Annotated in this window: 57 protein-coding genes and 1 pseudogene (2 of these 58 running past the window's edge); 31 read left to right on the top strand and 27 right to left on the bottom strand. The window is 65.2% G+C overall.

The window, feature by feature from the left end:
• Positions 1-457, bottom strand: partial view of an enoyl-CoA hydratase/isomerase family protein gene (locus AC5Y4C_RS09925; RefSeq protein ID WP_499962581.1) — the start only. Its footprint begins 515 nt before the window's first position; the window shows 457 of its 972 coding nt (coding positions 1-457); the start codon lies at positions 455-457; the stop codon falls past the left edge of the window.
• Positions 458-556: 99 nt separating this feature from the next.
• Between AC5Y4C_RS09925 and AC5Y4C_RS09920 the strand changes: the two genes are divergently transcribed.
• The 8 genes and pseudogenes from AC5Y4C_RS09920 to AC5Y4C_RS09885 all read left to right on the top strand — a co-directional run bounded on the left by AC5Y4C_RS09920 (position 557) and on the right by AC5Y4C_RS09885 (position 9,125).
• Positions 557-1,354, top strand: a complete 798-nt coding sequence (locus AC5Y4C_RS09920; RefSeq protein WP_499962579.1) for a TetR/AcrR family transcriptional regulator — start codon at positions 557-559, stop codon at positions 1,352-1,354.
• The gene (locus AC5Y4C_RS09915; RefSeq protein ID WP_499962577.1) at positions 1,351-1,545 is read left to right on the top strand and encodes a ferredoxin; all 195 of its coding nucleotides are present in this window, start codon (positions 1,351-1,353) and stop codon (positions 1,543-1,545) included. Before AC5Y4C_RS09920 ends, AC5Y4C_RS09915 begins: the two co-directional genes overlap by 4 nt.
• Positions 1,546-1,555: 10 nt before the next feature.
• Complete coding sequence (locus AC5Y4C_RS09910) at positions 1,556-2,797, top strand: cytochrome P450 (protein ID WP_499962575.1); 1,242 nt, start codon at positions 1,556-1,558, stop codon at positions 2,795-2,797.
• Between the two features lie 42 nt (positions 2,798-2,839).
• A complete protein-coding gene (locus tag AC5Y4C_RS09905; protein ID WP_499962573.1) occupies positions 2,840-4,009 on the top strand; it encodes an amidohydrolase family protein in 1,170 nt (389 codons plus the stop codon).
• Positions 4,006-5,241, top strand: a complete 1,236-nt coding sequence (locus AC5Y4C_RS09900; RefSeq protein ID WP_499962571.1) for a M24 family metallopeptidase — start codon at positions 4,006-4,008, stop codon at positions 5,239-5,241. Before AC5Y4C_RS09905 ends, AC5Y4C_RS09900 begins: the two co-directional genes overlap by 4 nt.
• On the top strand, positions 5,231-6,370 hold the full coding sequence (locus AC5Y4C_RS09895) for a M24 family metallopeptidase (RefSeq protein WP_499962569.1): 1,140 nt from the start codon (positions 5,231-5,233) through the stop codon (positions 6,368-6,370). Before AC5Y4C_RS09900 ends, AC5Y4C_RS09895 begins: the two co-directional genes overlap by 11 nt.
• A gap of 10 nt (positions 6,371-6,380) precedes the next feature.
• Positions 6,381-6,689 (top strand): annotated as a pseudogene (locus AC5Y4C_RS09890) (enoyl-CoA hydratase-related protein); the annotation flags it as partial.
• Positions 6,690-6,716: 27 nt separating this feature from the next.
• Positions 6,717-9,125, top strand: coding sequence for a CaiB/BaiF CoA transferase family protein (locus AC5Y4C_RS09885; RefSeq protein WP_499962567.1), 2,409 nt, complete (start codon positions 6,717-6,719; stop codon positions 9,123-9,125).
• Here the strand turns inward: AC5Y4C_RS09885 and AC5Y4C_RS09880 are convergent, their stop codons facing one another.
• A complete protein-coding gene (locus tag AC5Y4C_RS09880; protein ID WP_499962565.1) occupies positions 9,126-10,193 on the bottom strand; it encodes an NAD-dependent epimerase/dehydratase family protein in 1,068 nt (355 codons plus the stop codon).
• A 67-nt stretch (positions 10,194-10,260) separates the two neighbouring features.
• On the bottom strand, positions 10,261-11,331 hold the full coding sequence (locus AC5Y4C_RS09875; RefSeq protein WP_499962563.1) for an NAD-dependent epimerase/dehydratase family protein: 1,071 nt from the start codon (positions 11,329-11,331) through the stop codon (positions 10,261-10,263).
• A 136-nt stretch (positions 11,332-11,467) separates the two neighbouring features.
• Here AC5Y4C_RS09875 and fadD12 point away from each other — a divergent pair, with 136 nt between their 5' ends.
• Positions 11,468-13,090 (top strand): acyl-CoA ligase FadD12, encoded by a 1,623-nt coding sequence (gene fadD12, locus AC5Y4C_RS09870; protein ID WP_499962561.1) that lies wholly within the window; start codon positions 11,468-11,470, stop codon positions 13,088-13,090.
• On the opposite strand, the gene AC5Y4C_RS09865 is transcribed toward fadD12, so the two are convergent.
• The 9 genes from AC5Y4C_RS09865 to AC5Y4C_RS09825 all read right to left on the bottom strand — a co-directional run bounded on the left by AC5Y4C_RS09865 (position 13,087) and on the right by AC5Y4C_RS09825 (position 21,432).
• Positions 13,087-14,520: a WS/DGAT/MGAT family O-acyltransferase gene (locus AC5Y4C_RS09865; protein ID WP_499962560.1), complete on the bottom strand. Its 1,434-nt coding sequence runs from the start codon at positions 14,518-14,520 to the stop codon at positions 13,087-13,089. The two genes, fadD12 and AC5Y4C_RS09865, sit on opposite strands and share 4 nt — an antisense overlap.
• Positions 14,521-14,750: 230 nt before the next feature.
• Positions 14,751-15,404, bottom strand: coding sequence for a TetR/AcrR family transcriptional regulator (locus AC5Y4C_RS09860; protein ID WP_499909077.1), 654 nt, complete (start codon positions 15,402-15,404; stop codon positions 14,751-14,753).
• Between the two features lie 312 nt (positions 15,405-15,716).
• Positions 15,717-16,451 (bottom strand): acyl-CoA dehydrogenase family protein, encoded by a 735-nt coding sequence (locus AC5Y4C_RS09855; protein WP_499962731.1) that lies wholly within the window; start codon positions 16,449-16,451, stop codon positions 15,717-15,719.
• Positions 16,452-16,510: 59 nt separating this feature from the next.
• Complete coding sequence (locus AC5Y4C_RS09850) at positions 16,511-17,605, bottom strand: acyl-CoA dehydrogenase family protein (RefSeq protein WP_499962729.1); 1,095 nt, start codon at positions 17,603-17,605, stop codon at positions 16,511-16,513.
• Positions 17,606-17,607: 2 nt separating this feature from the next.
• Positions 17,608-18,039: a nuclear transport factor 2 family protein gene (locus tag AC5Y4C_RS09845; RefSeq protein WP_499962558.1), complete on the bottom strand. Its 432-nt coding sequence runs from the start codon at positions 18,037-18,039 to the stop codon at positions 17,608-17,610.
• Positions 18,026-19,243, bottom strand: a complete 1,218-nt coding sequence (locus AC5Y4C_RS09840) for a metal-dependent hydrolase family protein (protein ID WP_499962556.1) — start codon at positions 19,241-19,243, stop codon at positions 18,026-18,028. Before AC5Y4C_RS09840 ends, AC5Y4C_RS09845 begins: the two co-directional genes overlap by 14 nt.
• A gap of 2 nt (positions 19,244-19,245) precedes the next feature.
• On the bottom strand, positions 19,246-19,581 hold the full coding sequence (locus AC5Y4C_RS09835; RefSeq protein ID WP_499909071.1) for a hypothetical protein: 336 nt from the start codon (positions 19,579-19,581) through the stop codon (positions 19,246-19,248).
• Positions 19,565-20,863: an aromatic ring-hydroxylating oxygenase subunit alpha gene (locus tag AC5Y4C_RS09830; RefSeq protein ID WP_499909069.1), complete on the bottom strand. Its 1,299-nt coding sequence runs from the start codon at positions 20,861-20,863 to the stop codon at positions 19,565-19,567. Before AC5Y4C_RS09830 ends, AC5Y4C_RS09835 begins: the two co-directional genes overlap by 17 nt.
• Before the next feature lie 5 nt (positions 20,864-20,868).
• Complete coding sequence (locus AC5Y4C_RS09825) at positions 20,869-21,432, bottom strand: carboxymuconolactone decarboxylase family protein (protein ID WP_499962554.1); 564 nt, start codon at positions 21,430-21,432, stop codon at positions 20,869-20,871.
• Positions 21,433-21,716: 284 nt separating this feature from the next.
• On the opposite strand from AC5Y4C_RS09825, the gene AC5Y4C_RS09820 reads away from it, so the two are divergent.
• The 9 genes from AC5Y4C_RS09820 (at position 21,717) to AC5Y4C_RS09780 (ending at position 30,665) form a co-directional block, all read left to right on the top strand.
• Positions 21,717-23,012 carry an amidohydrolase family protein gene (locus tag AC5Y4C_RS09820; RefSeq protein WP_499909065.1) on the top strand — a complete coding sequence of 432 codons (1,296 nt, stop codon included), beginning with the start codon at positions 21,717-21,719 and terminating at the stop codon, positions 23,010-23,012.
• A gap of 114 nt (positions 23,013-23,126) precedes the next feature.
• Positions 23,127-24,293, top strand: a complete 1,167-nt coding sequence (locus AC5Y4C_RS09815) for an acyl-CoA dehydrogenase family protein (RefSeq protein WP_499909328.1) — start codon at positions 23,127-23,129, stop codon at positions 24,291-24,293.
• A 2-nt stretch (positions 24,294-24,295) separates the two neighbouring features.
• The gene (locus AC5Y4C_RS09810; RefSeq protein WP_499962552.1) at positions 24,296-25,054 is read left to right on the top strand and encodes an SDR family NAD(P)-dependent oxidoreductase; all 759 of its coding nucleotides are present in this window, start codon (positions 24,296-24,298) and stop codon (positions 25,052-25,054) included.
• Positions 25,054-26,289: a CaiB/BaiF CoA transferase family protein gene (locus AC5Y4C_RS09805; RefSeq protein ID WP_499962550.1), complete on the top strand. Its 1,236-nt coding sequence runs from the start codon at positions 25,054-25,056 to the stop codon at positions 26,287-26,289. The genes AC5Y4C_RS09810 and AC5Y4C_RS09805 overlap by 1 nt, the downstream gene beginning before the upstream one ends.
• A complete protein-coding gene (locus tag AC5Y4C_RS09800) occupies positions 26,289-27,101 on the top strand; it encodes an enoyl-CoA hydratase/isomerase family protein (protein WP_499962548.1) in 813 nt (270 codons plus the stop codon). Before AC5Y4C_RS09805 ends, AC5Y4C_RS09800 begins: the two co-directional genes overlap by 1 nt.
• Positions 27,094-28,242: a thiolase family protein gene (locus AC5Y4C_RS09795; protein WP_499948722.1), complete on the top strand. Its 1,149-nt coding sequence runs from the start codon at positions 27,094-27,096 to the stop codon at positions 28,240-28,242. The genes AC5Y4C_RS09800 and AC5Y4C_RS09795 overlap by 8 nt, the downstream gene beginning before the upstream one ends.
• Positions 28,242-29,390 (top strand): acyl-CoA dehydrogenase family protein, encoded by a 1,149-nt coding sequence (locus AC5Y4C_RS09790; RefSeq protein ID WP_499962546.1) that lies wholly within the window; start codon positions 28,242-28,244, stop codon positions 29,388-29,390. Before AC5Y4C_RS09795 ends, AC5Y4C_RS09790 begins: the two co-directional genes overlap by 1 nt.
• Before the next feature lie 130 nt (positions 29,391-29,520).
• The gene (locus tag AC5Y4C_RS09785) at positions 29,521-30,162 is read left to right on the top strand and encodes a TetR/AcrR family transcriptional regulator (RefSeq protein ID WP_499962544.1); all 642 of its coding nucleotides are present in this window, start codon (positions 29,521-29,523) and stop codon (positions 30,160-30,162) included.
• Positions 30,159-30,665: a hypothetical protein gene (locus tag AC5Y4C_RS09780; protein ID WP_499909053.1), complete on the top strand. Its 507-nt coding sequence runs from the start codon at positions 30,159-30,161 to the stop codon at positions 30,663-30,665. Before AC5Y4C_RS09785 ends, AC5Y4C_RS09780 begins: the two co-directional genes overlap by 4 nt.
• A 91-nt stretch (positions 30,666-30,756) precedes the next feature.
• Here AC5Y4C_RS09780 and AC5Y4C_RS09775 read toward each other — a convergent pair whose 3' ends face one another.
• The 7 genes from AC5Y4C_RS09775 to AC5Y4C_RS09745 are packed head-to-tail and all read right to left on the bottom strand — an operon-like array spanning position 30,757 to position 38,455.
• Positions 30,757-31,719 (bottom strand): NADPH:quinone oxidoreductase family protein, encoded by a 963-nt coding sequence (locus tag AC5Y4C_RS09775; protein ID WP_499962542.1) that lies wholly within the window; start codon positions 31,717-31,719, stop codon positions 30,757-30,759.
• Position 31,720: 1 nt separating this feature from the next.
• Positions 31,721-32,710 (bottom strand): phosphotransferase family protein, encoded by a 990-nt coding sequence (locus AC5Y4C_RS09770; RefSeq protein WP_499909324.1) that lies wholly within the window; start codon positions 32,708-32,710, stop codon positions 31,721-31,723.
• Positions 32,711-32,760: 50 nt separating this feature from the next.
• Entirely contained in the window at positions 32,761-34,062 is a 1,302-nt protein-coding gene (locus AC5Y4C_RS09765) for an acyl-CoA dehydrogenase family protein (RefSeq protein WP_499948712.1), read from the bottom strand.
• A 9-nt stretch (positions 34,063-34,071) separates the two neighbouring features.
• A complete protein-coding gene (locus AC5Y4C_RS09760; RefSeq protein WP_499948710.1) occupies positions 34,072-34,716 on the bottom strand; it encodes a TetR/AcrR family transcriptional regulator in 645 nt (214 codons plus the stop codon).
• Between the two features lie 53 nt (positions 34,717-34,769).
• A complete protein-coding gene (locus AC5Y4C_RS09755) occupies positions 34,770-36,476 on the bottom strand; it encodes a nitric oxide reductase activation protein NorD (RefSeq protein WP_499962539.1) in 1,707 nt (568 codons plus the stop codon).
• The gene (locus AC5Y4C_RS09750; protein ID WP_499962537.1) at positions 36,473-37,291 is read right to left on the bottom strand and encodes a CbbQ/NirQ/NorQ/GpvN family protein; all 819 of its coding nucleotides are present in this window, start codon (positions 37,289-37,291) and stop codon (positions 36,473-36,475) included. The genes AC5Y4C_RS09755 and AC5Y4C_RS09750 overlap by 4 nt, the downstream gene beginning before the upstream one ends.
• Positions 37,292-38,455 carry a spirocyclase AveC family protein gene (locus AC5Y4C_RS09745; RefSeq protein ID WP_499962535.1) on the bottom strand — a complete coding sequence of 388 codons (1,164 nt, stop codon included), beginning with the start codon at positions 38,453-38,455 and terminating at the stop codon, positions 37,292-37,294. It lies immediately after the preceding gene.
• A gap of 130 nt (positions 38,456-38,585) precedes the next feature.
• On the opposite strand from AC5Y4C_RS09745, the gene AC5Y4C_RS09740 reads away from it, so the two are divergent.
• Positions 38,586-39,188, top strand: coding sequence for a TetR/AcrR family transcriptional regulator (locus AC5Y4C_RS09740; RefSeq protein WP_499962533.1), 603 nt, complete (start codon positions 38,586-38,588; stop codon positions 39,186-39,188).
• A 4-nt stretch (positions 39,189-39,192) separates the two neighbouring features.
• Here the strand turns inward: AC5Y4C_RS09740 and AC5Y4C_RS09735 are convergent, their stop codons facing one another.
• A complete protein-coding gene (locus AC5Y4C_RS09735; RefSeq protein ID WP_499909037.1) occupies positions 39,193-40,359 on the bottom strand; it encodes a spirocyclase AveC family protein in 1,167 nt (388 codons plus the stop codon).
• 143 nt (positions 40,360-40,502) lie between these two features.
• Positions 40,503-41,345: an emopamil-binding protein gene (locus AC5Y4C_RS09730; RefSeq protein ID WP_499909035.1), complete on the bottom strand. Its 843-nt coding sequence runs from the start codon at positions 41,343-41,345 to the stop codon at positions 40,503-40,505.
• 178 nt (positions 41,346-41,523) lie between these two features.
• Here AC5Y4C_RS09730 and AC5Y4C_RS09725 point away from each other — a divergent pair, with 178 nt between their 5' ends.
• The 12 genes from AC5Y4C_RS09725 (at position 41,524) to AC5Y4C_RS09670 (ending at position 51,151) form a co-directional block, all read left to right on the top strand.
• The gene (locus AC5Y4C_RS09725) at positions 41,524-42,789 is read left to right on the top strand and encodes an aromatic ring-hydroxylating oxygenase subunit alpha (protein ID WP_499962531.1); all 1,266 of its coding nucleotides are present in this window, start codon (positions 41,524-41,526) and stop codon (positions 42,787-42,789) included.
• 5 nt (positions 42,790-42,794) lie between these two features.
• Complete coding sequence (locus AC5Y4C_RS09720; protein ID WP_499909031.1) at positions 42,795-43,133, top strand: hypothetical protein; 339 nt, start codon at positions 42,795-42,797, stop codon at positions 43,131-43,133.
• Positions 43,134-43,144: 11 nt separating this feature from the next.
• Entirely contained in the window at positions 43,145-44,407 is a 1,263-nt protein-coding gene (locus AC5Y4C_RS09715) for a metal-dependent hydrolase family protein (RefSeq protein WP_499962530.1), read from the top strand.
• Between the two features lie 20 nt (positions 44,408-44,427).
• Positions 44,428-44,883, top strand: a complete 456-nt coding sequence (locus AC5Y4C_RS09710; RefSeq protein ID WP_499962528.1) for a MarR family winged helix-turn-helix transcriptional regulator — start codon at positions 44,428-44,430, stop codon at positions 44,881-44,883.
• Between the two features lie 45 nt (positions 44,884-44,928).
• Positions 44,929-45,954 (top strand): 2Fe-2S iron-sulfur cluster-binding protein, encoded by a 1,026-nt coding sequence (locus tag AC5Y4C_RS09705; protein ID WP_499962526.1) that lies wholly within the window; start codon positions 44,929-44,931, stop codon positions 45,952-45,954.
• Positions 45,955-45,984: 30 nt separating this feature from the next.
• The gene (locus AC5Y4C_RS09700; RefSeq protein WP_499962524.1) at positions 45,985-46,728 is read left to right on the top strand and encodes an SDR family NAD(P)-dependent oxidoreductase; all 744 of its coding nucleotides are present in this window, start codon (positions 45,985-45,987) and stop codon (positions 46,726-46,728) included.
• A 30-nt stretch (positions 46,729-46,758) separates the two neighbouring features.
• Complete coding sequence (locus tag AC5Y4C_RS09695) at positions 46,759-48,030, top strand: aromatic ring-hydroxylating oxygenase subunit alpha (protein ID WP_499909021.1); 1,272 nt, start codon at positions 46,759-46,761, stop codon at positions 48,028-48,030.
• The gene (locus AC5Y4C_RS09690) at positions 47,985-48,368 is read left to right on the top strand and encodes a hypothetical protein (RefSeq protein ID WP_499962522.1); all 384 of its coding nucleotides are present in this window, start codon (positions 47,985-47,987) and stop codon (positions 48,366-48,368) included. Before AC5Y4C_RS09695 ends, AC5Y4C_RS09690 begins: the two co-directional genes overlap by 46 nt.
• Positions 48,369-48,387: 19 nt before the next feature.
• Complete coding sequence (locus AC5Y4C_RS09685) at positions 48,388-49,233, top strand: TauD/TfdA dioxygenase family protein (RefSeq protein WP_499962520.1); 846 nt, start codon at positions 48,388-48,390, stop codon at positions 49,231-49,233.
• A gap of 136 nt (positions 49,234-49,369) precedes the next feature.
• Positions 49,370-50,662, top strand: a complete 1,293-nt coding sequence (locus AC5Y4C_RS09680; protein WP_499962728.1) for a cytochrome P450 — start codon at positions 49,370-49,372, stop codon at positions 50,660-50,662.
• Positions 50,659-50,850 carry a ferredoxin gene (locus AC5Y4C_RS09675; RefSeq protein ID WP_499909015.1) on the top strand — a complete coding sequence of 64 codons (192 nt, stop codon included), beginning with the start codon at positions 50,659-50,661 and terminating at the stop codon, positions 50,848-50,850. The genes AC5Y4C_RS09680 and AC5Y4C_RS09675 overlap by 4 nt, the downstream gene beginning before the upstream one ends.
• A gap of 16 nt (positions 50,851-50,866) precedes the next feature.
• Positions 50,867-51,151, top strand: a complete 285-nt coding sequence (locus tag AC5Y4C_RS09670; RefSeq protein ID WP_499909013.1) for a DUF1330 domain-containing protein — start codon at positions 50,867-50,869, stop codon at positions 51,149-51,151.
• 18 nt (positions 51,152-51,169) lie between these two features.
• On the opposite strand, the gene AC5Y4C_RS09665 is transcribed toward AC5Y4C_RS09670, so the two are convergent.
• The 6 genes from AC5Y4C_RS09665 to AC5Y4C_RS09640 all read right to left on the bottom strand — a co-directional run.
• The gene (locus AC5Y4C_RS09665) at positions 51,170-52,375 is read right to left on the bottom strand and encodes a cytochrome P450 (protein ID WP_499962518.1); all 1,206 of its coding nucleotides are present in this window, start codon (positions 52,373-52,375) and stop codon (positions 51,170-51,172) included.
• Positions 52,376-52,382: 7 nt separating this feature from the next.
• Positions 52,383-52,583 carry a ferredoxin gene (locus AC5Y4C_RS09660; protein ID WP_499909009.1) on the bottom strand — a complete coding sequence of 67 codons (201 nt, stop codon included), beginning with the start codon at positions 52,581-52,583 and terminating at the stop codon, positions 52,383-52,385.
• Entirely contained in the window at positions 52,580-53,782 is a 1,203-nt protein-coding gene (locus AC5Y4C_RS09655; RefSeq protein ID WP_499962516.1) for a cytochrome P450, read from the bottom strand. Before AC5Y4C_RS09655 ends, AC5Y4C_RS09660 begins: the two co-directional genes overlap by 4 nt.
• Positions 53,783-53,853: 71 nt before the next feature.
• Positions 53,854-54,654, bottom strand: coding sequence for an NAD(P)-dependent oxidoreductase (locus AC5Y4C_RS09650; protein WP_499909005.1), 801 nt, complete (start codon positions 54,652-54,654; stop codon positions 53,854-53,856).
• Complete coding sequence (locus AC5Y4C_RS09645; RefSeq protein ID WP_499962514.1) at positions 54,651-55,466, bottom strand: NAD(P)-dependent oxidoreductase; 816 nt, start codon at positions 55,464-55,466, stop codon at positions 54,651-54,653. The genes AC5Y4C_RS09650 and AC5Y4C_RS09645 overlap by 4 nt, the downstream gene beginning before the upstream one ends.
• A protein-coding gene (locus AC5Y4C_RS09640) for an alpha/beta fold hydrolase (protein WP_499962512.1) crosses the window boundary here: on the bottom strand, positions 55,466-56,265 show its 3' portion. Its footprint extends 91 nt past the window's final position; only the last 800 of its 891 coding nucleotides appear in the window; its start codon lies off the right edge, out of view; its stop codon occupies positions 55,466-55,468. Before AC5Y4C_RS09640 ends, AC5Y4C_RS09645 begins: the two co-directional genes overlap by 1 nt.

The following is a 56,265-nucleotide window of genomic DNA, read 5'->3' as shown; positions in this document are numbered from 1 at the left end:
AGTGCCAGCCGTAGCAGTAGCCCTTGGCTTCGACGATGCTGATCTTGCGCAACTCTTGAAGCGGCCGATTGCCTGCGCGGGCTTTCGCGTAGAAGTCGGTGACGGTGGACAGATAGCGGTACGAGCCGCCCGGCGGGTATTTGACTTTGTCGTCGTTGATCGCGAGCTCGTGCAACAGCGGCATGCCCGGGTTCTCCAGCATGTCGCGCTGCTCGGGTAGGTCGCCGCCGCTGCCGAGATCATCGCCCTCGCCCCGGATGACGACGACTTTCACCTCGTCGTCGACGTTGCACTTGTGGATCAGGTCGGCGTAGTTGTGACGCATGCCCAACGTGGTGGAGTTCTGCGCCTCCGGGCGGTCGAAGGTGATGTAGGCGATCCTGTTCTCGACGTCCTTCTCGAACTTGATGTATTGAGCGGCTTCGCGCTTCATCTCTTCGTAGTCGTAATCAGGCATATCCCTCTCCGGTCAGATGGTTTGCGTTGACGTCGTCGATGTCGTCGATCTCGGCGCATGCGGCGGGAGCCGCCGTCAGTGTCTCAGCGTCGGCTGCCCATGCGGGCTGTTTCTACTCTCCGCTTAGCACGCGAGAGCTCGGCTGCCCACCCGTTAAATCAGTCGCTTGACTTAACTGGGCGGGCGTGCTGGACTGAGCGCCATGAGTACCGCCTCGCGGGCGTCGTCGCGATGACCACGGCCAGAGCGCTGCGCAGTGATCGCGCCAACGGCACCCGCGAAGCGATTCTGACTGCCGCGGAGCGGCTGTTCGCCGAGCACGGCGTATATGCCGTGTCCAATCGTCAGGTCAGCGAGGCTGCGGGCCAGGGCAACAACGCCGCGGTGGGCTACCACTTCGGCACCAAGACCGATCTGGTGCGCGAGATCGAGCACCGGCACCGCGTGCCCATCGAACGGCTCCGCGAGCAGATGGTCGCCGAGACCGGCGACTCCGCCGAGCTGCGCGACTGGGTGGCGTGCCTGGTGTGCCCGCTCACCGATCATCTCGCCGAGCTCGGCAACCCGAGTTGGTATGCGCGGTTCGCCGCACAGGTGATGGCCGACCCTGCTTACCACAAGATCGTCGTCAAGGACGCGCTCAGCTCGCCGTCGCTGGTGCAGGTCATCGGCCGGATCAACCGCTGCCTTCCCGACCTTCCCAAACACGTACACACCGAACGCAGCGTGATGGCGCGAAACCTGTTGATGCACACCTGCGCTGAACGGGAACGCGCGATGGCGGAGAACGCGCCGCTGGCGCGGCCGGGCTGGCAGGCGGCCGCATCCGGTCTTATCGACGCGATCGTGGGCCTGTGGCTGGCGCCGGTGACGAACACCGGGAGGCGGGGACGATGAAAGTTGTTGTCGATCATGACAAGTGCGTGTCATCAGGCCAGTGCGTGCTGAACGCAAGCACCGTGTTCGACCAGCGAGATGACGACGGGGTGGTGGTGCTGCTGACCGAGCACCCGCCTGCCGATCAGCAAGAGAACGCCCGCAAGGCGGCCGCCGCGTGTCCGGCGCAGGCCATCGCCATCGAGGAATGAGAACAGTGCCATGTCTGACACGCTGACCGCGACGGCCGCCGGCACGACCGCCGAGATTCCCGACTACCCGATGGAGCGCTCGCCGGCGTGCCCGTTCGCTCCGCCGCCAGGAGTTCGCGAACTCGCCGCCCGAAAAGGATTGAGCAGGGTCAAGATCTGGGACGGCAGCACACCGTGGCTGATCACCGGCTACGAGGAGGCACGCACGTTGTTCGCCGACTCGCGGGTGAGCGTCGACGACCGGCGCCCCGGCTTCCCGCACTGGAACGAAGGCATGCTCGCCACCGTCCACAGGCGGCCGCGGTCGGTGTTCACGTCCGACGCCGAGGAGCACACCCGCTTTCGCCGCATGCTGTCCAAACCGTTCACGTTCAAGCGCGTCGAGGTTCTGCGGCCGGCGATCCAGAAGATCACCGATGACCACATCGACGCAATGCTCGCCGGGCCGCAGCCGGCCGATATCGTCACGGCGCTCGCGTTGCCCGTCCCGTCGCTGGTGATCAGCGAGATGCTCGGGGTGCCATACGAAGACGCCGGGTTCTTCCAGCAGCACGCCAACATCGGGCTGGCCCGCTATGCCACCGCCGAGGACACCGCGAAAGGCGCTGCGGGACTTGCCAAGTACTTGGCCAATCTGGTGCAAGCCAAGATCGACAACCCCGCCGAGGACGCGGTATCCGATCTGGCCGAGCGGGTCAAGGCAGGCGAGCTGAGCGTCCGGGAGGCTGCTCAGCTGGGCACCGGCCTGCTGATCGCCGGCCATGAGACCACCGCGAACATGATCGGGTTGGGCGTGCTGGCCCTGCTCGAACACCCGGACCAGCTGGCGGTCATCCGCGACACCGACGACGCAGGCGTGGTGGCGGCCGCGGTCGAGGAGCTGATGCGTTACCTGTCGATCATCCAGAACGGGCAGCGGCGCGTCGCCGTCGAGGACATCGAGATCGGCGGCGAAGTCATCAAAGCGGGCGAGGGCATCATCATCGACCTCGCGCCGGCGAACTGGGATCCCAAGGCTTTTCCCGAATCCGACAAGCTCGATCTGCGGCGGTCCGACGCCGCACAATTGGGGTTCGGATACGGCCGGCACCAGTGTGTCGGCCAGCAGCTCGCCCGCGCGGAGCTGCAGATCGTCTTCGCCACGCTGTTCCGGCGGGTTCCGACGCTGCGGCTGGCCAAGCCGATCGGCGAAATCCCGTTCAAGCACGACCGGCTTGCATACGGCGTCTACGAACTGCCGGTCGTCTGGTGATCCGGCGACGTTCCTGAGGTTTCGACAACGGAGGTCAAGCAGATGTCCCCTTCAACCACCGCCACGTTGTATCCACCGGGCGGTTTCGGCGCGCCCAAGGACCGCCGGGGCCACGCGGTCGGGTCCGTCGGTCTTCCCGAAGGTACCGAGGTGTTTTCGGCGGACAACCACATCTCGCTGGCCGACGACATCTTCTACGAGCGCTTCCCCGACGACCTCAAAGACAAGGCGCCGCGGATCTGGTACGAGGACGGCGCCTACATGGTCGGCCGCAAGGGCCAGAACTTCTTGCCGGGTGACTTCAGCCGCGTGCTCATGCAGTACGACGACCTGCCGGGCGCGGCCACCAAGGACATCCAGGCGCGAATCCGCGAACTGCACGAAGACGGCGTCGACAAGGAGCTCGCGTTCCCCAACGCCGTGCTCGCGTTGTTCCACTTCCCCGACAAGCAGATTCGGGAACGTGTGTTCCGCATCTACAACGAGTACATCGCCGATCTTCAGGAGCGGTCCAACGGTCACTTCTACGGCGTCGGACTGATCAACTGGTGGGATGCCAACGGCACGCGCCGCACGCTCGCCGAGCTGAAGTCTTTGGGACTCAAGACTTTTCTGATGCCGGTCAATCCCGGCAAGGACGACGACGGCAACGTGATCGACTACGGCAGCACCGCGATGTCACCGGTATGGGACGAGATCGAAGAAGCCGGCTTACCGGTATCGCACCACATCGGCGAGACTCCGCCGAAGACGCCGTGCGAGTTCAACAGCGTCGTCGTCGGCATGATGATCAACGTCGACGGCTTCCGCGAGGTGTTCTCCAAGTACATCTTCAGCGGCATTCTCGACCGGCACCCCAAACTGCGGATCGGCTGGTTCGAGGGCGGGATCGCTTGGGTGCCATGGGCTTTGCAGGATGCCGAACATCTGCTGGCCTCATATCAGCACATGTTCAACCACAAACTCGAGCATGACATCCAGTACTACTGGGACACCCACATGAGCGCGTCGTTCATGGTCGATCCGCTGGGACTGCAGTTGATCGACAGGATCGGCGTGAACAAAGTGATGTGGTCGTCGGACTATCCGCACAACGAGAGCACGTTCGGGTACTCGGAGAAGTCGCTGGCCGCGGTCGTGGAGGCGGTGGGGCCGCAGAACGCCGCGCAAATCTGCAGCGGCAACATCAAGGAGTTCCTGGGTCTCGCATGACCACCTCCGTCTCCCCGGCGTCGTCTGGCTTGCAGATTCCGGTCGAACCGGACTTCGCGCGGATGTACCGGGAAACCGGCGCCCGGCTCCGGTCGGCGATGGCCGACAGCGGTATCGACGCGCTGCTTCTGCTCGGCAACGGCAACGTCGTCTACGCGACCGGGGCCGCCTGGCCGCTGCTGGACGCCGGTCTGTCGCATGTCGAACGGCCGGTCGCCATCGTGCTGGCCGCCGACGAGCATCCTCACCTGTTCATGCCGTTCCGGGAAGGAGCCTCGTTCGGGTCGCAGGTTCCGGCCGATCACCTCCACCCGCCGCTCTACCTCGAATTCGACGAGGGTATCGAGCATTTGGCGCGGGTGCTGGCCGAGCTCGTCCCGCCGAAAGCGACGATGGCGGTCGACGAGCTGACCGGTGCGATGCGTCGCGCAGCCGGCAGGCTTTTTCCCGGCGGCGCGCCGTCGGACGCGGCGTCGGTGGTGGGGGCAGCCAAGCTGGTCAAGACCGTCGACCAGATCGCTTGTATTCGCACCGCGTGCCGCATCACCGAGCAGGCGGCGGCCGAGGTGCATAAGGAGTTGGTGCCGGGGGTACGGCAGATCGACCTCTCGGCGAGGTTCGTGCGCCGCGCCTTCGAACTCGGCGCCACCACCAACATGCTCGAGGCGATCTGGCAGGTGATGCCCGGCACCAAAGCCGACGGCGTCTGGACCACCCACGGCGACCTCGCGCTGCCGCTGCTCACCACGGAGCGAGCGCTGAGGAAGGGCGATGTGCTCTGGACCGACGTCAGCATCACCTACGCCGGATACTGCTCGGACTTCGGCAGGACCTGGCTCGTGGGCGAGCAGCCGACGCCGCGGCAGGCCGAGCAGTTCCACCGGTGGCGGCACGTCCTCAAGGCGGTCCTCGACGTGACGAAAGCCGGCGCGACGTCAGGAGACTTGGCCCGAGCAGCGATCGCCGCCAACGGCGGGCGCAAACCGTGGTTGCCGCATTTCTACCTGGGCCACGGCATCGGCACCAACGCGGCCGAAACTCCGATGATCGGCACTGACCTCGGCGAGGAGTTCGACGACAACTTCGTGTTCCCGGCCGGCATGGTCCTGGTGCTGGAGCCGGTGGTGTGGGAGGACGGCACCGGCGGTTACCGAAGCGAGGAGATCGTGGTCATCACCGAAGACGGCTGGATGTCGCTCACCGACTACCCGTATGCGCCGTATGGCGACTGAGATCCTGCCCGATGCGCGGGCATTGCGGATCAGCCGCCGAGAGCGGGCGTTCGCCGCGATGGCGGCCCACGACCTCGACGTGCTGGTGTTGGGTCGACAAGCCAACGTCCGGTATTTCACTGGGGCGCCTCAACTTTGGGTGGCGGGTACGCGGCCGTTCGGACCGATCTGCACTGTGGTCCGCGCCACCGGTGAAATCTATCTGAACAGCACCTGGGACGAGGGGATACCGGACGACATCCCACACGACCACCTGTATGGGCTGGCGTGGAACCCGATGACGTTGATCTCCGTGCTGCAGCGCCTCGACGGTGCGAGCAGCGCACGCAGGGTCGGAACAGACGCGCTGTCACCGACTTTCGCCAACCTGCTTCCGATGGCTTTCCCCCAGGCGGAGATCGTCGACGGCGAGTTGGCGATGCGAGCCGCGCGCAGGATCAAGACTGCCGAGGAGATCGCTGCCGTTCGTTCGGCCTTGCGGGTCGCTGAAGACGGGCTGGCCGCCGGTGTGGCCGAATTGCGGCCTGGGATCAGCGAAAGGTCCTTGGCCGGTGCGCTTCTGGAGGCGATGGCGGCGGGCGGCGTGAGCACCCCCGCCACGCAGGACGCGGCGTGGGTGACCTCGCGTGAACATCCGTGGCGGCGGGCCCGTGGTGACGGCCGCGTGCAGGCCGGCGACCTGGTGGCCTTCTCGGCCGGGGTACTGGCTGACGGTTACGTCGGCGAGGTGGGCCGGACGTGGCCGGCTGACGGCGACGACGCCGAGCCAGTCCGTCACCTGTATCGGCGCTCGAATGCGTTGTGGGACAGACTCATCGACGCGTGCCGGCCCGGTGCTCCGGCCGCCGATCTGCTCGCCGCGTACGAGGCGGCCGGTGAGCCGCTGCCTCCCATGCCCGTCGCTCACGGCCTGGGGCTGGGGTTCGATCCGCCGGTGGTGACCCCGCACCTGTCGCGAACCGCCGCGCAGGAGCGCCTGCAGCCGGGAATGGTGCTGGCTGTCACCGGTTACGTCTTCGCCGAAGGCATCGGCGCGGTGTACCGGCGCGACGCGGTGCTGATCGGCACCCACGGGCCGGAGGTGCTGACGTCGAGCCCGTCGTACGGCGCCCGTGTCGGATTCAGCTGAGGACCACCCGATGCCGGATAGGCCGCCCCCCGAACAGATCATCCTCTACGACAAAGATCCGGCGACCAAGATCGCGACGATCACGTTCAACCGCCCGGAGTTCCTCAACGCACCCACCACCGCCGCGCGGTTGCGTTATGCCGACCTTCTGCACGGTGCCACTGTCGACGACGACGTCAGAGTCGTGGTGATCCGCGGCGTCGGCAACGACTTCGGCAGCGGTGCCGACCTTCCCGTGGTCATCTCGTCGGAGGACGCGCTGTTCGGCCACCCGTCGTTCCGCTATTACGGTTGGGGACCGCGGATGTGGACCTGGGTGCCCAACCGCCAGCGGAAGGACTGACGGGTGGTGTCCCAGAACGCCCCACTGGGCGGGCTCGTCGTCGTAGAACTGTCCACCGGTATCGCAGGCGCCTACTGCACGAAGCTTCTCGCCGACGCCGGCGCGACAGTAATCAAAGTGGAAGCACCGCAAGGTGATTCGCTGCGGCAATGGACGGCGTCGGGGGCGGCGATCGACCCCGGCTCCGACGGTGCGCTGTTCACGTTCCTGGCGGCCGCCAAGCACAGCGTGGTCGTTGACCCCGACGACGCCGCCGACGTCGGCCTGCTCCGCGAGTTGCTCGCCGGCGCCGACGCGGTGGTGTGGTCGCGCGGGTCGCCGGTCGCCGAACTGCCCGCGTTCGCGCCGTCCGAAATCCGCCGAGCGCACCCGCATCTGACCGTCACCTCGATCACGCCGTTCGGCCTCGACGGACCGTGGCATGACAAGCCGGCAACCGAGTTCACACTGCAGGCGTGGTCCGGCGGGATCATCGGCCTCGGCCGCGGTGCCCCGGACCGGGCACCGGTATACGTCGGCGGCCGAGTTGGTGAATATCTGGCCGGGGCGTATGCGAGCGCTGCGACGCTGTTGTCGCGCATCGGCGGGCGTAGGGGAGAGCTCATCGACCTGTCGATGCTCGAGGTGGACATCCTGGCGCTCACCTACTACCCAGTGACGTTTTTCGAGATGCTCGGCCGGCCGTGGCGCACGGAACGCAAGCTCACGGTCCCCGGGATTGCCGCTGCCAAGGACGGTTTGGTGGATTTGGGCTGCGGAACCGCGCAGCAGTGGTTCGACCTGTGCGTGATGATCGGCCACGAGGAGTGGATCGACGAGGAGTCGCCGCTGTCGATCACCGAGCAGGCCAATGAGAGGGCCGCCGAAATCTACGAGTGGGTGAGAAACCACACCGTCGACGAGATCCGGGAACTGGCAACGGCTTTCCGCATCCCCAACGCCCCCGTGGCCAACGGCGCCAACATCGAGTCACTCGAGCACTTCCGGGTCCGCGGATCTTTCGTGGAAAACCCGCGCGGCGACTTCCACCAGCCTGGCCATCCTTACTGCATGCAGCCGCAGGTCTTGCGGCCCCCGGCGGCCGCTCCGCGACTCGGTGAGCACACCGAGCACTATCGGCGAAACACCCCCGACCGCCGCGTCAACCGGCCGCCCGCTGACGAGTCGACGGACTTGCCGCTGCGCGGTATTCGCGTGCTCGACATGACCACGTTCTGGGCAGGACCCTCCTGCACCCACATGCTGGCACTGCTCGGCGCCGACGTGATCCACGTAGAGTCCACCCGGCGCCCCGACGGCACCCGTCTCATCGCTGGCGTGCCGGTCACCGAGGAGAACTGGTGGGAGAAGTCGCCGATCTTCTCGGCGCTGAACACCAACAAGAAGAGTGTGACGCTCGATCTGCAACGCCCACGCGGACGGGATATCCTGCACCGGCTCATCGCCGCGTGCGACGTGTTCGTCGAGAACTTCACTCCCCGGGTGATGGATCAGATCGGCCTGAATTCCACTGTGCTCAAGCGCATTCGGTCAGAGTTGATCGTGCTGCGGATGCCCGGCTTCGGCCTCGACGGGCCGTGGCGCGACAACCCCGCGTTCGCCTACGCCATCGAGGCGGCGGCTGGACTGAGCTGGCTGACTGGATATCCGGACCGCCCACCCTACGAGCCGTATTCCGTGGGCGACCCGAACGCGGGCGTGCACGCCCTCAACGGGCTGCTGCTGGCACTGGAGCACCGCCGCCGAACCGGTGAGGGCATGTTGATCGAAGCGTCGATGGTGGACGCCGCGATCAATGTGTCTGCCGAACAGGTCATCGAGTACACCGCATACGGCGCGCTGCTGCAGCGGGCCGGCAACCGCGGGCCGACGGCCGCGCCGCAGAACCTCTACGCCACATCAGACATCGACGAGTTCGGCCGCGCCGACTGCTGGGTCGCGGTCGCGGTTGCCACCGACGACCAGTGGTTGCGACTGCAGCAAGCCATGGGTAACCCCGCGTGGGCGGCGAACCCCGACTTCGACACCGATGCCGGCCGACGCGAACACCACGACCTCATCGACAAGCACCTTTCCGCGTGGTGCGCCAAACAGTCAGGCGACCGGATCGTCGAGCTGCTCTGGGAAGCGGGAGTGCCAGTGGCCAAGGTCATTCAGCCCCATCGGCAGACCGAACTGCCGCAGCTGGCGTTCCGGCGTTTCTTCGAGGAGGTGTCGCATCCCGTCAACTCGGCCGCGCCGCACAGCACGTTGCCGATGCGATTCTCCAGCGGCCCGCACCGGTTCCACCGGCGGCCCGCTCCGTTGCTGGGTGAGCACAACCATGAGGTGCTGTCCGAATTAGGTTTGAGCACAACCGAAATCGACGAGCTAGAGGCGATCGGAGTGATCGGCCGAGCGCCCGCGAGATGATCACGAGACGAGCCTGTCCAGTCCTGGCTCGCCGAGCTTCGAGCGGATGACGCCCCACGGATCGGCGTATTGGCCCGGCCAACCGCGATAGGCGTGACGGCGTCTCACGTACCGTCTCACGAGTGGCGTCATGAGCCGCGCAGGATACCGTTTCCAGCCAGTGCGTGCTCGCATCTCGGCGAGCATGCGGGGCCACGAATAATGCTGGAACGCCAGCAGTTTCTGTCCGCGGCTGGGGTCCATCCAGCAGTTGGGGTACCAGTCGTCGCTATTCGGATCGCCACGGCGGCCACCCGTGAGCACCCCGGGGAATCCTCTGGCCGCCACGCTGTCGTTGCCCACGTCGCGGTAAGTGAGGCGGTGAGTTTCGTCGCCCGCCACCGGCAGGATCTCCCCCACGACATCTGCAGTGGTCGCCGCTGCGATTGCGGTGGCGACGTCGCGGGTGTCGACGGTGTGCACCCGCCCATCGGTCGGCAACAGTGTCGTGAGGAACAAGGTGTCCGCGTCGAACGGCGCTTCGGCCGGATCGGCGCTGATCACCCCGCCGAGCCGCAGGATCACCCACTCGAGTTGCGACGCGCGCACCAGGTGCTCGGCTTCGAGCTTGTGACCGCCATACAACTCGCAGGGGCGTGGTGGTGTGTCGGCGTCGACCAGATCGGTGATGCGGTACGGGTTCGGCCCGCCGTAGACCCCAGCGCTGGACGCCTGCACGAAGCGCGGTGGCCGAGGCAGGGCTTGGGCCGCCCGCAACAACGACGCCGTGCCGTCCACGTTGACTCTGCGGGCGAACCCGGCGTCGCGATACACCGCCGGCGGTATGACCGCAGCTAGGTGGACGATCGCGTCCGGCACGGCCTCCGCAACGACGCGCTCGATGGCGCCCGGATCCGTCAGATCGGCCCATCTCGCTTCGATTCCGGGCGCAAGTCGCTTGGCCGCCTTGCGATTAGCGGCACCGCCGCGGGCGGTGGCGACCACGTGCCGGCCCTGCGCGGCCAAGGTTCTGACTGTCGTGCGCCCGACGAGACCGAACGCTCCTGTGACAAGCACCGTCTCGGACATGGGCCGCCTCTTTGTGTCGCCGACCCGGATTATGACATTCAGCGACGACGCCGAATGAGCAATCGCATCAGGACTTCGCGGTGTCCAGCGCTGGGTCGCCGATCCGCGCGCGAATGGCCGCCCATGGGTCGGCGTAGCGGCCCGGCGACTTGTAGTAAGCCCCTTTGCGTTCCACGTACATTCGGGCGAACGGAGAGATCAGCCGCAGCGGGTAGCGTTTCCAGCCGGTCTGCGCGCGCATCTCGGCCAGCATGTCAGGCCACGAATGGTGCTGGAACGCCAGCGCCTCTTGCGCCGGGGCGGTGTCCATCCAGTCGGTGATGAACCAGTCGTCCTCGCTGTCCGGATTGCCCGGGCGGCCTTCGGGCAGCACGCCGACGAATCCGCGTGCTTCGGCGAGCGCGCGGCCGACCTGGCCTTGCCTCAGCCGGTGCGAATCGTCTCCGGCGATGAGAAAAACTCGACCGACGACGTCGGCGGTCACGGCCCTCGCGAATGCCGTGGCGACGTCGCGGACGTCGACGCCGTGAAATCGTCCGTCGCTGGGCAACGTGCTTTCGAAATACAGCGCCTCGGATGTGAACGGCAGGGCCTTCGGGTCCACGCTCATCACGCCGCCCAATCGCAGCACGACCCATGGCAACTGGGATGACCGCACCAGCTCCTCGGCCTCGAGCTTGTGGCCGCCGTACAGTTCCGTCGGCCGGGGTGGCGTGGTGGCGTCGATGGGATCTGGATGCAGATGCGGGTTACGCGACCCGTAGACCGCGTTGCTGGACGCCACCACGAAGCGGGGGGGAACCGGCTGCGCTTCGGCCGCGCGCACCAACGCGTTGGTGGCGTCCACATTGACCAGACGCGCACGCGCGCGGTTGCGGTAAATCGGTGGCGGGATCACGGCGGCCAGGTGGATGATCGCGGCGGGCGCCACCTCCGACAGCAAGCGGTCCACCGCGGCGGCATCGGTCAAGTCGGTCCACCGCACGCTCACCCGCGACGGCAGACTCTCGGCCCGTTTTTGGTGGACCGGGGTCTGCAGATCGACGGCGACCACCTGCCGTCCCTCGGCGGCCAGCCGCTTGACAGTCTCAGAGCCGACGAGGCCGAAGGCGCCCGTGACGACCACCGTGTGGGACATGGGCCTCCTCCGGCCGGTTGCGGTGATTATGCCATTCTCAAAAATGAAAGTAACATATCCGCAGCGTGGAGCACTCTAATAGGGTCGAAACCGCATGTGCATCGACGAACGCGACGAAGCCGTGCTGGGATAAGGCATGCCCGGTGACACTGATGCTTTCGGAGTGGTACGGACCCTGCGACGCGCGCGGCTGATCGCGCCGCTGCGGCCGGACAAGTACGTCCGGATGGCCGCCGCAATGGCACGCGAGGGGATGACGCCGACCGTCGGGTTCGCGGCCGCAGCCCGCCGCTGCCCCGACCGGCCAGGCCTGGTCGACGAGATCGGGACCCTGACGTGGAGGCAACTCGACGAACGCTGCGACGCGTTCGCCGCGGCGCTTCAAGCGCTGCCCGCCGGCGTGCCGCAGCAGCTCGCCGTCATGTGTCGCAACCATCGCGGCTTCGTGGAAGCGCTGGTGGGGGCGGCCCGGATCGGTGTCGACGTGCTGTTGCTCAACACCGCGTTCGCCGGTCCCGCACTGGCCGAGGTGGTCGAGCGCGAGGGAGTGGACGCGATCGTCTACGACGAGGAGTTCACCGGCATCGTCGATACGGCGTTGGCGGACAAGTCCGACGCGGTGCGCATCCTCGGATGGACCGACGCGCCGGCAGACCTGACCGTCGAGAAGCTGATCGAGCGGCACGCCGGTCAGCGGCCCCGACGCACCGGCCGCAAAGGCAAGACCATCCTGTTGACCTCCGGTACCACGGGCACCCCGAAGGGCGCCAAGCCCGTGTCGGGCGGTGGCGCAGTCGAATTGACCGCGCTGCTGGACCGAGTGCCGTGGCGGGCGGAAGAGGCCACGGTGATCGTCGCCCCGATGTTTCACGCGTGGGGATATTCGCAGCTGTTGTTCTCGGCCTTGATGGCGTGCACGATCATCACGCGACGGAAGTTCGATCCCGAAGCGACCCTGGAACTCGTCGACCGCCACCGCGCCACCGGACTGGTGGTGGTTCCGGTGATGTTCGACCGCATCATGGATCTTCCCGACGAGGTGCGAAACCGCTACAGCGGCAAGTCGTTACGGTTCGCCACCGCCTCCGGTTCGCGGATGCGCCCGGATGTGGTGATCAGGTTCATGGATCAGTTCGGCGACGTCATCTACAACAACTACAACGCCACCGAGGCCGGAATGATCGCCACCGCCACCCCGCAAGATCTGCGGGCAGCGCCCGATACCGCCGGAAAGCCCGTGTACGGCACCGAGATTCGGATCCTCGACGAGAACTTCAAGGAAGTGCCGACCGGCGAAGTCGGGCAGATCTTCGTCCGCAGCGGCACCCTGTTCGAGGGCTACACATCCGGGGCGACCAGGGATTTCCACGACGGGTTCATGGCATCCGGCGACGTCGGATACCTTGACGAGGCGGGCCGGCTGTTCGTGGTGGGCCGAGACGACGAGATGATCGTCTCCGGCGGCGAAAACGTCTATCCGATCGAGGTGGAGAAGACGCTGACCGCTCATCCGGATGTCGCCGAGGCGGCAGTGATCGGGGTCGACGACGAACAGTACGGTCAGCGGTTGGCGGCGTTTGTGGTGCTGAACGACGGCGCCGCGGCCACGCCGGACACCCTCAAACAACACGTGCGTGACAACCTCGCGAATTACAAAGTGCCGCGCGAGATTTCGGTGTTGGACGAGCTGCCACGCAACAGCACCGGCAAGATCCTGCGCAGCGAGCTGCAGGCACTTGCCGGCGGACGGAAAAGCTAGCCGGCCGCGGTGGCCGGGGCCATCGCGGTGTCCACAATCGTCGGCTCCCCGGGAAACCCTGCAGCGCGCCGGATTTCGCCGAACGCGTGCACCATCGCATCGGTCGCCTCGTGCACGTCGTTGAAGGTCTGGTCGTCGGACAGCACCGCGACGTCCACCTGGTCCACGTAACTCCACACCGTCATGTTGAACGCGCTGCCGGGAGACAGCACGCCCACCGAGTAGATCTCGCTGACGGGTGCACCGCCGATGTGTCCACGTTCGCGCGGGCCCGGGACGTTCGAGACCGCGACGTTCATCAGCTTGTTGTGCGGCGAGAGCATCTGCCTGCGAAACAGGGCCGGCGCAAGCGGCGGCGGCAGGTAGTCCATCATCCGGCTCTGCAGCGTCGGTCCGAGTAGCTCGTAGTCCTCTTTTGCGATCTTCGTGGCCAGCGACGTCAGCCGGATGCGTTCACGCGGATCGTCGATGTGCACGGGCAACGAGACAGGTAGGCCACCGATCTCGTTGCCGGTGATGCGATCCGGGGTCCGGTCGGTGCTGACCGGAACGGTTGCGATGATCGGCCGGTCGGCGCGACCGTCGTAGCGCAGCAACAGTTCTCGCAACGCGCCGGCTGCCGAGGCCAGGATGACGTCGTTGAACGTCACGCCAAGGGTTTTCGCGGTCTCCTTCACCTCCGCCAGCGACAGCGTCGCGGTGGCGAACGTCCGCACCGGCGACACCACATGGTTCAGGAACGTCGGTGGCGCGTTGAAGATCTTCGCTAGATCCGGATGGTGCGGGCGCTCCTTGCTGCGCCGGCGCAGCCGCACCGCGCCGCGCACCGCGTCACGGATCAGTCCGGGAAGTTCGGCCATCTGATGGAAGTGGTCGAGCTGCGCCTCCCACATCAGTTCGGCTTTCGACGGCTGCGCGCAGCCGTCTGGCGCGTCGCGTTCGTTCTGCGACCCGTCGGTCAAATCCATCAGTCGCGCCAACAGATTCGCTGATGCGACGCCGTCGGCGAGCGCGTGGTGCACCTTGCCGATCAACGCGAATCGCTGTTCGGCCATCCCCTCGGCGAAGTGGAACTCCCACAGGGGCCTGCTGCGGTCCAGCGGGGTGCTGGCAATTTGTCCGATCAATCCGTCGAGCTCACGCCGGCCCCCCGGTGCCGGCACCTGCACCCGGCGCAGGTGGTAGTCGAGATCGACGTCGCAGTCCTCCATCCACATCGGATGGTGCAAGCGCCAAGGGATGTCGAGGAGCTTGTAGCGCAGGGGATCGAGCAGGTGGAGGCGGCGCTCGATAGTCCGGCGGAAGACCTCGAACGAGAACTCGCCGTCGAAGTCGGCGGCATTGACAATCGCGACCTTCAGCGTGTGCGTGTGCAAGTTGGGCGTCTCGCTGTACAGCAGCATGGCGTCCATGCCGTTGAGTCGCTTCATGGCCAACCTCGTCTCGATGGCGCCGCTCGTGTTGCCGGGTTCTATGGAAACACGTGGGTCGCTCGTCGAGGGAGCCTTTGAAAGTGCTGCCTTCTTGTCGGCGCCAAGCGGCCGTTGACCGCGCCCGAGGCGCCGACGTCAGCGGCCGACAGGGCTGCCGGCCGGCCTCAACAGCCGATCGCCGTAAATAGGTTCTGCAGAAGTGAGAATGTGATTTTCGACGGATCAGGTCAGGATTCGACGAATCCGTGGGCGCAGAAATCCCACACTTCGTCGGCGGTGATCGGGTGCGAGGGCCCTTCGTCGGTGTCGGCGCTCGACTGCGCGACGAACATCACGGTCTGCATGGTCATCGCGGCCATCCGCCGCGGGTTGATGTCGGGCCTGAGCCGTCCCGCTGCGGCGGCCGCTTCCATCAACTCGGTCAGCAACGCGTGCAGCGGGGCGTGCGCGATCTTGACCTCGGACGGGTGCGACACCAGCAACCGCGGCGCAAAATCGGTGAACAGCGGCCGCTTGGCGTTCGGATCGGGACGCGACGTCTCGAACAGCAGCTTGACGGCGACTTGCAGACGTTCGAGCGGGTCGGAATGCCCTTCGGTGGCGGCTCGGATCTGTTCGGCGGACCGGCTCAGGGCATCTTCGAACAGCGCGAGCAGAAGCTCATGCTTGCCGTCGAACTGCAGGTAGAAGCTGCGAAGCGATTGCCGCGACCGGTCGACCACCTCTTGGACGGTGAAGTCGGTGCTGCCCTTCTCGATGATGATTGCTTGCGCAGCGTCGAGAAACCGCTGGACACGTTGCGCGGCCCGCAGCTTGGCCGTTTTGATGGATCGCTCGACCGCACGCTGCTTCCAGGCCGGCTCTTCGCTCGGACTTGTCACTGGCCGCTCGAAACCGTGCACGCAGCTGAGAACATGGTTGAACTGTACCGGAGAACGGTGTGCAAAAGTGACGTCAGGCGCCCGGGCCGCGCACGTGTCAGAGATTGTAACTTTCTCATAACGAGAATAGTATTCTCTTTATCCCTCTCGAGGAAGCCTCTCACCGATTGAAGGGGAGCCGCCATGTTGCCGCCGGGCTGGAGCCACAGCTGGCCACGAAGGCGCGACCTGCTGCACGGCCAGAGCTGGCCTGTTCGCCGTGTGTGGGTGGTGTGGTGCCGCCCTCGCGAAGGTGGGCCGTCGGACGGCGAATCAGAGGTCGACGAGCCGCGGCGCTGAGCCGAGCGAGCGCAGTCGAGCACCCGCCTCGCGGGTGAGTTCTTTGCTGCTGCCCAGCAGACCGTCGAGAAGCAACGCGCGGCGAATGTGGCGGTGCAGCCCGTGCTCAGCGGTGAAACCGATACCGCCGAGCACCTGCTGGCAGTGCCGCGCCGCAGTGAGCGCTGCCTGCCCCGCCGCCGCCTTGGCCAGCAATGCGCTGAAAGAGTCGTCCGCTCCCTGCAGGGTCGCCTCGGCACCTTCGATGGCCACGAGTGTCTCGGCCAGCCGGTGCCGAATGGCCTGGAACGACGCCACCGGCCGGCCGAACTGCACACGGTCCAGCGCATGCTGACGGGCCAGTGACAGCATGGCCCGGCTGGTGCCCACCAGCCACCAGCCCACTGCGCGCCGGCCGGCGTCAAGCGGTACCGCGCTGGTTTGGTCGCAGCGCCGAATCGGCATCTCCTCGTCGAGTGCAGAACTGGGATGGTCGGCCCGCTCCCAGACCACCCATGCGCTGCCGGCATACGGCAGCGGCACGGTGTCACCGAGCGGCCGTCCGGCCTCGTTGCACACCACGTCGTTCAGCACGGGGGCATGCGCGCCGGTCTCGCCAAGTAACTTGAACACCAACGGAATCGCGGTTTCAGGCATCTGCTCGAGCATGTCGGGCCAGCCGAGCTCGGCCAGCGCCTTGTCGAGTTCGGCACCCGACGCGGCGAGCATGGTCTTGCGCAGCGCGTCGGCGAGCAGCTCGAGATCGTCTGCGGACACAGGCTCCACGGTCACTCCTTTCCGAGCCCGAGTAGCCGGCGCGCGATGATGTTGCGCTGGATCTCAGCGGTGCCGCCATAAATCGTCGCGGCGCGGGAGTACAGATATTCTGTGCGCCAAGGGGTTTCGTCCAATTCGATGGTTCCGGGCAGCAGGTCGCGCGCGGTGTCGTAGAGCCGCTGCTCGGCGGTGGCCAACAGCACCTTGTCGATCGACGTCTCCGGGCCGAGGCGCGCGCCGCCGGCCAGCCGGTGCTGGGTCAACCGCGATCGGCACCGCAGTGTGTGCAGCCCCAGATATGCCGCACCGAGCTCACCGTCGTCCGGGTCTGCTGTCTGAGATTCCGCGACGAGCCGATCGAATCTCGCGTAGAGATAGGCGATCCGTTGCCAGAAGCACGTCGAGCGCTCATACGGCAGCAGGTCCATCGCGAGTTGCCAACCGTCGCCGGGCTTTCCGAGCATCCGGTCGCCGGGAATCACGACGTCGTCGTAGTACACCTCGCAGAACTCGTCGACGCCGTGCATGGTGCGCAGCGGCCGAACGGTGATACCCGGGGTGTCCATGTCGACGAAGAACGCAGTTATCCCGTTGTGGCCAGGTCCCGTTCGGGTCAGCAGCACGCACCGGGCAGAGAACTGGGCGAAGCTCGTCCACACCTTCTGGCCATTGACCACCCAGTCCTCGCCGCGTGGTGTGGCGCGCGTGGACAGCGACGCGAGGTCGCTGCCCGATCCCGGCTCGGAGAATCCCTGACACCACTGCTCCTGACCGGACAGCAGCCGCGGCACCATCTCCGCGGCCAACTGCGCTGGCGCGTAGTCGATCATCGTCGGCGCGAGCACCTCGACCATCGAGTACGGCCCCGGTTCGGCCAGACCGCGCCCGACCACCTCTTCACCGACGATTGCGCGCAGCATCGCCGGGCCGCCGAGGCCGCCGACCTCCACAGGCCAGCCGTACCGCATCCAGCCGGCGTCGTACAGCGCCCGGTGAACCCGGGCCAGCTGCTTGATGTGCCCTTCGAGCGAATGGTCCCGGCCGGGCGTCAGGTCGTTGTCGTCGAGCCAGGCCCGCAGCCCTGCCCGAAACTCCCCGACGTCCACAGTCACGGAGCCGGTCGGCCGACCGCGTGGGGACGGCCCGAGTCGTGCGCACCATTTCGCCGGATGAACGTCATGGCCCGGGTGCGCAACCGCCAGCCGTCCGGGGTCCGGACGTACGTGTCGCGGTAGTACCCGATGCGCATGTCGTGGGTGGCGTGGTCGATGAAGCACAATGGCTGGGTGCCGGTGGCGGTGTCACCGTCGAGGTCGACCAGCGCGCTTCCCGTCAGAAACAATCCCTTTGGCGCGGCGTCGACCAAGACCGGAAAGCGTTCCAGCGCATAGGTTTCACCGAACGCGCTGTACGTGCCGTCGGGTGTGAACACCTCCAAGAGCCCGTCGATGTCCTGCTGGGTGATGGTGACCGCATACTTGGCCAGCAACTGCTGGATTGCGACGATGTCCTCGGTGGTTGTCGGCTCATTTGTTGACAAAGATCTTCCCGCCCTTCATCACGAAGTTGACGTTCTGCGTAACGGTGATGTCGGCCAACGGATCTCCGGGCACGGCGATCACGTCGGCAAGCTGTCCCTCGGTGAGCCGGCCGCGGTCGGTGACGTTGATCAGCTCGGCGGCGGTGACGGTGGCGGCCCGCAGCACGTCGGCCGGTGCCAATCCCCACTCCACCAGGGTGACGAGTTCATCGGCATTGCGGCCGTGGGGAATTGCGGGCGCGTCGGTACCGACCGCGATCTTGACGCCGGCGTCGTAAATCGCCTTCATCGACGTGCGCGCTCTGGGGAACATCTCGGCGGCCTTGGCCTGAAGTTCGGGCGGCGCTTTGGACACGTCCATCGCCTTGGCCAGCCGCCTCGTCGTCACCAGAAAGGTGCCGTGTTCGACCATCAGCGAGATCGCCTCGTCGTCGACCAAGAAGCCGTGCTCGATACAGTCGATACCGGCCGCGACGGCGTGCTTGACCGCGTCTGCGCCATGCGTGTGCGCCGCCACCCGCAGTCCGCGGCGATGTGCCTCGTCGACGATCGCGCGCAACTCTTCGTCCGAATAGTGTTGAGCGCCAGGCTCACCCGTCAACGACATGACTCCGCCGGAACAGCAGACCTTGATCAGCTGGGCGCCGTGCTTGATCTGGTAGCGCACCGCCTTGCGCACTTCGTCGACGCCGTTGGCGATGCCCTCCTCGATCGACAGCGACATCACGTGCGGCGCGAACGCGGCGAACATCGTCGGATCGAGATGTCCGCCGGTCGGGGTGATCGCGTGGCCTGCCGGCACGATGCGCGGGCCATCGATCCACCCGGCGTCGATCGCCTTGCCCAGCGCGACATCCAGTAGATAGCCGCCGGTCTTGACGAACAGGCCGAGGTTGCGCACCGTGGTGAAGCCGGCCCGCAATGTGCGCCGGGCGTTGCCCACTGCGCGCAGCATCCGCGTCGGGGGATCGTCCTGAACCTGTGACAACCCAGGGCTTTCCCCACGGCCGCCCATCAGGAGGTTGACCTCCATGTCCATCAGGCCGGGCAGCAGGATCGACTCGCCGAGGTCGATGACGTCGCCACCGTCGGTGGCCGAGCCACCTCGTGCGACGATCCGGTCGCCTTCGATCCACAGCATGCCCGGCCGGACGATTTCGCCGGCGTCGACGTCGAGCAGCCCAGCCGCCTTGAGCGTGACCACGCTCAGATCACCGGCTCCTTGATGCAGTCGACGTAGGTGGCACCGCTGTCGGGCACTTTCGGTTGCTTCCAGGCTTCGATCGGGAACGAGACGGTGATCAGCGACTGCATCATGTGCATCAGCGTGCGCGCGTCCTCGGGAAGGTCGTCGAGAGGGAACTTGTCGCAATACGCGATCACGTCGTTCATCCGGGGGAACGCGGCGTCGTAGAAGGCCTGCATCTCCTCCATGGTGGACGACAGCCGTTTGGCGTAGCGCTCCGGTTCGGTGGCCAGGGCCCAATCCAAATACGGCTCCAGATCGGCGAATTCGGCGGGCAGCCTAGTTGCGAGAGCCATTGTGCGCCTCCTTGCGACCGTTGTTGCGGTACGAGTTGATGTAGTCAGCGGTCACCTTGTGCAGATTGCGGATCAGGATCTCCTGGTCGCACAGCAGGAATTTGTCGACCACCTTGGTGCCGATCATCGTCTGCGTCGCTTCCAGCGTGTTGGCGTCCTGAAGCGCGTATTCCTTGAACGTCACCGCCGCCAGCTCCTGAGCCAGCCGTTCCCGCGCATTCTTCGGCGGCACGAAATACAGGCTGCACTCGAAGATGTGCTTGTCGACGCTGGTCGGCCAATAGTGGTAGGTCAGATACCAGCCCGGCTGCCATATCAGCAGCATGAAGTTGGGGAAGAAGTGCCAGGAATCGATGCCCCACTGCGGCGCCCTGGTGGGGTTGACCCCCGGTGGAAGCTCGAGGTTCTTGATGACATCGGGCGGATCCCACGGCCCGAACAAACCGCTGCGCAAGACCCGGTCCATCGGCTTGACCATGTTCAGATCTGGCGGTGGCGCCTGGCCACCCCAGACCGAGATCATGCCGTGGGGGCCCTCGATGTCGTAGTGCAGCGCCTCGAAGCCGTGCTTCATGATCTTGGCGGCTTCCTCTGGGGTGTACTGCTTTTGGTGCAGCACCGGCGCGTGGTAGAACTCGACGAACGCGTCGATGAACAGCTTCCAGTTGCTGCCCACCTCGGCTCGGTAGGTGTAGACCTCGGTCATCTCACCGAATGGATAGCCTTCGATGCCCTTGGCCAGCGGACCCAGGTAGTCGCGCAACGGCTGCGCAGCGTCGTCGAAGTTGATGAAGATGAACCCTTCCCACACATCGCAGCGAATCGGCTTGAGCCCGTACTCGGATTTGTCGACGTTGAAGAACTCGTCTTCCTGCTGGATGAACGTCAGCTCTCCGTCGAGGCTGTAGCGCCACGCGTGGTACTTGCAGGTGAACTGCCGGCAGGTGCCTGCCGTCTCCTCGTGCGGATAGTCGTTCCAGACGAGCTTGTTGCCGCGGTGACGGCAGATGTTGTGGAACGCCTTGATCGAGCCGTCCTTGGTCTTGACCAGGATCACCGACATGCCGGGTCCGGCCGAAGGCAGCTCCTTGGTGAAGTAGCTGCCGGTGCGCGGCAGCCGCTCGACGCGGCCGACGTTGAGCCACGTCTTCTTGAAGATCGCTTCGCGTTCCTCTTCGAAGAACGCGGGGTCGACCGAGTCGGTGTAGTCCACGGGACCGGTGCCTAGGTCGGGATAGTGCTCCGTCCAGCTGCCTTCGGCGGGTTTGGTGAAATGTGGCACCGCTTCTACCTTCCTTCTTTGTTCTGCTCGGCTCTGGCGACGAAGTCTTTCTCCAACTCGACGCCGAACGTGTTGAATGCCATGGCCAGCGCGGTGTAACAGCCGACCGTGAAGACGAAGTCCATCCGCTGCCGGTCGTCGAAGCGCTCACCGAGCGCCGACCATGTCGCGTCCGACAGCTCCGACTCGTCGAAGAGCTCGTCGACACCCTGCAGCACGATGCGGTCGAAGTCGTCGGCGGCGTCGCCGCGCTTGGCGGCTTGCACGTCGTCATCGGTCAGGCCTTCGCGCATGCCGAGATCGACGTGGTGCGCCCACTCGTAGACGCAACTGGTCCGATGCGCCACCCGCAGGATGGCCAGCTCCCGCATGCGGGGTGCAAGTGTGGACTGGGTCAGCAGGTAGACGTTGAACCGCAGGAAGGCCTTGGTGAGGTCGGGATGCCGTACCAGCGTGGCCAACGCCGTGCCGGCACCCTCGGCATTGCGCCGATCCTCGGGCAGCATGCCGGACAGGGCCGCACGCGTGGCGTCATCCCACTCGTCCGCCGGCAACGGGGACAGCCGCACCGCGCATCTCCTCTCCATCCGGCGACGGCTTTCGCGCGAAGAGCGCATCGCAAGGATGAGAATCAGGTTCTCCGTTTTCGCCTAACAGGTTTCCACGTTTTGCGTTGTTGGTCAATCCTGGAGACCCTCTGGAGTGCCAAGATGGAGGTTGTCGTGGGAGAAGTCAGCAGGTGAACGCGGCCGCACTCGGTTCCACACGTTGATTCTCGCAGATTGAGAAGCTAGTTTCCTTAGATAGAGAACACCGCTGACCGACGGGCCTACCAGCTACCGAAAGGACGGTCATGAACAAAGAGGACATGATCCTGATCAGCGTGGACGACCACATCGTCGAGCCGCCCGACATGTTCAAGAACCACCTGCCGAAGAAATACATCGACGACGCTCCGCGGCTGGTACACAACCCCGACGGGTCCGACACCTGGCAGTTCCGCGACACGGTGATCCCGAACGTGGCGCTGAACGCGGTGGCGGGGCGGCCGAAGGAGGAGTACGGGCTCGAGCCGCAAGGCCTCGACGAAATCCGGCCCGGCTGTTACAACGTCGACGAGCGGGTCAAGGACATGAACGCCGGCGGCATCCTGGCGTCGATCTGCTTCCCGTCGTTCCCCGGCTTCGCCGGGCGCTTGTTCGCCACCGAGGACCCGGAGTTCTCGCTGGCCCTGGTGCAGGCCTACAACGACTGGCATATCGAGGAGTGGTGTGGGGCCTACCCCGCCCGGTTCATTCCGATGGCGCTGCCCGTCATCTGGGACGCCGAGGCATGCGCCGAAGAGGTTCGGCGCGTCGCCAAGAAGGGCGTGCACGCGCTGACGTTCACCGAGAACCCGGCCGCGATGGGGTACCCGAGCTTCCACAACGAGTACTGGACGCCGCTGTGGAAAGCGTTGTGCGACACCAACACTGTGCTCAACGTGCACATCGGGTCGTCGGGCAGGCTGGCGATCACCGCGCCGGACGCGCCGATGGACGTGATGATCACGCTGCAGCCGATGAACATCGTGCAGGCTGCCGCAGATCTGTTGTGGAGCAAGCCGATCAAGGATTATCCGGACCTCAAGATCGCGTTGAGCGAGGGCGGCACCGGATGGATTCCCTACTTCTTGGAACGGGTGGACCGCACCTACGAAATGCATTCCACCTGGACGCACCAGAACTTCGGCGGAAAGCTGCCCAGTGAGGTGTTTCGCGAGCACTTCCTCACGTGCTTCATCAGCGATCCCGTGGGCGTACAGCTGCGCAACTTCATCGGCGTGGACAACATCTGCTGGGAGGCGGACTACCCGCACAGCGACTCCATGTGGCCGGGTGCACCCGAGGAGCTGTGGGATGTGTTGAGCGCCAACAATGTTCCGGACGACGAGATCAACAAGATGACCCACGAGAACGCAATGCGCTGGTACTCGTTCGACCCGTTCTCCCACGTTCCGCGGGAGCAGGCGACGGTGGGCGCGCTGCGCAAGGCGGCGGAGGGCCACGACGTCTCGATCCGGGCATTGAGCCAACACAAGGAGCGGGCCGGTTCGTCGTTCTCCGACTTCGCCGCCAGCGCGAAATCGATCACCGGCAACACGGACTGAGTCGAGGGCGATGCGCCGCATGCGCCGGTGTGGAAGGAACACGGCCGCACCGGCGCATGTGCGTGCGCGCCCTGCTGAGCGAGGATCGAAGGAGGCGGACGAGTGCCGGGCGGAATGAACTTCGAGTTGACGGAGGATCAGCAGCTGATCCGCAAGTCGGTCGCGGAGCTGGCGCGCCGCTTCGACGATCACTACTGGATGGAAAAGGACCAGGCACACGAATTCCCGTCGGAGTTCTACCAGGCGATCGCCGATGGCGGTTGGCTGGGCATGACGATCCCCGAGGAATACGGCGGACACGGATTCGGGATAACCGAAGCCACTCTGCTGGCAGAAGAAGTCGCGCGCTCCGGTGGCGGCATGAACGCTGCCAGCTCCATTCACATGTCGATCTTCGGCATGCACCCGGTGGTGGTGCACGGCTCCGAGCAACTCAAGGCGCGCACGCTGCCGCGCGTCGCGACGGGGGAGCTGCACGTGTGCTTCGGCGTGACAGAGCCCGGTGCCGGCTTGGACACGTCCCGGATCACCACGTTCGCCCGCCGCAAAGGCGACCACTATGTGGTCAACGGCCGAAAAGTGTGGATTTCCAAGGCGTTGGAGTCACAGAAGGTCCTGCTTCTGACACGCACCCAGTCCTACGACGAGGTGCGCAAGAAGACCGACGGGATGACGCTGTTCCTCACTGACCTGGACCGCAGCCGCGTCGAAATCAGGCCGATCCGCAAGATGGGCCGCAACGCCGTATCCTCCAATGAACTGTTCATCGACGACCTGCATATCCCGGTCGAGGACCGAGTCGGTGAGGAAGGCAAGGGATTTCAGTACATTCTCGACGGGCTCAACCCGGAACGGATGCTGATTGCCGCCGAGGCACTCGGCCTGGGCCGGGTGGCGCTGGAGAAGGCGGTGAAGTACGGCAACGAGCGCCACGTGTTCGACCGGCCGATCGGGATGAACCAGGGCATCCAGTTCCCTCTTGCCGATTCGCTGGCCCGGCTCGACGCCGCCGAGCTGATGCTGCGTAAGGCCACTTGGCTCTATGACAACGGCAAGCCGTGCGGCCGCGAGGCCAACACCGCGAAATACCTGTGTGCGGACGCAGGTTTCACCGCCGCGGACCGGGCGCTGCAAACCCACGGCGGCATGGGGTATTCAGAGGAGTACCACGTGTCGAGATACTTCCGGGAAGCCCGGCTGATGAAGATTGCACCGGTGAGCCAGGAGATGATCTTGAACTTCCTCGGCTCGCATGTGCTCGGACTGCCCAGGAGCTACTGATCGTGACTTCCTACTTCGACCTCACAGGCCGCTCCGCGTTGGTCACAGGCGCCGCGGGGGGCATCGGCTCGGCGGTTGCCGCGGCGTTGGCCGACGCAGGCGCGGCGGTGCTGGTCACCGACGTCGACAAGGACGCTGCCGCCGCTGTGGCCGAACGCATTTCGGCTGCCGGTGGCCGCGCCGACGCGGCCGCGCTCGACGTGGCCGACCGCGACTCCGCCGATGCAGCGGCTGGGCAAGCCGCAGCGATGGCCGACGGTGCGCTGCACATCGTCGTCAACAACGCGGGCGTGACCCGGCCGGCGATGTTCCAGAAGACCACGCAGGAGTCGTTCCGCCTGTTGTTCGACATCCATGTGATGGGCGCATTCAACGTCACCCAGGCCGCTTTGCCGTACATCCCCACCGACGGGACCGGGCGCATCGTCAACGTCACGTCAGCCGCCGGCATCACCGGCACGCTGGGTCAGGTCAACTATTCAGCAGCCAAGGCCGGAATCATCGGGTTCACGAAATCGCTTGCCCGCGAACTGGCAACCAAGAACATCTGCGTGAACGCGCTGGCGCCGCTTGCCGCGACCCCGATGACCGAGACCATCCGAACCAACGAGAAATTCGCGGCGAATATGATGAACCGCATTCCGATGAAGCGGTGGGCGGAGCCGGCCGAAGTCGCCGGCGCGTTCGTGTTCATGGCGTCCAACGCGGCTTCCTACATCACGGGTCAGGTGCTGCCGGTGGACGGTGGCATGGTGATGTGATGGCGGATCGCTCGGCTCTTGGCGCAAGCGGCTCGTCGACCCCTTCCGACGCGCCGCTGGCCGGCATCACCGTCGTCACGCTCGAGCAAGCCGTCTCCGCGCCGATGTGCACCCGCACGCTGGCCGACTTCGGCGCGCGGGTGATCAAGGTGGAAAACCCCAAGGGGGGAGACTTCGCACGCCACTACGACGACGTGGTCAATGGTTTGGCGGCGCATTTCGTCTGGGTGAACCGCGGCAAGGAGTCGGTCACGCTGGACCTCAAATCCCAAGCGGGACTTGATGTATTGCATCGGCTGTTGGATCGCGCCGACGTGCTGGTGTCCAACCTTGCTCCGGGTGCCACGGCACGGCTCGGCATCGCGGCCGAGGAGATGGCGCAGCGGCACCCCGACGTCATTCCGGTGGAGATCGACGGCTATGGACCCGGCGGCCCGATCTCCCACAAGCGTGCGTACGACCTACTGATCCAGGCCGAGTCCGGAGTGTGCGCCGTCACGGGCAGGCCGGGTCAGCCGGCCAAGCCGGGACCGCCGGTTGCCGACGTGGTGTCCGGGTTGTACGCCGCATTGTCGATCCTGGCGCTGTTGTGCCGCGGTCAGCGTGCCGGTGACGCGGTTCGTGTAAGCCTGTTCGACGCGGCGGCAGAGCTCATGGGCTATCACCTGACCTACACGAGGCATTCGGGCATCGACCAGCAGCCATTGGGCATGAGCTCGCCGGCAGTGGCGCCCTATGGCGCGTACCGCACTGCCGATGGACAGACCGTGATCCTGGGCACCACCAATGACGCCGAATGGCAGCGGCTCGCACGAGAGATACTGCGGCGCAACGATTTGGCCGATGACGAGCGGTTCGGCACCAACGCCGGCCGGGTCGCGCACCGCGAGCTGCTCGACGACGCGATCGAAAGCTGGTGCGCCCAGCACGATCTGGAGCATGTCCAGAAGACAGCGGACGCCGCCGGAATCGGTAATGCGCGCTACAACGTTCCCAGCGAAGTGCTGGTGCACCCGCAGCTGGCCGCACGGGATCGCTGGCGGCGCATCGACACGTCGAACGGACCCATACCGGCGCTCCTGCCGCCGCCCGTCATCGCGGATTACGACCCGCCCATGGGCGCAGTCCCGGGACTCGGCGAGCACACCGATGCGGTGCTGACCGAGCTCGGTTTCAACGATGCCGAGATCGCCCGGTTGCGCGATCAAGGCGCAATCGGGCCCGCCTACGCCTGATGTCGATGTCTGACGTACCTGTCCTGCTGACCAGCGACCGCGACGGCGTGCGCACGCTCACGCTCAACCGCCCGCAGAAGAAGAACGCGATCAACCGGGAGTTGTGGCTGGCTCTTGCCGACGCGCTGGGGGCGGCCGGGAGCGACCGCAACGTTCGGGTGGTGGTCATCACCGGAGCCGGCGGCGCATTCTGTTCCGGCGCAGACCTTTCCGCGGCCGACCCCACCCATCCCGCCTACAAGATGCGCAACCTCACCGACGTGGCGCTGCTGCTGCACGAATTGCCGGTACCTACGATCGCAAAGGTGACCGGGGTGGCCGTCGGCGCGGGATGGAACCTCGCGCTGGGCTGCGACCTCGTTGCCGCCACACCGGAATCCACGTTTTCGCAGATCTTCGCCAAGCGCGGCTTGTCCGTCGACCTCGGCGGCTCCTGGCTGCTACCCAAGCTGGTCGGCCTTCAGCAGGCCAAACGCCTTGCGCTGCTGGCGGAAACGATCGACGCCGAAGAGGCCCAGGTGCTCAACCTCGTCACCTGGGTGGTCTTGGCGGAAGAGATCGACGCGTTCGTCGACCACGTCACTGCGCGGCTGGTGGCGGGACCGCCGGTGGCGCTCGCACAGACCAAGGCACTGCTGAACGAGGGTGCCGACTGCACCCTTCTGGAAGCGCTGAAGGGTGAAGCACGCGCGCAGGCAGTCAATTTCGCCACGGCAGACGCGCCGGAGGCCTATGCCGCGTTCGCCCAGAAGCGGACGCCGTCTTTCACCGGTCGCTGGATTCCGGCGAGAAAGGAGCAGAGCGATGCGTGAAGCCGTCATCGTAGAAGCGGTGCGCACCCCGGTAGGCAAGCGCAACGGCGGGCTGTCCACCATGCATGCCGCGGACCTGTCAGCGGTCGTGCTGGGCGCGCTCGTCGAGCGCACCGGCATCGATCCCGCGATCGTCGACGACGTCGTGTGGGGCTGTGTGTCGCAGGTCGGCGACCAGTCGAGCAACATCGGCCGGTACTCCGTGCTTGCGGCCGGCTGGCCGGAGACCATCCCGGGCACCACGGTCAACCGGGCGTGCGGGTCGAGCCAGCAGGCGCTGGATTTCGCCGTGCAGGCCGTGATGTCAGGTCAGCAGGACGTCGTCGTCGCCGGCGGCGTGGAAGTGATGAGCCGGGTGCCGCTGGGTGCCGCGCGCGCCACCGGCATGCCGTACGGCCCCAAAGTGCTCGAGCGGTATCACGATTTCTCGTTCAATCAAGGGCTGTCGGCGGAGATGATCGCGCAGAAGTGGGGCTTTTCACGCACGCAGCTCGACGAGTATTCCGCCCGGTCGCACGAATTGGCCGCCGCCGCCCAGGACAACGGCGCGTTCGACACCCAGATCGTTCCGGTGTTCCCTGACGTCGCGAGCGTCGTGGCGGCCGACGAGGGCGTGCGGCGCGGCACCACCGTGGACAAGCTCGCCGGACTCAAGCCGGCGTTCGTCGACGATGGAGTCATTCACGCGGGCAACTCTTCTCAGATCTCCGACGGTGCCGCGGCGCTGTTGGTGACGACGACCGAGAAGGCGTTTGAGCTCGACCTGACCCCGATCGTGCGTTACCGCGCCGGGGCGGTCACCGGAGCAGATCCGGTGCTGATGCTGACCGGTCCCATTCCGGCGACCGAGAAGGTGCTGCACAAGGCCGGTGTCGACCTGTCCGAGGTCGGGGTGTTCGAGGTCAACGAGGCGTTCGCGCCGGTGCCGCTGGCGTGGCTGGCCGAGACCGGCGCCGACCTCGAGCGGCTCAACCCGCTCGGCGGTGCAATCGCGCTGGGTCATCCGCTCGGTGCGTCGGGCGCGGTGCTGATGACCCGCATGGTTAATCACATGCGCGACAAGGGGATTCGCTACGGGCTGCAGACAATGTGTGAGGGTGGCGGCACAGCCAACGCGACGCTCGTCGAACTGGTGGTGTGATGCGCCGCGACCTGTTCACCGCCGACCATGAGTCGTTCCGCCAACTTGCGCGCGACTTCATCGAAAAAGAGGTGGTGCCGCACTACCCGTCGTGGGAGAAGGCCGGCCGGATGCCGCGCGACGTGTTCAAGCAGATGGGTGAGCTCGGCATGCTCGGGATGGCCATACCCGAGGAATACGGCGGAGCGGGGATCGACGACTACCGCTACAACGTCGTGCTGCAAGAGGAGGCGGCCCGCGCGCTGGTGACGCTGTCAACCGTGCGCACCCAACTCGAGGTGATCCTGCCGTATTTTCTGCACTACGCCAACGCAGAGCAGCGGCAGCGCTGGTTTCCCGGGCTGGCCGCCGGCACGCTGCTTACCGCGATCGCGATGACCGAGCCGGGCACCGGGTCCGATCTGGCAGGCGTGCGCACCACCGCCGTGCGTGACGGCGACTGCTACGTCGTCAACGGCGCGAAGACGTTCATCACCGGCGGCATCCAGGCCGACCTCGTGATCGTCGTCGCCCGCACGTCGACCGACCCCGAGAACCGCCGCCGGGGACTGACGCTGCTCGTCGTCGAGGACGGCATGCCGGGCTTCGAGCGGGGCCGCGAACTGGAGAAGATGGGCTGCAAGGTGCAGGACACCGCGGAGCTGTCGTTCACCGACGTGCGGGTCCCTCTCGCCAACCGGCTAGGCGAAGAGGACGAGGCGTTCAGCTACCTCGGCCACAACCTGCCGCAGGAGCGGCTGACCGTCGCGGTGGGTTCGGTAGCGCAGGCCCGCTCGGCGCTGACCGCGACCATCGACTACGTCAAGAACCGCAAGGCATTCGGCACACCGGTCGCGTCGTTCCAGAACACCAAGTTCGAATTGGCGGCGGTGTCTGCCGAGATCGAAGCAGCCCAGGCAATGCTGGACCGCGCTGTGCGCGACCACGTCGACGGCGTGCTGTCCGGCGCGGACGCGGCGCGGGTGAAGCTGTTCTGCACCGAGATGCAAGCCCGGGTCGTGGACCGTTGCCTGCAACTCTTCGGCGGATACGGCTACATGATGGAGTATCCGATCGCCAGGCTCTACACCGACGCGCGAGTCGCGCGGATCTATGCGGGCACCAGCGAGGTGATGAAGGTGATCATCGCCAAGTCGCTGGGCTTGTGAGTCGGTCCACCGGCCGCTGACACGCCCAGAGGTGACGCGTGTCAAGAAATTTCCTCAATGCGACTCTTGTCACAGCGGCGAAACCTACCTACTGTGTGTTCACTAGGTTGGTCTTCGACGAAGGAGTCGGGTGTCTGCGGACGACGGGCTTACTGCTCTGAGCACCAGCTCTCCGCGCCCGTACGCCACGTTGCTGGCGAAGGGCGAGGACCGTAAGCAGCGCATCCTCGCCGTGGCCGAGCGCCTGCTGGCCCGCAACGGCTGGCGCAACACCTCGCTGGCGCAGATCGCCAAGGAAGCAGGCGTGACACCGGCCGGGCTGTTGCACCACTTCGAATCCAAAGAACAGTTGCTCAACGCGGTGCTCGACGCGCGCGATGCCGACGACGACGCACACGCCGACCGCTCGTCGGGCGACCTCGTCGTCGAGATCCGGCGCGTCGCCGAGCGGTTCGAGCGGGCGCCCGAGCTGATCGGCACCTACACGGTGCTGCTCGTCGAGAACATCCTCCCCGAGGCGCCGCTGCACGACCGCCTTGTCGACCGGTATCGCGCCGCGGTCGAAATCATCGCCGACATCATCCGCCGCGGGCAGCGCGCCGGGAAGTACCGCACCGACCTGGACCCGGCCGCCAAGGCTGTCGAGATCATCGCGTTCATCACAGGAATGGAGACCACATGGTTGCTCGATCCCTCGATCCCCTTGACAGACGCATTCAAGGGGTACGCAGACTCGCTCGCCCGCGAGCTCGAACGGCCGAGCCTGATATGAGGTACCGCCTCGATGTGGTTGGCGCCAGCGTGGCCGACGTCGTCGCGGCGGCCGGCGGATGGATTTTCGACCGGGTGATGGCTGGCTGGGACGTCACTGTGCTGATCGCCGGCGACGAGGACCTTCGACCGATACAGATTCTCGGGGCCGAGACGCTGAATCTTCAGGAGGCACTGGACATGTGGGCCGAGCGCCCGCACCCTCACACGGTCGCCGTGTCCGCAGAGTTGTTCGCCAGCGACTCCCGCATCCGCCGCGGGGTGCTGGCGGCCCTCGAGCACGGCGCCACCGAGGTGACGCTGTGGGGCCAGGCGTGCCCGGCCGAACTCGAGCGGGCGGTCGACTCGGTGCAGCACCCGCTGAGCGCAGCGGCGCGGGCGTTCAAAGCGCAGGCGCTCAACGCATTACCGCAGCCGGCCGCCTCGGTCACGCCGACGGAAGTCTTTCGCTGCGGGCTGCGCAACTGTCTATCCGTGGCGGCCGACCTCATCCCTGCCAGCTAGCCGCACCGGCCTCCGCGAGCGTGCGTGTCGGCACGGCGACACGCCGCTCAGCACGGGCATCTGCGCACGCTTGGCCCGGGCGAGGGAGCGTTCACAACTCGATCAGCACCTTGCCGACGGCTCGTCCGTCGGCGACGAGGCGCAAAGCAGCCGCTGTTTCGTCGAGTGAGAACACCGCGCCGATGTGCGGAGCGGCCTGCCCGGACACGAGCAACTGCCGTAGCTCCTCCTCGTTGCGCTGGAATTCAGCGGGTGCGACGTCCTGGAATTGGAACCCGACGATCGTCACGCCCTTGACGAGCACCAGGTTCAGCGGGATGCGGGGAATCACTCCTGACGCATAGCCGACGGTGACGAACCGGCCGCCGCGGCGCAAGGCCCGCAGTGTCGGCTCGGACAGGTCCCCGCCCACCGGGTCGATGACCGCGTCGGCGCCTGTCGGCACCGCCTCGCGAAGAGCTTCACGCACATCTGCCCGGCGGTGGTTGATCACGTGTCGAGCCCCGTGAACCCTTGCTGCTGAGAGCTTTTCGTCCGATGACGCAACGGCGGTGACGACGGCGCCGAGCCGGCTGCCGAGCTGGACCGCGGCCAGGCCCACACCTCCGCCAGCACCCAGGACCACGAGTTCGTCGCCAGCGCCGACTCGTGCGACCGAGCGCAGCGTGTGATAGGCGGTGCGGTGCGCGACACCGAACGCGGCGGCGGCACGCAGATCGACGCCGTGGGGAATGCGTGCCAGGGCCGCGGCCGGAACCGCCACATGTTCGGCGAACGCTCCGAACAGTCCCGTGCCGCCGACACGGTCGCCGATCTCGAAATCCCCACAGTCGCTATCGATTTCGTCCACGATGCCCGCGAACTCGCTGCCCGGGATGAACGGCGGCGGCACCCTGATCTGGTACTTGCCGGCGATCAGCAGTACGTCGGGGAAGTTCACGGCCGCAGCGGCTACGCGCACCCGTACCTCACCGGGCGCCGGCGTCGGCGACGGTCGCTGCTCGATGCGCACGACTTCCGGTGGCCCGTACTGCGGGCACACAGCAGCGCGCACGTCAGCCTCGGTAGTCGGTGGTTTCGGCCAGTTCTGCGGCCGACGCCATCAATTCCGGCACGATCGGCCCGAACGCTTGCAACTTCTCGTCATCGCCCGCCCGTTGGAAGCCCTGCTCGAGCACGATCGCGAGCTTCCACTTCGCCAGGATCACGTAGTAGTCCAGGTCGTCGACCTGACGACCCGACACCTCGGCGTAGTGCGCCACCACCTGCGCGCGCGATGGCATTCCGCGCATGTCGACGTAGCTCATCGCCGACGGCTCGGGTGAGTCGGGATCTTCGGGCCAGCTCTGCACCATCCATGCGAGGTCGAGTTTCGGATCGCCGACCGTGCCCATCTCCCAGTCGACGATCGCGGCCAGTCGCGCCGGCGCCCCGTAGTGGTACATCACGTTGGCGAACTGGTAGTCGCCGTGCATCAGCCCGGGAATGAAGTCGAGCGGCCGGTGCTCTCGCAACCATGCGGTCGCGGTCTGCATGCCGTCCAGTTCGCGGCCCTTGATGCGTTCGAAAAAGCTTGTCCAGCGGTCGACTTGGCGTTCGTGGAAACCCTCCGGGCGACCGAGGTCGGTCAAGCCCTTCGCCCGCCAGTCGACCTTGGCCAGCAACGCGATTCCCTCGGCCAACTGGAATGCCAGCCCCTTGCGGGCGTCGAAATCGGCGTCGAACGGTGCGGGCCAACACTTCTGGCCCATCGGCGACCAGCCGTCGACGAAACCCATGAGGTAGAACGGGCGGCCGAGGACTGAGGCGTCAGGGCACACGGCGACGGCCGGGGTGTGCGGCACGTCGGTGCCGTCGAGCGCCTCGATGATGCGCCATTCCCGAAGGATTCCTTTGTCGCGATCGGGCGGTGCGCCGCGAGGGGGAATCCGGATGACGCAGCGGTGCTCGCCGCGGCGGACTTCGTAGATCTCGTTCTGAGTGCCGCCGGAGAGAAACCGGGCCTGCAGCGGCTCGCCGTGTCCCGGCAGACCGGCGCTGTCCATCCACTCGGCAAGCCGCGCGATGTCCAGCGCCGAGTCACCCGCCGTAACGGTCACAGGTTGCCTACTTCGTTCTCGAGATACTCGGCGAACTTCGCTTTTGCGGCTTCGCGCTTCTTCGGGATCCACTCGGTGGGCCAGACATCGTCGCTGGCTCGGTAATCGCGCAGTACTTGCTTGGCAACAGTGGCTTTGTGGACCTCTGTGGGGCCGTCGGCGAGGCCGAGCGCTGCCGCGCCGTGAACCATGCCCATGAACGGCATCTCATTGCTGACTCCCAGTGCGCCGTGCACTTGCATTGCCCGCCAAGCGATGTCGTGGAGTACGGTGGGCAGCACCACTTTGACCGCTGCGATGTCCTTGCGGACCTTCTTGTAGTCGTTGTACTTGTCGATTTCCCACGCGGTGTACAGCACGAACAACCGGAATTGTGACAACTGTGCGTACGAGTCGGCGATATAGCCCTGCACGAACTGCTTGTCGGCGAGCAAACTACCGGCGGTGTGGCGGCTCAGGGCGCGTTCGCACATCATGTCCAGCGCCTTGCGCGACAAGCCGATGGTGCGCATAGCGTGGTGAATGCGGCCACCGCCCAACCGCGTCTGGGCGATCACGAATGCCTGGCCTTCGCCGCCGAGCAGCGCCTCGGCGGGCACTCGCACGTTGTCGTAGTGGATCAGCGCGTGGCTGCCCTGGTTGTCCGGCTCACCGGCGAGTCCGACGTTGCGGACGATCTCCACACCTGGGGTGTCGGTGGGTACCAGAAACATCGACATGCCTTGATATGGACTGACATCCGGATTGGTGACCACCATGACGATGAGGAACGATGCGGTTGCGGCATTGGAGGAGAAGAACTTCCAACCGTTGATCACCCAGTCGTCACCGTCGCGCACCGCCCGGGTCTGAAACTGTGTGGGGTCGGCGCCGCCCTGCGGCTCGGTCATCGAGTAACTGGAGAAGATCTCCCCGTCCAGCAGCGGGCGCAGGTAGCGATCCTTCTGCTCCGGCGTGCCGTAATGCGCGATGATCTCGGCATTGCCCGTGTCGGGCGCCTGGCATCCGAAGACGATCGGAGCCCACTGCGAGCGGCCGAGAATCTCGTTAAGCAGCGCGAGCTTGAGCTGTCCGTAGCCCTGGCCACCCAACTCCGGGCCAAGGTGAGTCGCCCACAACCCTTTCCTGCGCACTTGTTCCTTGAGCGGATCGACGACCTTGCGCCGGGATTCGTTCAGCGGCACGAACTGCTGGTGTGGCCATGCCAAATCCAGCGGCTCGACCTCTTCGCGGACGAACGTGTCGGCCCAGTCCAACAGCTCTTGGTAATGAGGGTCGGTCTCGAAATTCCACGCCATGGCGCCTCCCTACTTGCTGTGACCCGCGACCAGGGCTGCGATGTCGGCCCCGACGACGTCGGTGAACGAACGCTGCCCGAATGTGCCTGCGGCCCAATGCCGCGCGCCCTCACTGACCAGCGTCCCGGCCAGATAGGCCAGATGGTGCACGTCGAGGTCCGCGGCAAGCTTGCCGTCTTTTCTGGCGCGCTCGAACAATTCGGTGAACATCCCCAACTCTGGTTCCGCAGGGTGATCACCGGCCAGGATGCGATGCTCGTGGCGGTAGCCCTCGAGGATGGTCTCGATGATCAGCTCCGGCGGATTGCGCAGCATCGATCGCTCCAGCGTGGACAGGGCCGCGTCGACGACCCCGCGGATCTCGTACGGCTTGCTCAGCAGCTTGCGTACGGTGCGCTGTGCGGCTTGCGTCGAGAGAACGCCGACGTCGAACAGCACGTCTTCTTTGCGCGGAAAGTGGAAATAGAACAGCGCCTTCGACACTCCCGCGGCACGGCAAATGTCGGCGACCGTGGTGTTCGCATAACCGTTGGTCCGCCACAGCGCCATCGCGGCCTGGACCAGGGCGCGCTTGGTTTCGACCGAACGCGGCCGTTGATACGACGCCCGACGCTGACTTCGGTCAGAACCCGTTTCGGATACGACGCGCGCCATCAGCGCACGTTATCAGGAGAAAACAGCTTGCGGAAGAGCTGACCAGAGTAAAACTAGGAACGCACCTTCGTCGCGCTGGGCGCGGCCAGTTCGCGCAGCGACGACAGGAACAACTCGTCCATCCGAGGGCTTAGATCCGCGAGGGTCGGGGCGCTCGCATGGCTGGCCGAACCGAAGACCCGCTCGAGTGAGTCGGTATCGGCGGCGGCCCCGATCGAAAGGCAAAGGCACGCAACGCCGTCCGCGCGCAGTTCTTCGAGAGCCTTATGGGCGTCGGCTTCGGCGTATCGGCCTTCGTATCCGTCGTCGTAAGGAAATCCGTCGGAAAGCACCAGCAGCAGTCGGTTCGGTGTACCGGCTTGAGTCTTGAGGATCTCACCGGCACCACGGATGGCCGCGCCCAGACGCGTGTAGCCCGTCGGTTGAAGCTGGTTGAGCCGGGCTCGCCCGACAGCGCTGAACCGCTGTTCGAACGGTTTGATGGCAGGTAAGTGGACGGCGTGGCGGCCCTGCGAGCGGAAGGCATACACCGCAACGCGGTCGCCGAGTTCCTCGAGGGTCACGGCCAGCGTCGCCGCCGCCCGCCGCTGGTGATCGTGGACGGTGAGGCCCTCGGAATCACTGTCGGTGGCTGATCCGGAGGAGTCGATCAAGATGAGCACACCGAGATTGCGCGCCAGCTTGCGGCGCTCGAGGTACACATGCTCGGGCGGCGAGTAGCCGCAGCGAAGGTCGACGAACAGGTCGATGAGCGCTTCGATGTCGAGGTCGTCGCCGTCAGCGCGGCCGCGAAGCACCTTGGGACCCAAGCCAACTCGAGATAGCCGCCGCCGTAACACGTCGTCTTTCGCCACACCGGCGGCGGAGACGTCGGCGTCGACCGTCAGTGGGAAGTCGACAACGCGGCACCAGTCGGCTCGATATCGGTTGTTGAAGACATCCCATTCCGGGAACAGGGCGCCCCCGACACCAACCGCAGCACCAGGCTTGGCGTCGTCGGTGAACTGGATCCGGGTGGGTAACGGGCGTGCATTGACCCCGGCTTCCTGTGCCCGGCGCATCGCGCGGACCTGCAATTCACCGCCCGCCGCGTCGTTGCCGGGGGACCGCGAGCTGCCCAGCATCTTCCGCAAGAAGTCCGACACCGCTTGGTTTTTGAATACCGGATTCTCGAAGAGCTTGAGGATCTTGCTTTGGCCGGACTCGTCTTCGACTTCCTCGTCGTCGTCCTCAGCCTCGGGCAGACCGCTGAGATCGAACTGCATGTGCAGGTCCTTGTCCGTTGCCTTCGTGCCCGCAGCCGCCAGCGATGTCGACAGTTGAGAAGGCTTGATGACACCGAACCAGCTCGGCGGATCTGCAACGCGCGCACGGCTTCTGGCGACTTGGAGCGACTCGTCGGCGGTGGCGGTGCTCGGTGGCGCGTCGGGCAGGATCTCGGCGGCGATCGACAGATGCTGCGCCAAGTCCGCCAGCACGCGCCGTCCCTCGAGCGCCAGATAGCGGCGTGCCACCGAAGGCCGCCCGCGCAGTCCCTTTACGAGGCGCCGCTCCAGGCACCCCGCACCCAGAAGTGCGCTCTGCACGACGAGTTCGCGACGCTGCTCGCCGACCGACGCGTCGGCTGAGACGAAGATGACCTGACCGTTGGTGTAAGCCAGCTGGCCCGGTGTTGCCGCGGCGACATCGACGGCCCGGCCGGCGATGAACGTCGCGAGGAGCCGAAAGCGTTGAAGGTCAGGGGAATTGGGATTCGTCACGAACGGGGCAGGACTGCGTCAACGAGCTCGCCGAGCGCGCGGACCACATCCGGGTCATCGGAGAGGACTCGCACGATGGCGGCGCGCACAGCGCTGCGCAGACTGAGCCCCTCGGCAACCAGTCCGCCGGCCAGAATCAGCATGCGAGTGGAGGACACTTCCCGCAGCGGTGAGCCGTCGAGGTTGCGAATCGCTTGACCGACTTTCACCAGAGCAGCCGCGGTGTCCACGTCGATCCCGGCCTCGTGGGCAACCACGTCCGTTTCCACGTCCGCTGACGGGAAGTCGAGTTCGATGGCGACGAACCGCTGCCTCGTCGACTCCTTGATGTTCTTCAACACGCTCTGATAGCCGGGGTTGTACGAGATCACGAGCTGAAATCCCGGCGCAGCAGTCAACGTCGTGCCCAAGCGGTCGACCGGAAGCTCACGACGGTGATCGGCAAGCGGATGGATCACGACGGTGGTGTCCTGGCGAGCTTCCACGATCTCGTCGAGATAACAGATGGCGCCCTCTCGAACCGCACGGGTCAACGGGCCGTCCACCCAGACGGTTTCCCCTCCTTTGAGCAGGAAGCGGCCCACGAGGTCGGCCGATGTCATGTCCTCGTGGCCGGCCACGGTGATCAGTTCACGGCCGAGTTCATGGGCCATTGCTTCGACGAAGCGCGTCTTTCCGCATCCGGTCGGACCTTTCAACAGCACGGGCAACCCCCGTCGCGCCGCCGCCCGAAATACCTCCACCTCGTCGCCGACCGCTCGGTAGAACGGTGCGTTGGTTACTGGCCTGACAACGGCCGACGTATTGTTCAACACTCATCTACCTTTTTCGACGGGGACGACTTTGGGAGGCGTGACGCCTTCGGGCATCACCAGCTTGCCTTGGGGATTGATGTACCCGGAATTCTGCAGGGGGACCGGTAACGACGGGTCAGGACAGGCTCGGTCGGTGCCGTCACCGCAGACGCCCATCAAGAAGTACGAGCGCTTCAAGATGTCGTCGGGCCACGGATCCTGATGCAGCGCGAACCACTGTGCGGGAAGGTTGTAGAGGACGAAGTAAAAAGCACTGCAGGCCGCGAAGATCGCGAGGAAGCGCGTCAGCTGTTGCCTGGCGAACCCGCCGCGGACCTTGTCCAGCCCGCGTTCGACGAAGGTGCGGCCGCGGTCGTCGGTGAAGTAGCGCAGACAACAAAGACCCGCTTGGACACCACCCCACATGAGTCCTTCGTAAATCGGCCACTGGTAGTACGTTCCGGCGTTGACCGACAGGGCGCGAATGGCGCCGGGATAGGTGAACAGCCCCATCGGCATGAGGAACAAGCCTTCGATGACGAAATCGAAGAAGAACGTCCAGACGATCACCACGCCGATCAAGCCGAGGGTGTTGATGTTGGGCCAGCGCGACTTGGCTTTGCGCATCACCCAGCAGCCGAGCATCGTGCACAGCAGGACGAACGAGTAGCCGGGCGCATTCATCAAGAACGGTTCGGCCATCATGCGGCCCGGTTCGCCGAACGAGATCCAGCCCGGGATGTCTTGCACCCATGAGCCGCGGTTCCACATCCAGGTGTTGTAGGTGCTCCATGTGCTGATGTAGTTGAGCAGCGGATCCTGGAAGAACAAGAGGCCGCAAGCGATCAGCAGCATGCCGTCGAGCGTGATGCGCCGCTCGCGGCGCCAGGGCCGGATGATGAACCACCAGATGGCGACGGGCAGTCCGACGATGATCACGGCGGTCCAGGTGACCAGGATCGCCTTCATGTACATCGGCGGATCGCTCGGGCCCGGCGGGACCCGCTCGAAGTTCGGTCCGGTGATCCAGCGGATCCACACGTAGAGCTGGAAGAGCAGGATCGCGCCGCCGACCGCAGCCCAGATATGAATCGGTGCAATGTTCGAATGTGATTGAGCGCCAAGCGATTTCGCTCCCGGTGCCGGTTCGGTCACAGCGGGCCGCTTTTGCGTCAGGTCGCTCATGGCTAACCGTCTCCTCTGCACGTTTCGATCGCACGGGCTGCACGTCTGGTCGGAAGTGGCTGATGCGCTGAAAATATACCAGCGGGTATCTCAATGACCAAGGGGTCAACTCTTATGGCAAGATTGCCGCATGATTGAGCCCTGGACCCGGGAGCGACGCCTCGAGCGCACTCGTTCGCTGCTGCTCGATGCCGCGGAAGAGGTGTTCGCTGAGAAAGGCTTCATTCCAGCCACTCTCGATGACATCGCGAAGGCGGCCGGGTACTCGAAGGGCGCGATCTACAAGTACTTCTCCACCAAGGAAGACCTCTTTCTGGCCGCAAGCGACCGATATTGGCGGCGCTACTTCGACACCTTCGCCGAGCTCATGTCCTCGGCACGTCAGATCGGGGCGCACGAACTGGAGGAGATTGCTCAACGGTGGCGCCAGCTGAGTCGAGACCGTGGCGTTGAGCATGCGGCGCTGGGAGTGGAATTCAACCTCTACCTCCTGCGCAATCCCGATGCGCGGAAACGTCTGGCGGACAAGAGAGCTGAGGTGGTCGCCGGGCTGGCGAAGTACATCGTCGCCGGTGTCGACCGGCTCGGCGGCACGCTGCTGATCCCGCCGGCGACGTTCGCCCATATCCTCATTGCCACGACCGACGCCGTCGAGATGGGCAGTCAGTTAGACGACGTCGATCTCTACCGGCCGGTGGTCGAGATGTACGTGTCGGCGATCAAGATGCCCTGAGGCCTCAGCGGCCCCGCTCGAACGGCACCACTTTCGGCATCTCTGCGCCCTCCGGAAGGACGAGGTGGCCGTTGACGTCGATGTAACCGGAGCGCTTGGTGGGCATGGGCAATACCGGATCCGGACACGGAGTATCGCTGCCCTCACCGCATACGCTGCCGCTGAAGTACGAGCGCTTCAGATGGTCTTCCGGCCACGGGTCGGAATGCAGGCCGATCCACTGCGCAGGAACGTTGTACAAGAAAAAGAAGGCGGCACTGGCTGCCGCGAAAATCGCGAGAAACCTGACGAGCTGCTGCGTCACGGCCCCGCCCCGGACATGCTCGAGACCCCGTTCGACCACCGTGCGGCCGCGGTCGTCGGTGAAGAATCGCAGACAACACAGCGCTGTCATCACGCCGCCCCACATCAGGCCCTCATAGATCGGCCACTGGTGATAGGTGCCTGCGAACAGCGAAACCTCCCGAATCGCACCGGGATACGTGAAGAGTCCAATCGGCAACAAGACCAGACCCTCCATGACGAAGTCGAAGAAGAAGGAGAACACGTATGTCACAAGCACCAACCGGAAGGTGCTGATGTTCGGCCAGCGCTGTTTGACCTTGCGCATCACCAGACAACCCACGATCAGGGTCACCAGAACCAGCGAGTATCCAGGCGCATTGATCGGTAGCGGTTCTGCGACCTGATGTCCGGGCGACTCGGGGGACACCCAACCGGGAACGTGTGACGACCACGATCCGCGGTTCCACACCCAGGTGTTATAGGTGCACCACGTGTTGACGTAGTTGAGAAATGGGTCCTGGAAAAAGAACAGGCCGCACGACACCAGCAGCATGCCGTCGAGCGTGATGCGCCGCTCACGCCGCCACGGTCTGATGAGAAACCACCAAATGGCAGCTGGGAAGCCGACAACCATGAACGCCGCGTTGACCGTGAGCATGACCTTCATGAACGTGGGCGGGTCGGTGGGCCCGGCGGGAACCTGGACGAAGTACGGCCCGGTGATCCATCGGATCCACACGTACAGCTGCAGAATCAGCAGAGCGCCGCCGAAGAAGGCCCAGATCTTGACCGGCTTACTCGGGGCCTGCGGTTGAGTACCAAGCGCTGCGGCCCCGCCGAGAGACTCGGTGACGACGGGCTTGGTCTTACTGGACAGATCGCTCATGACGCCTCCCGGCTGCCTGCGGTATCACGAGAAAGGTACCAATGAGTATCTCGACGGCCAATGGGGATCTTCCAACTTTTTCGAATCTTCTTCCGTGGTGTTTGGTCATGGGAAGCGATGCGATCGCCGAAAGGGATTGCCTGTCAATCGAATTCGCTGACCCTCATGACGCGGCCGCCGGCCGAGAACTGTGTCTTCGCGGTCACGTCGCTGGCCCTGACCGCGGCCTGGTGTGCGCCAGCGCGCCGGGTCAAATGGTCGACCTGGAGGTAGATCGCGAAGAGGACCAGGAAAGGCAGCACCATGAAGGGCACGTTCTCGCCGATGAACTTGAACCAGAACCCGAACGCGCCTTGGCCGATGTGGGCGAAACCAGAGCGCACCTCAGTGGCGTAATACACGCCGGTGCTGCTGATCAGCATGGCGGTCCCCGCGAAAGCCAGCCACAGACAACGGATTCGGGACTCGGTGGGCAACTCGGGTTTGATGAGGCGCGTCCAGACGGCGAAGAGCATCACACCGACGAGCACGCCCATGAACTCCAGCCCGAAGATCCAGTTGTTGCCGCTGGTGTAGCGGGAGTCGGTCAGCCCGTACTGCCACCACAGCCACTTCCAGCCCGGGTCGTCGGTCGGCTCCCACAGGCCGAACGGATGGCCGAGCAAGAAGACCAGTTCGTAGCCGATTTGACTGCCGGCGGTGTAGGGCAGGTACACCAGGACGAGCTCGGCTGCCTTCTCCAGTCGCGAGCGCTGCTCGCCTCGCGCCGTCCACAAGATCGCCAACGGCAGCAGGATCACCGGCACGCCGAACAGGAGGTTGGCCACGACGTCTGCGGTGAACGTCGGCGCGATGAACCCGAAACCGACACCCACGGTCATCAGGACGAACATGAAGCCCGTGATCGCCGCGACGGCGAGATAGATCCGCAGGCGGTGGGGTGCCCACGGCCGGGCGAGATTCGGTTCCACTTCGGTCGTCGTCATGGGCCAATCCCTAATATCAACTACTTGCGATTGCTGGCGGAAGCATATACCGTCGGCGCTGCACGCCACCCCCGGAATACGCCGAACAGCACCAAAGACTTGCTGACTGGCAAGACCCGGAGTCCGGGAGGCGCGCGTGCGGCATGACCGGCCTGACCGCGTGGACAGGAGAAGCCAAATGGCCCGATTCCCCAAGCCGCCGGAGGGAAGCTGGACCCAGCACTACCCGCAGCTGGGTACCGAGCCCGTCTCCTACGAGGACTCGATCAGCCCGGAGTTCTACGAGCTCGAGCGTCGCGCCATCTTCAAGCGGGCTTGGCTCAATGTCGGGCGGGTCGAACAGCTTCCGCGCAAGGGCAGCTATTTCACCAAAGAGCTCAAGGTGGTCAACACCTCGATCATCGTGGCCCGCACCATGTCCGGTGATATCAAGGCGTACCACAACATCTGCCGCCATCGCGGCAACAAGCTCGTCTGGAACGACCTGCCGCTCGAGGAGACCAGCGGTACCTGCCGGCAGTTCACCTGCAAATACCACGGCTGGCGGTACGACCTCGACGGGAAGCTGACTTTCGTCCAGCAGGAAGAGGAGTTCTTCGACCTCGACAAGAGCCGCTATGGGCTCAAGGGCGTGCACTGCGACGTCTGGGAGGGCTTCATCTTCGTCAACTTCGCCGACGAACCCGAGCAGTCGTTGCGCGACTTCCTCGGCCCGATGATCACCAATCTGGAGGGCTATCCATTCGACAAGATGACGTCGCGCTGGAGCTATCGCTCGGAGGTGAAGGCGAACTGGAAGCTCTACATGGACGCTTTTCAGGAGTTCTACCACGCGCCTGTGCTGCACGCGAACCAGTCGCCCACCGCATACTCCAAGGCCGCAGCCGAGGCGGGGTTCGAAGCGCCGCACTACCGCATCGAAGGTCCGCATCGGCTGGTCAGCACCTCCGGGGTGCGGGCGTGGGAGATGAGCGACGAGATGCGCAAGCCGATCGAGGACATCTGTCGCAGCGGACTGTTCGGGCCATGGGAGAAACCGGACCTGGGAGAGATGCCGCCTGGCCTCAACCCCGCGAAATGTGATCCGTGGGGCCTGGATTCGTTCCAGCTGTTCCCGAACTTCGTCGTCTTGTTCTGGGGCCAGGGCTGGTATCTGACCTACCACTACTGGCCGACGTCGTACAACAGCCACATCTTCGAGGGCAACCTGTATTTCCCACAGCCCCGCACCCCGCGCGAGCGGGTCGCTCAGGAACTGGCCGCGGTGTCGTTCAAGGAATACGGCCTGCAGGACGCGAACACATTGGAAGCCACCCAGTCGATGATCGAATCGCGCGTGCTCGACGACTTCCTGCTGTGCGACCAGGAGGTACTGATCCGTCACCTCCACAAGGAAACGGCGGCATGGGTCGAGGACTATCAACGCAGAATGGCAGGGGTGTGACGTCAATGGACACCGTGACCGCAAAGCTGCCGCCCGAATTCGCTGACCTAGAGCCGTATTCCGACTGGTGCCTGCCAACCGAACCGGAGCGCTACGCCAAGCGGTTGGCCAGTTCGATGACCGAGATGCAGGCCTTCTATGACGCGATCACCGCACGGGCCGAGGAAGCGCTGGCTTACTGCGACAAGTTCTCGTTGGACGACTTGCCCGAGGATGTGCTCAACCTGATGCACATGCTGTACTCGATGATCCAGGTGTCGTTCCCGGTCGAGTGCTGGAAGCAACCGAAGGTGCCCGACTCCGGCGCGACGTCACTGGACTGCGTCGTCGAACCCGTCCCGTGACGGAGCGAGGCATGTCCGAGCGACCATTCAGCACCGGGCCGACCGTCCTGCGCGCCGCGCGCTGGGCGGACGTGGATGCCGGCGAAGTGCGGTCACCGGCCGTGGTGGTGGTGGACGGCGAGCGCATCGCGGCGGTGAATCCTGCTGAACTGCCGCAGAATTCGGCCGACGACATCGATCTGGGCGACGTCACCTTGCTCCCGGGTCTGATGGACATGGAGCTGAACCTGCTCATCGGCGGCCCCGGCGGACCGGAGGGCCTGCCCAGCCCCATGCACGGCGTGCAGGACGATCCCGCGTACCGGACCCTGCGCGGAGCGGTCAACGCCCGCACCACACTCGAGGCCGGCTTCACCACCGTCCGCAACTTGGGGCTGATGGTCAAGACCGGCGGCTACCTCCTCGACGTCGCGCTGCAGCGCGCGATCGACCAGGGCTGGCACATCGGCCCGCGAATCTATCCGGCCGGCCATGCGGTGACGCCCTACGGAGGGCACCTCGACCCTACGGTGTTCCAACGCCTTGCCCCTGGCATCATGCCGCTGTCGGTGGCAGAGGGGATCGCCAACGGGGTCGACGATGTGCGCGCCTGCGTGCGATACCAAATACGGCACGGCGCCAAGTTGATCAAGGTCTCCGCATCGGGCGGCGTCATGTCGCACAGCACCGCGCCAGGCGCGCAACAATATTCGGACGAAGAGTTCGCCGCGATCGCCGACGAAGCGCACCGGGCCGGGGTCCGGGTCGCGGCGCATGCCGTGGGGGACAGCTCGATTCGGGCGTGCATCCGCGCCGGTATCGACTGCATCGAGCACGGGTTCTTGGCTTCCGACGACACCATCAAGATGATGGCCGACACCGGCACGTTTCTGGTGTCGACCACTTACCTCACGGAGGCGATGGCCGTCGACCGGATCGCCCCGGAGTTGCGCAAGAAGGCCGAAGAGGTGTTCCCCCGCGCGCAATCGATGCTGCCGAAGGCGATAGCCGCCGGTGTGCGGATCGCCTGTGGCACGGATGCGCCGGCAATTCCGCACGGCCAGAACGCAAAAGAACTGTGCGCCTTGGTTTCTCGCGGCATGACGCCGATGCAGGCGTTACGGGCGGCGACCATCACCAGCGCAGAGCTCATCGACGCCGATGACGAACTCGGTCGCATCGCTCCCGGCTACTTGGCAGATCTCATCGCCGTGCCGGGTGACCCCTCCCGTGACATCTCCACCACGCTCGATGTGCAGTTCGTGATGAAGAACGGCCAGATCTTCAAGCGATAGCGTCTAGCGAGGGAGCGCATATGGAACAGACCGACAACATCCTGTGGCTGCTCAAGCAGGCGTGGTACTTCGCATTGACCACCGTGAACGATTCGGTGAGCGACCACGGTGTGAGCACCGCGCAGATCGGCATGCTGCGCCAGCTGGCCGCCGAACCCGGGCTGTCGGGTGCCGAGTTGGCCCGGCGTCTGCTCATCAGCCCGCAGGGTGTGCAGCTGGCCTTGAAAGAACTCGAGCGGCGCGGATTGGTGGAGCGCAAGCAAGACCCGCAACACGGCCGGATACTTCAGGCCTTCCTGACCGATCGGGGTCGCGAGGTTGCCGAGGCTGTGGTCAACGACGCGATCGATGCCCACCAGAAGGTGTTCGGGGTGCTCAACAGCGCCGAGCAGAAGACGCTGCGCGAGCTGCTCGGCCGCGTGATCGAAGAGGGCACCGGCCACCAGTTGCACGTAGACCACATCGACCCCCAATAGTAAGTACTTGATAACTATGACAAGTACTTGATATCGTCGACGACGATGAGCGGGGATACGGAAGTCGACGGGTTCGCGCCGCTGCGCATCAAGCGCGTGGTGCGCGAGACACCCGACGCGGTGTCTCTCGTGCTCGACGTTCCGGAGCATTGCTCCTCGAGATTCCGGTATCAGGCCGGCCAGTTCCTGACGCTTCGCGTCAACGTCGACGGTCAAGAGCTGCGTCGCTGCTACTCGATGTCTTCCGCGCCCGTCGAGGACGATCTGCAAATCACCATCAAACGCGATCCCGGCGGGCTCGTCTCCAACTGGCTCAACGACACCGCGTCCGAAGGCAAAGAAATCCACGCCGCACCGCCGGAGGGACGGTTCGTGCTGCGGGAAACCTCCGACGACATCGTGGCGTTCGCCGGCGGCAGCGGCATCACCCCGATCATGTCGCTCGTGCGAACGGCGTTGGCCGAATCGTCTCGGCGAATCCGCTTGTTCTACGCCAACCGCAGCCGTGAGTCGGTGATCTTCGCCGACGCGCTGGCCCGGCTGGCCGACAGCTATGCCGACCGGTTGACCGTGGTCCATCACTTCGACGAAGACTCCGGCGTCGTGACACCGTCGGACATCGAAACCTTCGTCGCCGGGGCCGGCGCGGCTGACTACTACATCTGCGGTCCCGCTGCGTTCATGGACACCGTGGAACACACAGTCCTGACCGCAGGCGTGCCGCGCGAGCGGGTGCACCTGGAGCGTTTCGAGGTGGCGCCGGTGCCTGCCGATGGCCTCGACAGCGCCGCGGCAGAGACCGAAGAGGTGGTCATCGAACTGGATCGCCGCAAGACCACGGTGCCGTACCGGTCGGGCAATACGCTGCTGCAGACCGCACGAACCGCCGGCCTGCGCGCACCGTCGTCATGTGAAACCGGTTCGTGCGGAACGTGTATGGCGCGAATCGTCGATGGCAGCGCCAGGATGCTCAACAACGACGCACTGGATGACGACGAGGTGGCCGAGGGCTGGGTGCTGACGTGCCAATCGCTGCCGACCAGCCGGACAGTCCACGTGGTCTACGAGTAGCCGAGAAGGGTTGAAAATGAGGCGGATTCGATGAACCGAGTAGCGGTGGTGACCGGCGGCGCGTCGGGCATGGGCGAAGCGACGTGTCACGAGCTCGGCAGGCTCGGGAACAAGGTCGCGGTGCTCGACCTCGACGGCGACGCAGCACAGCGGGTGGCCGAAGAACTGCGGGCGGAGGGCGTCACGGCGCTGGGCGTCGCAGCCGACGTCAGCGACCGCGCCGCCGTGGAGGAAGCGTTCGCCAAGGTCCGAAGCGAATTGGGGCCAGTACACATTCTGGTGACCAGCGCCGGCGCAGTCGATTTCGCACCGTTCACCGACATCACACTCGAGGCGTGGCAGCGGCTGATCGACGTGAACCTCACCGGCACATTTCACTGTTGTCAGCTGGCGGTGCCGGACATGCTCGAGGCGAAATGGGGCCGGATCGTGATGATTTCGTCGTCGAGCGCCCAGCGCGGTTCACCGGGCATGGCCCACTATGCCGCGTCCAAAGGGGCGTTGCTGTCTTTGACTCGTTCCCTGGCGCGCGAATACGGACCGGTCGGCATCACGGTCAACAATATTCCGCCGTCGGGCATCGAGACGCCCATGCAACACCAGTCGCAAGCCGCCGGCCACCTGCCGCCGAGCGAGCAGATGGCGGCAAGTATCCCCGTGGGGCATCTGGGGACGGGACAAGACATCGCGGCGGCGGTGGGCTTTCTGTGTTCGGAGGCGGCCGGCTTCATCACCGGCCAGACTCTGGGCGTCAACGGTGGTTCGGTGATGTGATGAGATTTCAAGCAGCACAAGGAGGTTCGCATGGGTAAGTGGCCTAAGCCGGCCGAGGGCAGCTGGACCGAACACTATCCGGAACTGGGCACCGGACCTATCTCGTTTCGCGACTCGATCTCGCCCGAGTTCTACGAACTCGAGCGCGAGGCGGTGTTCAAGCGGGCATGGCTGAACGTCGGCCGGGTCGAGGATGTGCCGCGGGTGGGCAGCTACTTCACCAAAGAGATTGATGCTGCCAGAACATCGGTGATCGTGGTCAAGGGCAAGGATGAACAGATCCGTGCTTTCTACAACATCTGCCGGCACCGCGGAAACAAGTTGGTCTGGAACGACTTTCCCCACGAGGAAGTCAAAGGCACCTGCCGCCAGTTCACCTGCAAGTACCACGGGTGGCGCTATGACCTCACGGGGCAACTGAAGTTCGTGCAGCAGCAGGGGGAGTTCTTCGACCTGGACCCGTCACAGTACGGGTTGAAGCCGGTGCACTGCGATGTGTGGAACGGCTTCATCTTCGTCAACTTCGACCCCGAACCGCGGTGGAGCCTGCGGGAGTACTTGGGCCCCATGATCACAGCGCTCGACGACTATCCGTTCCACCTGATGACGGAGCGTTACGAATTCGAAGCGCACAACAACAGCAACTGGAAGATCTTCGCCGACGCGTTCCAGGAGTACTACCACGTGCCGTCGCTGCACAGCCAGCAGGTGCCGAGCGCGGTGCGTCAGCCCAACCAGACGTTCGAGTGCGGGCACTTCCAGATCGACGGGCCGCACCGGCTGGTGTCCACGGCAGGCACCCGGCGGTGGCTGCTGGCACCGGAGTACATGTATCCGGTCGAACGGATCACGCGCAGCGGGCTGGTGGGGCCGTGGCGGACACCGGAGACGCACCAGTCGGCCGGCCTGAACCCGGGCGGTATCGAGCCGTGGGGCATCACCAATTTCCAGATCTTCCCCAACCTGGAAATCCTCATCTACCACGGCTGGTACCTGCTGTACCGGTACTGGCCGACGTCGCACAACACCCATAAGTTCGAGGCCTACAACGCATTTCATCCGGCACGCACCGTCCGTGAGCGCATCGAACACGAGGTGGCCTCAGTGGTGCTCAAGGAATTCGCGTTGCAGGACGCGGGCATGCTGGGCGGGACGCAGGCGGCCCTGGAGTACGGCTTGGGAGAACCGATAGTCGACGACTATCCGCTGAGCGATCAGGAGATCCTCGTCCGTCATCTTCACCACGAGGCGGTCAAATGGGTCGAGGAGTACAAGAACGAACGCGCTCCGGTGGGGGTGTGACCGTGGCCGAATCGAAATTGCCAAGCGCGTTCGCCGAATTCGAGCCGTTCACCGAAAAGTGGTGCCTGGCAACAGAACCCGAACGCTGGGCGATGCGCCTGGCTACCCCGATGCCCGAGATCCGAGAGTTCTACGACGCGTTCTCGCCCCGCTTCGAGGAGGCCATCGACTACTGCGACAAATTCCCTCTCGACGACATCCCCGAGGACGCGCTGAACCTCTTGCACCTCGTCTATTCGATGATCATGGTGTCGATGGCGGTCGAGATCTTCGGTACCCAGAAACCCGCCGACTCCGCCGACGCGGAGCTTCACCGGATCAGCGCGCCGGTGCCGTGACGGACAGGACGCATTGATCATGAGTCTGCTGACAATCACCAAGCTCACCGCCTCGGTCGGGGCGCAGGTATCCGGGGTGGACCGGGAGGCCCTCGCCACCAACGACGGCGTCGGCCAAGCCGTGCTCGACGCCCTGGAAGACAACGGCGTGCTGGTGTTTCCGGGTCTGCACCTCGACCCGCAGACGCAGGTCGAATTCTGCCGACGCCTCGGCGAGGTCGATCATTCCTCCGACGGCCACCATCGGATCGCGGGCATCTACCCGGTGACGCTGGACAAGTCGAAAAACTCGTCGGCGGCCTACCTGCGCGCGACGTTCGACTGGCACATCGACGGCTGTACGCCGACCAACGGCGAACCACCGCAGAAAGCCACGGTGTTGTCGGCGGTCCAAGTGGCCCAGCGCGGCGGAGAAACCGAGTTCGCCAGCTCCTACGGCGCCTACGAGGAACTGAGCGACGACGAGAAAGACCGCTTCGCGTCGCTTCGGGTGGTGCATTCCCTGGAGGCGTCGCAGCGCCGCGTCAACCCCAACCCGACCCCCGAAGAGCTCGCGCGCTGGCGGGCCCGCCCAACTCACGAGCACCCGCTGGTGTGGACCCACCGCAGCGGACGCAAATCGCTGGTGCTCGGCGCCTCCGCCGACTACATCGTCGGGATCGATCTGGACGAGGGCCGGGCGCTGCTGGCCGACCTGCTGGATCGAGCCACCCGCCCAGAGAAGGTATACAGCCACCGCTGGTCCGTGGGCGACACCGTGATCTGGGACAACCGCGGCGTGCTGCACCGGGCCGCGCCCTATGACCCGAACTCACCCCGGGAGATGCTGCGCACCACGGTGCTGGGTGACGAGCCGATTCAGTGATGATGCGGCGTCGAAGCGAGGCAGTGGGTCCGCGTTGACGGCGGCGCGCCGACTGTGAAAATCTGATACTCATTGATGAGAGTCACGTTCTCGTAGCAAGAGATCGTCGGAAACGGAGTGGCACATGGCGGAGGATCTGGCGGAGGATTTGACCAAGGTCGACTTCTTCCGGGACGGCCGTCTGACCGACGACCCGTATCCGTTCTACGAGGCACTTCGCAACAAATGCCCGGTCACCCGCGAAGAGCACTACGGCGTCACGATGGTGACTGGCTGGCAGGAGGCCGTCGACGTCTACAACGACGCCGAAACATTCTCGTCGTGCATCTCGGTGACCGGGCCGTTCCCGGGCTTTCCGGTACCGCTCGAAGGGGACGACGTCACCGAGATCATCAAGGAGCATCGCGACGAGATCCCGTTCAGCGACCAGTTGCCGACACTGGATCCGCCGACTCACACCAACCACCGCGCCCTGCTGATGCGGCTGATCACGCCGAAGCGCCTCAAGGAGAACGAGGACGCGATGTGGCAGCTCGCCGACGACATCCTCGACGACTTCCTGGCGCCAGGTCAGGGCGAGTTCATCAAGGGATTTGCCGGCCCGTTCACGTTACGCGTGATCGCCGATCTGCTCGGCGTCCCCGACGAGGACCGTCCCGAGCTATTGGAGCGGCTCGCGCGGGGCACCCATGGCAGCGGCCTGGGCAACGCGGACAAGACGCTGGCCAAAACCCCGCTGGAATACCTCTACGACGTCTTCGCCACATACATCGAAGACCGCCGGCGCGAGCCCCGCGACGACGTGCTGACCGGACTGGCCACCGCGACGTTCCCCGACGGGACGGTGCCCGACGTCGGTGACGTGGTGCGCGTCGCCACCAACGTGTTCTCGGCCGGGCAGGAGACCACCGTGCGTCTGCTCGGCACCGCGATGAAGATGCTCGGTGACCGTCCCGACATCCAGCGCAAGCTGCGCAACGACCGAAGCCTGCTGCCGAACTTCATCGAAGAGTGCCTGCGCATCGAAAGCCCGGTGAAGGGCGACTTCCGGTTGTCGCGGGTGCCTACCACCGTCGGCGAGCAGCCACTGGGCGCCGGCTGCACGGTGATGGTGATCAACGGTGCGGCCAACCGCGACCCGCGCCGCTTCGACGACCCCGATGTCTTCGACCCCGAGCGCAAGAATGCTCGCCAGCACCTCGCGTTCGGACGCGGCATCCACAGTTGCCCCGGTGCGCCCCTGGCGCGCGCCGAGACGCGCGTCGGGCTCGAGCGGTTGCTGGACCGCACCACCGACATCCGCATCAGCGAGGCGCATCACGGTCCGCCGAATAACCGCCGCTACCAATACATTCCGACCTACATACTGCGCGGGCTCACCGAGCTGCACATCGAATTCGACCTGGCGGCGAACGGAGGTGGCCGGTGAAGGTCGCCGTCGACGAGGACCGCTGCCGAGGCCATGGCATGTGTCTGACGCTGTGTCCTGATGTGTTTCACATGACCGACGACGGCTACGCCGTCGCCGATCCGGCCGAGGTGCCCGACGGTCTCGAAGATGCGGCCAAGGACGCGATTGCGAACTGCCCGGAGCAGGCGATCGTCGAAACCGATTGACAGTAAAGGAGATTCAGTGCCAAAGGGTTACATCCTCATCACCGAGGACGTCAAAGATCCGGCTGGAATGGCCGAGTACGCCAAGCTGGCCGGTAAGGCGATGGCGGGGTCCACGCTCCTGGCGTTCGACCAGAACCCTGAGGTGCTCGAGGGCCAATGGCATGGCACGCAAACCGTGCTGCTGGAGTTCGAATCGGTCGATGCCGCCCGTGAGTGGTACAACTCCGAGGCCTACCAGCAAGCGGTCAAGCTGCGCCAGAAGGCTGCCGACTGCAACGGCGTGATCCTCTCCGGCCTCTGAGACGTTCCGCGGGCCGAATCAGGTCAGCACGCGGACGGGTACATGCGACCAGCCTGCGACGTTCTGCATTGTCACCCGTCGGCACTCATCCCAGAAGACCTCGTAGCGCGGCATGAAGTCGAGCAGCTTCTCGAGTGCTATCGCGCTTTCCATCCGGGCCAGCGCCGCACCCAGACAGCTGTGCACCCCGTACCCGAAGCCGAGGTTCTGCGCCTCGGTGCGGTCGCGGTCGATGTCGAATTTGTCGGCGTCGGTGAACGCTTCGGGGTCCCGGTTCGCCGAACCGCCGAGCAGCAAGACCGGTTTGCCCGCCGGAATGGTCACGCCGTGCAGCTGGACGTCGCGCATGGACCGTCGCACGTTGTACTGGTTCGGTGCCTCGTAGCGCAGCAGCTCTTCGACAGCGGCCGGGATCTTGCTGCGGTCGTCGAGCAGTTTCTGCCACTGGTCGGGGTTGCGGGCGAAGGTGACGGCGGCATTGCCCACCAGCTTGGTCACAGTCTCGGCGCCGGCTCCGCCCAATAACGTTGCGAAGCTTGCGATTTCGAAGTCGTCGAGTTGGCGCTGCTGGCCGTGTTCGTCCTGGATTTCGGCCGCGATCAAGCGGCTGAACATGTCGTCGCGAGGCTGTGCGCGCCGCTCCTGGATCAGCTGGTAATACAGCGCGAACGTTTCGCCGACGGCCTGCAGGCCCTGCTCGGACATCTCGACCTGCCCGGGCTCACGATGCAGCGTCGTGTCGACCCATTCGCGCACCTTCTGGCGGTATTCCTCAGGGACACCGAGCATTTCCGTGATGATCTCGACCGGGAACAACGCGGAGAAGTCCTGCACGACGTCGAATCGTTCGGGATTGGCGTCGGCGATATAGCGCTCGATTGTCTTGGTGACCATGGGCCGCAACGCCTCGATCGCCCGCGGCGTGAAGACCTTGTTGATCAGGCTGCGCATCTGGCGGTGCTCGGGCGGGTCCATCACGATGATCGCCTTCATCGGCGGCGGCTCAGCGGCTTTCACCATCGCCAAGTCCAGCCCGTACGCCGACGAGTAGGTCTCGTAATCCTTGAACGCGGCCGCCACGTCTTCGTGCCGGGACAGAGCGTAGAAATCGTACTGCTCGTTGTAATACACCGGCGCTTCCTCGCGCATGCGCCGGTAGATCTCCCAAGGACCGTTGAAGAACTCCTCGGAAAACGGGTCGAAAACGAGTCCTGTTGTGGTCATTGGCTGCTCACTCGTCGCTGATCGATATCGCCTGACGCGGACATTGCCGAACGGCCTCCTTGACCTGACTCTCGATTTCGGGTGTGACCTCCTCCTGGAGGACGTGAAGGTAATCCTGGTCGTCGAGTTCGAACACTTCCGGGATGATGCCCATACACACCCCGTTGCTCTCGCAGAGGCCGAAGTCGACCTTGATCTTCTTCGTCATTTCACAACCCTCACTGGCACTCGGTGGTATCCGGCGACGTTTTGCATGTGCACGCGCTCCAGACCGTCGAAGTCGACCTCGTAGCGCGGCATGAAGTCGAGCAGGTGCTCGAGTGCGATGGTCGTCTCCAGCCGTGCCAGGGCCGCACCGAGGCAGCTGTGGATGCCGTAGCCCAGGCCAAGGTGCGGAGCCTGGGTGCGGTCGCGGGTGATATTGAACGTCTCGGCATCGTCGAATGCGCGCGGGTCACGATTGGCGGCCGCTTTCATCAGGAACACCGGCTTGTTCGCGGGAATCGTGCCGCTGGGCACTTCGGCTTCCTTCAGTGTGTAGCGCACGTTGTACTGGACCGGGCCTACGTACCGCAGTAACTCCTCGACGGCGGCGGGTACCAGGCTGCGGTTGTCGAGCAACATCTGCCACTGCTCGGGATGCCGCGCGAATTCGACTACGGCACTGCCGACCAACTTGGTCACGGTCTCAGCGCCCGCGCCGCCCAAGAGCGCGACGAAGCCGGTGATCTCGATGTCGTCGAGCTTGCGCATTTGGCCGTTGTCGCCGGGTATCTCAGCGGCGATCAGCCGGCTGATCATGTCGTCTTGCGGGTTCTGCCGACGCTCCTGCACCAGGCTGTAGTAGTAGACCCCGGCGTCCATGTTGGCCTGGATGTTCTCTTCGGACATCTCGAGCTGTCCTGGCTTGACTTCCAGACCCTTGTCGATCCAGTGCCGGACCTGCTGGCGGTAGTCCTCCGGCACCCCGGCCATCCTGGTGATCACCTCCACCGGAAACGGGCCGGAGAAGTCCTGAACCACATCGAAGTTGTCGGGATCCACCTTGGACAGAAAGTGCTCGACCAGTTCGACGACCGTTTCGCGCTGGGACTGGATGGCCCGCGGGGTGAACGCCTTGTTGAGCAGGCTGCGCATGAAGCGGTGTTCCGGCGGATCCATGAAGATGATGGATTTCTGGAATCCCTCGCCGGACTTGATCATGGACAGGTGGCACCCGCGGGTGGAGGAGAACGATTCGTGGTCTTTGAGAGCCGCCGCCACGTCCGCATACCGGGTCAGCGCGTAGAAGTCCTCGTCCTCGTCGTAGTAGATCGGAGCCTCATCGCGCATCCGCCGATAGATCTCGTACGGATTGTCGAAGTACTCTTGCGAATACGGGTTGAACACCAGTTTCGGCTTGGTCATGGTTTCCTCTTTCGCGGCGGGCTGATGACCTGGAGAAGCCGGATCGCAGGCGGTGGCGGCGGTCGTCTCATTCACGCCTCCAGTCCCGCGTTGATGATGTCGTCAAGCGGTCCCATGTGACAGCCCAACTCGGCAAGGGTCTTGCGGATCACCGCGACGTCCTTGCCGATGAAGTCTGCGACCGCGGAGACGAAGGTCGACGCCGACCCCGCGGCGGCTATCCGGCTCAGCGCGCTGCTGGTGCCGCTGCCATGCGGAAGTGCTTGCAACAGAGTCGATTCCGGTATGCCCAGTCGACTGCCCAACTCGATCACCTCGGTGACCAGCCCGATCTGGGCGGCGAACAGCGCATTGTTGATCAGCTTGACCCGCTGACCCGTACCGATCGGCCCGACGTGAAGCACCGGATCGCCGTAGCTGGACAGCAGCGGTTGGACCTGTGCGACTGCCTGGTCGGCGCCGCCGACGAAAAGCGTGACGTGGCCGGCCGAAACATCGTGCGGCCCACCGCTGACGGGTGCGTCGACGACCTCGATGAAGTACCTGTCGGCGCGCGTCGCGATCGCCTCTGCGGTGTCGGGACTGCCGGTGGTGTGGATCACGAGCACCGATCCCGGCTTCATCGCCGCCAGCAGATCACCTTCGAGGCAGATCTTCCGCACCTGCTCATCGGTGAACACGCAGACGACGACGACATCGGCATCCGCGGCCAGCGCGGTGACCGCGGTGACCGGCTGCGCGCCCAAAGCTCGGATGTCAGAACTCTTTTCGGGTGTACGGATCAGCACGCGAACGTCATGGCCCGCGTCTGCGAGGCGCCCGACCATCGGAGCGCCCATGCGCCCCGCCCCGATCAAGCCGACACGGCTCACCGCGGGTGCCCCAGCAATTCCAATGCGGCGTCGGCCGCGTCGAGCACTGCGCCCGGGGTGACGCCGGCTTTCTGGGTGATATCCACCACCAGCCGAACGTCCTTCTGCAGCAGCGCGCCGGCCACTTGAGTGAGCACCTCGAGACTGCCACCCAGCGCGGCGATGCTGCCCAGCGCAGCGCTGTTGGCCGAGCCGCGCGTGAGAACGTCGGCCAGGCTCGCGGCGCTGACACCCAGTGCCTCGCCGAGTTGCAGGGTGGTCTTCGCGTTGGCGAGGTTGGCGGTGAACAACAAGTTGTTGAGCAGCTTGGCCACCTGGCCCGAGCCCAGCGGCCCGAGATAGACGTGACTGCCATACGTGTCGAACACGGGGCGGCACCGCGCAACGACGTCTTCGTCGCCGCCGGCCATCACCAGCAGGCGCTTCTCGGCCACCGCGGGAGCGCCCCCGCTGACCGGCGCATCGATGACCGAAACACCCTTTCTCTCAACCTTTTCCGCGATCCTGCGACAGGTGTCGGGATGGACCGTGCTGTGAATCGCGATCACCGAGCCGTCGCTCATTCCGGCCAGGACGCCGTCGTCTCCGCTCAGTACTTCCTCGACGTCGGCGTCGCCGACCACGCACAGGCAGACCAGGTCGCTGGCCGCTGCCAGCTCTGCCGGTGAGCCGGCGACTTTCGCAGCAGTGTCGGCGTAGGGCTCGAGCGACGCCGGACGGCGTGCCCACAGCGTCGTCTCGAAACCGGCATCGACGATCGCGCGCGCCATCGGTCCGCCCTGGCTGCCCAGCCCGATGAATCCGATCCGCATCAGCTGGCCTCCGGTTGGACGTTCACTTTGCCCGAAACATGCAGTGCAACAGCGCATTCCTCGACAAACGACAGCACACCCAGGTGGTATGCGGCCGCGGTGTGGCCCAGGCTCAGGTTGTGGCCGCTGTCGCGCTGCTCGTTGACCACAACGCGGGGCGCGGAGGTGAACATCGCGGCGACGTCATCGAGGCCGCGAGCGCCGTTCTCCCAGAACGGTTCCTGGTCGGCCAGCGTGAACCGGACCGGAACACGCACCTGCGCTGCCAGAGCGGGGAAGTCGCGATTGGGCCACGTCGCGACCACGGTGCCCTCATAGGCGGGCGACGGTGACTGCACCCCGCCGATGACGTCGTCGGGGTAGAGGTGCGCTGCGTCCCAGAGCAATTCGCGCACACCCCGGCGGATGTCACGGATCTTCGGTCTGTTGAGGACCGCATGAGCGGCGGGCTGGTTGCGCCGACCGGTGCCCGAGGTCTCCAGGCCCAGCACCTTCGGGTCGGCGACCGCCATTCGAACGGTGAGCTCGGAGCCGTTGGAGTGACCGAGTAAGAACAGGCCGGCGCCGCGCGACCGGGTGCCGAGGATGGCATCGACCACGCCATAAGCCAATTCGACGCGGCGATCCGGATCCGTCATGGTCTCGGCGTGCGGCGCCGACGCGCCGAATCCGGGGCGGTCGATCGCGATCGCGGTGAATCCGAGTGCTGCGGCCAGCCGCAGGAAGGACAACCGGGGATGTCCTGGGCAGTCGTAGTACGCCGACGTCGTGGCGCCGCCGTGAATCGCGACGACGGTGG

The sequence above is a fragment of the Mycobacterium sp. NGS35 genome (assembly GCF_059812855.1).
The sequence above is the reverse complement of the archived record's forward strand: the minus strand, read 5'-3'. Positions and strand labels throughout refer to the sequence as shown.

Coding starts and splice junctions, on each gene's coding strand:
- AC5Y4C_RS09895 (WP_499962569.1), top strand. CDS start 5,231: ATGGCGACTGAGATCCTGCCCGATGCGCGGGCATTGCGGATCAGCCGC.
- AC5Y4C_RS09655 (WP_499962516.1), bottom strand. CDS start 53,782: ATGACCAAGCCGAAACTGGTGTTCAACCCGTATTCGCAAGAGTACTTC.
- AC5Y4C_RS09720 (WP_499909031.1), top strand. CDS start 42,795: ATGGACACCGTGACCGCAAAGCTGCCGCCCGAATTCGCTGACCTAGAG.
- AC5Y4C_RS09660 (WP_499909009.1), bottom strand. CDS start 52,583: ATGACGAAGAAGATCAAGGTCGACTTCGGCCTCTGCGAGAGCAACGGG.
- AC5Y4C_RS09835 (WP_499909071.1), bottom strand. CDS start 19,581: ATGGCTCTCGCAACTAGGCTGCCCGCCGAATTCGCCGATCTGGAGCCG.
- AC5Y4C_RS09875 (WP_499962563.1), bottom strand. CDS start 11,331: ATGTCCCACACGGTGGTCGTCACGGGCGCCTTCGGCCTCGTCGGCTCT.
- AC5Y4C_RS09805 (WP_499962550.1), top strand. CDS start 25,054: ATGGCGGATCGCTCGGCTCTTGGCGCAAGCGGCTCGTCGACCCCTTCC.
- AC5Y4C_RS09780 (WP_499909053.1), top strand. CDS start 30,159: ATGAGGTACCGCCTCGATGTGGTTGGCGCCAGCGTGGCCGACGTCGTC.
- AC5Y4C_RS09865 (WP_499962560.1), bottom strand. CDS start 14,520: ATGAAGCGACTCAACGGCATGGACGCCATGCTGCTGTACAGCGAGACG.
- AC5Y4C_RS09710 (WP_499962528.1), top strand. CDS start 44,428: ATGGAACAGACCGACAACATCCTGTGGCTGCTCAAGCAGGCGTGGTAC.
- AC5Y4C_RS09765 (WP_499948712.1), bottom strand. CDS start 34,062: ATGGCGTGGAATTTCGAGACCGACCCTCATTACCAAGAGCTGTTGGAC.
- AC5Y4C_RS09910 (WP_499962575.1), top strand. CDS start 1,556: ATGTCTGACACGCTGACCGCGACGGCCGCCGGCACGACCGCCGAGATT.
- AC5Y4C_RS09815 (WP_499909328.1), top strand. CDS start 23,127: ATGAACTTCGAGTTGACGGAGGATCAGCAGCTGATCCGCAAGTCGGTC.
- AC5Y4C_RS09920 (WP_499962579.1), top strand. CDS start 557: ATGCGGGCTGTTTCTACTCTCCGCTTAGCACGCGAGAGCTCGGCTGCC.
- AC5Y4C_RS09715 (WP_499962530.1), top strand. CDS start 43,145: ATGTCCGAGCGACCATTCAGCACCGGGCCGACCGTCCTGCGCGCCGCG.
- AC5Y4C_RS09735 (WP_499909037.1), bottom strand. CDS start 40,359: ATGAGCGATCTGTCCAGTAAGACCAAGCCCGTCGTCACCGAGTCTCTC.
- AC5Y4C_RS09645 (WP_499962514.1), bottom strand. CDS start 55,466: ATGCGGATCGGATTCATCGGGCTGGGCAGCCAGGGCGGACCGATGGCG.
- AC5Y4C_RS09665 (WP_499962518.1), bottom strand. CDS start 52,375: ATGACCACAACAGGACTCGTTTTCGACCCGTTTTCCGAGGAGTTCTTC.
- AC5Y4C_RS09760 (WP_499948710.1), bottom strand. CDS start 34,716: ATGGCGCGCGTCGTATCCGAAACGGGTTCTGACCGAAGTCAGCGTCGG.
- AC5Y4C_RS09695 (WP_499909021.1), top strand. CDS start 46,759: ATGGGTAAGTGGCCTAAGCCGGCCGAGGGCAGCTGGACCGAACACTAT.
- AC5Y4C_RS09725 (WP_499962531.1), top strand. CDS start 41,524: ATGGCCCGATTCCCCAAGCCGCCGGAGGGAAGCTGGACCCAGCACTAC.
- AC5Y4C_RS09740 (WP_499962533.1), top strand. CDS start 38,586: ATGATTGAGCCCTGGACCCGGGAGCGACGCCTCGAGCGCACTCGTTCG.
- AC5Y4C_RS09690 (WP_499962522.1), top strand. CDS start 47,985: ATGGGTCGAGGAGTACAAGAACGAACGCGCTCCGGTGGGGGTGTGACC.
- AC5Y4C_RS09820 (WP_499909065.1), top strand. CDS start 21,717: ATGAACAAAGAGGACATGATCCTGATCAGCGTGGACGACCACATCGTC.
- AC5Y4C_RS09770 (WP_499909324.1), bottom strand. CDS start 32,710: ATGGACAGCGCCGGTCTGCCGGGACACGGCGAGCCGCTGCAGGCCCGG.
- AC5Y4C_RS09730 (WP_499909035.1), bottom strand. CDS start 41,345: ATGACGACGACCGAAGTGGAACCGAATCTCGCCCGGCCGTGGGCACCC.
- AC5Y4C_RS09915 (WP_499962577.1), top strand. CDS start 1,351: ATGAAAGTTGTTGTCGATCATGACAAGTGCGTGTCATCAGGCCAGTGC.
- AC5Y4C_RS09795 (WP_499948722.1), top strand. CDS start 27,094: ATGCGTGAAGCCGTCATCGTAGAAGCGGTGCGCACCCCGGTAGGCAAG.
- AC5Y4C_RS09905 (WP_499962573.1), top strand. CDS start 2,840: ATGTCCCCTTCAACCACCGCCACGTTGTATCCACCGGGCGGTTTCGGC.
- AC5Y4C_RS09790 (WP_499962546.1), top strand. CDS start 28,242: ATGCGCCGCGACCTGTTCACCGCCGACCATGAGTCGTTCCGCCAACTT.
- AC5Y4C_RS09700 (WP_499962524.1), top strand. CDS start 45,985: ATGAACCGAGTAGCGGTGGTGACCGGCGGCGCGTCGGGCATGGGCGAA.
- AC5Y4C_RS09855 (WP_499962731.1), bottom strand. CDS start 16,451: ATGCTCGCCGCGTCGGGTGCCGAACTCGACAAGGCGCTGGCCGAGCTC.
- AC5Y4C_RS09800 (WP_499962548.1), top strand. CDS start 26,289: ATGTCGATGTCTGACGTACCTGTCCTGCTGACCAGCGACCGCGACGGC.
- AC5Y4C_RS09900 (WP_499962571.1), top strand. CDS start 4,006: ATGACCACCTCCGTCTCCCCGGCGTCGTCTGGCTTGCAGATTCCGGTC.
- fadD12 (WP_499962561.1), top strand. CDS start 11,468: ATGCCCGGTGACACTGATGCTTTCGGAGTGGTACGGACCCTGCGACGC.
- AC5Y4C_RS09745 (WP_499962535.1), bottom strand. CDS start 38,455: ATGAGCGACCTGACGCAAAAGCGGCCCGCTGTGACCGAACCGGCACCG.
- AC5Y4C_RS09705 (WP_499962526.1), top strand. CDS start 44,929: ATGAGCGGGGATACGGAAGTCGACGGGTTCGCGCCGCTGCGCATCAAG.
- AC5Y4C_RS09685 (WP_499962520.1), top strand. CDS start 48,388: ATGAGTCTGCTGACAATCACCAAGCTCACCGCCTCGGTCGGGGCGCAG.
- AC5Y4C_RS09880 (WP_499962565.1), bottom strand. CDS start 10,193: ATGTCCGAGACGGTGCTTGTCACAGGAGCGTTCGGTCTCGTCGGGCGC.